This window comes from Halomonas smyrnensis AAD6, assembly GCF_000265245.1.
GTDB classification, from domain to species: Bacteria; Pseudomonadota; Gammaproteobacteria; order Pseudomonadales; family Halomonadaceae; genus Halomonas; species Halomonas smyrnensis.
In genome coordinates, this window is sequence record NZ_AJKS02000009.1 from 57,341 (window position 1) to 115,011 (window position 57,671).

Sequence of the window (57,671 nt, forward strand, 5' to 3'; positions counted from 1 at the left end):
ATGCCCGAGGATCCGACGCTCCACCGAGCCCTGGCCCTGATGGATGCCAACCTGGAAGCGCCACTGGAAATTCGCCGACTGGCCGACGAGCTCGACCTCTCCTGGCGGCGGCTGGATCGGCTGTTCGCGCGTCATCTGGGCACGTCGCCGCAACGGGCCTACCTGGCGCGCCGGCTGGACCACGCCCGGCGGCTGCTGCAGGAGACCCGGCACAGCGTGATGGACGTCGCCGTGGCCTGCGGCTTCGCCTCCGCCTCCAGCTTCACCCGCGCCTTCCGCCAGCGGCATGGCATGACGCCCAGCGAACTTCGACAGCGGCGCTGAGCGCCGATAGCCGAACGCCGACACCTCGGAACGTTCGCCCGTTGACACACGGACGCCCACACGGTTTCACTTGAAACCAAATGAGCCGTGACAAGAGAAGCCCCATCATGACAGCCGCCTGGCAGCAATACCGCAGCGCCCCACCCCCGGGCACCCGCGTGGCGCACGCCGACGACCTGCCCGAGCACGGGCACCTGAGCCTGTCCGTGGCAAGCGAACGAGGCCGCTTCCCGCTGCTGGTGGTGCGCCTCGCCGACGCCACCCTGGTCGCCTATGTCAACGCCTGCCCGCACCAGTACCTGCCCCTCGACCAGCGCGGCGACCGACTGCTCTGCGACGATGGCGAGACGCTGCGCTGCACCAACCACGACGCCGTCTTCGCCACGCGCAGCGGCGAAGGCGTGGGCGGCCTGGGGACGGGCTGCGCCCTGGACCCGGTGCCGGTGCATCTGGAGAACGACTGGCTGATCATCGGCAATGTGTCGGAAAACGCCTAGCCCGGCGCCTGCCTGTCGAATTGTGCACAGCCGGTGTCGAATCTTGCCGCGAGTCAGCGGGGCTGTGCTGGCATCCTGAGCCGCAACATTCATCGCTCGAGAGACGCCCCATGACCGACGACACACTGCCCCTCACCCCCGACTACGACGCCTGGCCGATCGACGCCGACCTCGACGCCGTCTCCTTCACGCCGCGCCTGGTCACGGTGCGCTGGAGCGACGGTCGCGTCAGCCGCTATCACAGCATCTGGCTGCGCGAGAACGCGGGCGACGAGACCACCGTCAACCCGGCGACCCGGGAGCGTATCCTGGACCTCTCTGCGCTGCCGGCCTGGCCGGAGGTCGTCGAGGCCGAGATCGACGCCGCCGGCGCCCTGTGCGTGACCTTCGCCCCCGAGGACCGCCGTCTGCGCTTCCATCCGGGCTGGTTGCGCGCCAACGACTACGACAACGCCACCGATCCCGAGGCGCCACTGGTGACGGTCACCACCTGGCAGGGGGGACCCGGCGAAGGCCCCGACACCCTCGATGCCAGCGGCCTGCTCGATACTGACCCCGCCAGCGCGGCCGAAGAAGCGATCCTCGCCCCGGCGCTCGAGAGCGTGCTCGGCAAGGGCCTGGTACGACTGCGCGGCCTGCCCACCACCCCCGGCTCGCTCGCGGCCATCGCCCAGCGTATCGGCCCGATCCGCGACACCAATTTCGGCGGCCTGTTCAATGTCAAGGCCAAGCCGGACCCGGACTCCAACGCCTACACCGCCATCGCCCTGCCGCCCCACACCGACCTGCCGACCCGCGAGTACCATCCCGGACTGCAGATGCTGCACTGCCTGGAGAACAGCGTGGAGGGCGGCCAGGCGGTGATGCTCGACGGCTTCGCCGTGGCCGAGGCGTTGCGCGAGCGCGATCCCGAGGCCTTTGCCACCCTGACTCGAGTGCGCTGGTGCTATGCTAACACCGCCAGGACCACCGACTACGTGTGGTTCGAACCGATGATTCGCCTCGACGCCCGCGGCGAGCTGCTCGAGGTGCGCATCGCCGACTTCCTGCGCGGCCCGCTGCAGACCGCCTTCGAGGACGTGGAACCGGCCTATGAGGCGCTGATGACCCTGCAGCGGCTGCTGCGCGACCCGGCCTTCGCCATCCGCTTCACCTACGCGCCCGGCGATCTGGTGATCTTCGACAACCGCCGCCTGCTGCACGCCCGGGACGCCTTCGAGGGCGACAGCGGCCACCGCTGGCTGCAGGGCTGCTACATGGAACGCGACGAGATCCGCTCCCGCTACCGCATGGTCCAGCGAGCTCGCCGGCAGCGGCGGGTCAGCGCAACCGTCTAACCCACACAATCCGGGAGCAAGCCTCTTGAGCGCCCACGACTCGTCGCCCACAACCACCCTCTCGGCCGCATGGAGCCTGTGGGCGCTATTGCTCGGCGTCGGCCTGCTGATGCTGGGCAACGGCTTGCAAGGCAGCCTGCTCGGCATCCGCGCCGCCGAGGAGGCGTTCGGCAATACCGTGACCGGTCTGGTGATGTCGTCCTACTTTGTCGGCTTCCTGGCCGGCTCGACCCTGACCCCGCGCAAGCTGCGTCAGGTCGGCCATATCCGGGTGTTTGCGGCCCTGGCCTCGATCACCTCGGTGGCCATCCTGGTGCACGTGCTGTTCATCGATCCCTGGGTCTGGGCCGCCATGCGCCTGATCACCGGTTTCGCCTACGCCGGCCTCTATGTGGTCACCGAGAGCTGGTTGAACGGTCACGCCAGCAATCGCCTGCGCGGACGACTGCTGGCCTTCTACATGGTGATCAGCTATCTGGGCATGGGCGGCGGCCAGCTGCTGCTCAACGTCGCCGACCCCGGCGGCATGGTGCTGTTTTTGATCGTGTCGATACTGATGTCGCTGGCCCTGGTGCCGATCCTGCTCAGCTACACCCCCCAGCCGGACACCGGCACCCCCGAGGCCATGAGCCTGCGACGCTTGTACCGGCTGGCGCCGCTGGGGACCCTGGGCTGTCTGCTGACCGGCATCACCAACGGCAGTGTCTTCGGCATGGGGGCGGTATTCGCCACCGGCAGCGGCCTGGCGGTGGATCAGGTCGCCGCCTTCATGGGGGCCTTCATCCTCGGCGGCGCCCTGCTGCAATGGCCACTGGGCAAGCTCTCGGACAAGACCGACCGCCGGGTGGTCATCGTGGTCGTTGCCGCCATTGCCACCGGGCTGTCGCTGGCCGGCCTGCTGCTGGAGCCCGGGCATGCCTTGCCGCTGACGCTGCTCGGCGTGCTGCTCGGCGGCACCACCTTGACCCTCTACTCACTGCTGCTGGCCTGTGCCAACGATGCCCTCACACCGACTCAGACGGTGGCGGCAAGCAGCAGCCTGGTGCTGGCACTGGGCATCGGCGCCATCCTCGGCCCGCTGAGTACCGGGCTGCTGATGGATGCCATCGGCCCCGATGGCTTCCTGTGGGATCTGGCGCTGATACATGCCGTCATCGTCGTCTTCGGCGGTTATTGCCTGGTGCGCCAACCGGCCACCGGCGTCGAGGAACACGGTCACTACGTGGCGGTGCCCGCCGGCACCGCACCGCTGGGCGCCACCTGGGTCGAGGAGGCGGCCAGCGAGCCCAGCCAGCTGGAGCTGGGCCTGGTGGAGGCCGCACCCGAGGCGACACCGGACGACGCGGCCGACTGAGAGGCACGACATAGACGAAAAAAGCCCCGCTAGCGCGGGGCGAAGAGACGTCAGGACGTCTTGGCTAAGAGAGATGCGCGGTCATTGCTTGACGATCCACTCGTGGGCGGGGTCGTTCTGGAACTTCCACTCACGCTTGGGACCGGCCATCACGTTGAGATAATAGAGTTCATAGCCGTGAGGCGCGCCGACCGGATGATAGCCCCGCGGCACCATCACGCAGCAGCCATTCTCCACCGCCATGGTCTCGTCCAGGCTGCGATCGTCGGTATAGACGCGCTGGAAGGCGAAGCCCTGAGACGGGTTCAGTCGGTGATAGTAGGTCTCCTCGAGGATCGACTCCTCGGGCAGGTTATCCACGTCGTGCTTGTGCGGCGGATAGCTGGACCAGTTGCCGGCCGGCGTATAGACCTCGACCACCAGCAGGCCATCGGCCGGCTCGGAATCCGGCAGCACATCCTGGATATGACGGGTATTGGTACCGTCACCGCGGGTGCTCTGCTTGATCTGGTCGGGACCGATCAGCCGCGGCGCGTGGTTACCATGTCCCGGGGCGCTGCACACCGCAAGCTCCATATCGGTGGTGGCCTCTACCTCGAAGCTGACGCCGTCGGGCAGATAGACGGCGTAAGGCGGCACCTTCTCGAAGATGTCCATGCGCTCGCCGATGTCCTCCCAGCGGTGCTCGCCGCAGGTCACGGTGGCGCGACCGGTCAGCAGCACCAGACAGTGTTCCCGACCGCCGGTGTTGGCCTCGAAGCGCTGGCCTCGGGCCAGCCGTTGCACCCGGAAGCCGACGTGGTTCCAGCCAGCAGATTCCGGCGTGATATCGAGTACCGTGCCTTGATCGTCGGGCGCATGCGGGCGTACCAGTAGTGAGGTCATGGGTCGTCGCTCCTGTCGGGTCAGTGAATGTCAGCCAGTGCGATGCGCCGGCCTTCCTCGAGGGAACGCACCGCGGCCTCGGCCAGACGCAGCGCCTCGAGCCCGTCCGTGGCATCGGTCAACGGCGAGCGCTGTTCCTTCCAGGCGGTGACGAAATCGTCGATCTCGCGGGCGTAGGCGGCCGCGTAGCGCTCGAGGAAAAACCAGTGCGGTTTCTCCTCCACCTGACCGCCCTCGCCGGTGAAGCGCAGCCGGGTCGCGGTCTCGTTCTGCGCCTCGAGCATGCCCGCGCTGCCGAAGGCCTCGATGCGCTGATCGTAGCCGTAGCAGGCCCGGCGCGAGTTGTTGATGTGACACAGCCGGCCGCTCGCGGTGGTCAGGGTCACCATGGCGGTATCGACATCGCCGGCCTCGCCGATGGCCGGGTCAATCAGGCAGCTGCCGGTGGCCTGCACGTGGGTGATCGGCTCGTCCAGCAGCCAGCGGGCCATGTCGAAATCGTGAATCATCATGTCGCGGAAGAGTCCGCCCGAGGCCGCCACATATTCGGCGGGAGGCGGCGCCGGATCGCGGCTGATGATGGTCAGCGTTTCCAGCTCGCCGATCCGCCCTTCCACTACGGCACGCTTTAGGGACGCAAATTGCGGATCATGGCGACGGTTGAAGCCCAGCGCACAGGTCACCGGATGTGCCTCGAGGACTTGCAGCGCCTCGCCGGTGCGAGCCAGGTCGAGGGCGATCGGCTTCTCACAGAGCACGGCCTTGCCGCTGCGGGCGGCGCGTTCGAGGTAGTCGGCATGGGTCGGCGTGCTGGAGGCGATCAAGATGGCATCCACTTCGGCATCCTCGAACGCCGCCTCGGCGTCGATAACGCGCGCACCGAACTGCTGGGCGAGCGCCTCGGCGGCCGCGATGTGATAATCGGCCACCGCGACCAGCCGGGCATCCGGATGCGCGTCAATGGCCTGTGCATGCACCTTGCCGATACGGCCGGCGCCGATCAGGGCGAGTCTCATGGGCGTGTCCTATGGTTTGTTAGTGGCAGGTATCGCGCATTGATTTCCCCGATGGGTCAGGCGCGTTCCTCGTCATCCGGCTGACCGCTGCGCTCGCGGGCCTTGTCCTGGCGAACCCCCAGCGAGATCGCCAGGGTTTGCGTCAAGCACAGCGAAGCGGTCAAGCCGCGAAAGCTCTTCACTTCAGCCTCGTGCACCACCAGCGAAACATCGGCGATGCGGGCCAGTGGGCTGAGGTTGGAGTCGGTGATCACTATCAGCGGAATCTCACGCTTGCGCGCCTCGTCGGCCGCTTCTCGAGACTCTTCGGCATAGGGCGAGAAACTGACCACCAACAGCGCATCCTGAGGCTCGATGTTGCGCACCTGCTCGCCATACATGCCACCCAGCCCATTGACCAGGAAAGTGCGCTTGTCGATATGATGCAGCGCATACGTCATGTAGCTGGCGACGACGAAGCTGCGCCGCGCGCCCATCACGTGGATGGCGCGCGAGCGCTCCAGAATATCGAGCGCCCGCTCCAGCTGACGGGGATCGATACGCCCCGGAAGCTGGTCGAGCACCTCACGATTGGCCTCGGCGAACTCCCACAGCAGCTCGGTACTGTCGGGGGTCTCACCGGTGGCGGTACGCACGGCACGAATGCGCTCGTTGTAATTGGGCAGCTCGTCCACCAGGCGGGTGCGAAACAGCTGCTGCATCTCGGAAAACCCTGAGAAGCCGAAATGATTGGCAAAGCGGATCAGAGTCGATGGAGTGACATCAGCACGCTCGGCCAGCTTGGCCACGGTCGCGAAGGCCACTTCCTGCGGATGATCGAGCAAAAAACGCGCCGTTTGCTGTAGGCGCCGACTCAGCGACGGATAATCCGCCGTGATACGCTCCTCCAGCGTGGAGAAGTCTTGAAGTGTCTGGCTCATGATGTCTGCCTCGCTGATGGGGCCTGGTGCGATGCCGTGCATCCTGTCGACACAGGATAGGCAAAAGGAACAAAAATTCCATTTACACGTTAGTCTAGAATAGCGCGATGCCGATTGCACGAATCCCGTTCATGCCAAAGAGATGCAGCATGTCTCAAGCGACGCTGAAATTTGCCTTGAATCACATGGCCTGACCCCGGGGACGCGTCGGCAGCGGATCGAGACGGCGTGTGCCAGAACAGCCTCGTCGATCTCGACCAGTCACGCGCCGCCGGGAACGCGCCCGGGCGCTGGGCGTCGAGATCCTGAGCATCATCAATGCCCTCTCCCCGTTCAACATGTGGACGTGCCGCCCAGGCCGACCGCTAGCCCGGTTGGTCCATGCCTGCGGCGGGCGCGGCCTGGAGCTGTGCCCGCTGGTCAATGCCGACGCTCAGGGCGACAAGAGCGCCGCACTCGAGCCGGCGCTCTTGTCGCTGAAGAGCATCCCGGGCCAGCACGATCTCAAAGGGCTTCGTCGAGCCGCTCGACTTCCCCGCCTAGAGAACCTCGACCAGCCGAGCCGATTGCTGCACGAAAGCCATGACGGCGACGTGTCTCTCGCCCCCTGTGCCAAAACCGTGCATGAACAGGACGCCCCCGCAGGTGTGCTGCGTAGGATCATGGCCCTCCTCCTCCAGGTGCACTACAGCATTAATCCACCGCCCCCAACGCACGCGCGCACCGGCATCGGAACATCGGCGAGGCCGAGATCGACTGAAACGCCTTCTTCAGGATCCTGGCGATATCGGCTTCGACGGCGCGCTGTCGAGCTGAGTGTTCGGCAGAATGAACGCGGAGGAGTCCTCGCGCTTCATGCGTGATGAGGATGGCCCCTGGATGTCGCTCTAGCAGTTGGGATTCAGGGCCTTTTTCGCAGGCTGTGCCCACGGCTGGAAGCGGAGTACCAAGACGCGCCAACGAAACGCTTATTCCATTGCGTGACACATTTCATCACCCAGTGGCGCCACGCCGTCGCGGCGGGCAACCCTGTCTGGTGAGCATTGTGAGGGATGGTGTGACGATACTTCGAACCATCGTTCCAACTATTGTATTACTGGAATTATTGTTCCATTTTATCTAGCATCGAAATGAAAGCCGACGTATCACGCAACCACGGCCGCTAGAGCCCACCGATCGAGCCTCCGCCGTCGGGCGCCGGCCTCAAGCAGGAATCGACTCTATGAATCATGCCAATCCTCTGGATCTGATCTGTCTCGGCCGTGTCGCCGTCGACCTCTACTCGGAGCAGCTCGGCAGCCGCCTAGAAGACGTCTCGAGCTTCGCCAAGTACCTGGGAGGCAGCTCCGGCAACGTGGCCTACGGTACCGCCCGCCTCGGCCTGAAGTCCGCCATGCTGTCCCGGGTCGGCGACGAGCAGATGGGCAACTTCGTGCGCGAGGAACTGGCTCGCACCGGCGTGGACGTAAGCGCCCTGCAGACCGACCCCGAGCGCCATACCGGCCTGGTGCTGCTGGCGCTCAAGGATCGCGACAGCTTCCCGCTGCTGTTCTATCGTCGCGACTGCGCCGACATGGCCATCGAGGCTGACGCCATCGACCCGGCCTTCATCGCCCGCGCCAAGGCGCTGGCCATCACCGGCACCCACCTGTCCACCGACACCACCGCTCGCGCCTGTCGCAAGGCGCTGGATGCCGCCGCCGCCCATGGCGTCAAGCGGGTGCTGGACATCGACTACCGGCCGGTGCTCTGGGGCCTGACCTCCCCTGGCGACGGCGAGACCCGCTTCATCGCCGACGAGTCCGTGACTCGGGACCTCAAGGCCTGGCTTGACGACTTCGACCTGATCGTCGGCACCGAGGAGGAATTCCACATCGCCGGCGGCAGCACCGATACCCTCACCGCCCTGCGCGCGGTGCGCGAGGTCAGTGACGCCACTCTGGTGTGCAAGCTCGGTGCCCTGGGCTGCGTGGTCTTCGAGGACGAGATTCCCGCACGCATCGAGGACGGCATCCTCGTCGAAGGCGTCAAGGTCGAGGTGCTCAACGTGCTCGGCGCCGGCGACGCCTTCATGAGCGGCCTGCTGCGGGGCTGGCTGCGCGGCGAGGACTGGCAGACCAGCGCAGGCTATGCCAACGCCTGTGGCGCCCTGGTGGTCTCGCGCCACGGCTGCGCGCCGGCCATGCCCACCGAGGCCGAGCTGTTCGACTATGTGGCCCGCCGGAACTCGGTCAAGCGCCCCGATCAGGATGCCGGTCTCAATCACCTTCACCGCGCCACCACCCGCGTGCCCAAGGAGTGGCCGCGGGTCTGCGGCCTGGCCTTCGATCACCGCCGCCAGCTCACCGACATGGCCCGCGAGGTCCACGGCGACCCCGACCGGATCCCGGCCCTGAAGCAGCTGCTGGTCAAGGCCGCCGAGGAAGGCGCGCGCCGGGCCGGCCTCGAGACGCCGGCCATCCTGGTCGACGATCTCTTCGGCCAGGATGCCCTGAACGATGCCACCGGCAAGGGCTGGTGGATCGGCCGCCCGGTGGAGCTGCCGAGCTCCCGGCCGCTGCGTTTCCAGCACGGCGACGACCTGGGCAGCCGCCTGAAGCACTGGCCGCGGGAGCACATCATCAAGTGCCTGGTGTTCTATCACCCGGACGATCCGGTCGAGCTGCGCCTGGATCAGGAGGCCCGCCTGCGCCAGCTCTACCAGGCCGCCTGCGACAACGGCCTGGAGCTGCTGATCGAGGTGATTCCGCCCAACCAGGCGGACATCGACGACCAGACCCTGGCCCGCGCCGTGCAGCGGCTCTACCACCTGAACATTCGCCCCGACTGGTGGAAGCTGCCGACCATGACCGATGCCGCCTGGGAGGCGGTCAGCCAGGCCATCGAGGCCCAGGACCCTCACTGCCGTGGCGTCGTGCTGCTGGGCCTGGATGCCCCGATGGAGGACATGAAGCGCGGCTTCAGTGCGGCCGCCCGCCATGCCCAGTGCAAGGGCTTCACCGTCGGCCGCACCCTGTTCTCCGCTCCCAGCCGCGACTGGCTGGCCGGCCGCATCGATGACGGCCAGCTGATCGACCGCGTGGCCGGCAACTACGCCGAACTGATCGAGGCCTGGCATCAGCTGCGCGGCGCCCAGCCCATTGCAGAGGACACCCTGTCATGAGCACCATTCGACTCACCATGGCCCAGGCACTGGTCAAGTACCTGGCCGCCCAGTACATCGAGCTCGACGGTGAGGAAGTGCCGCTGTTCGCCGGCACCTTCGCCATCTTCGGCCACGGCAACGTGGCCGGCCTCGGCGAGGCGCTGTATCACGCCCAGGAGCAGCTGCCGACCTACCGCGCCCACAACGAGCAGACCATGGCGCATGCCGCCATCGCCTACGCCAAGGCCAAGGGGCGCCGGCAGATGATGGCGGTCACCAGCTCGATCGGCCCCGGCGCCGCCAACATGGTCACCGCCGCGGCGCTTGCCCACACCAACCGGCTGCCGCTGCTGCTGCTGCCCGGCGACACCTTCGCTACCCGCGATCCAGACCCGGTGCTGCAGCAACTCGAGCATTTCAATGACCCGACCATCACCGTCAACGACTGCTTCCGCCCGGTATCGCGCTATTTCGACCGCATCATGCGTCCGGAGCAGCTGCTGACCAGCCTGCCCCAGGCCATCGCCACCCTGCTCGACCCGGAGCATTGCGGCCCGGCCACCCTGTCGCTGCCCCAGGACGTGCAGACCTTTTCCTATGACTACCCGGCACGCTTCTTCGCCCGGCGCGTGCACCGCATCCGCCGCCCGGTGCCCGAGGCCGTCGAGCTCGACGAGGCCCTCGCGGCCCTGCGCGGCGCTCGCCAGCCGCTGATCATCGCCGGGGGCGGCGTGCACTATGCCGACGCCTGCCAGACGCTGGACCGCTTCGCCCGCGACCACGGCATTCCCGTGGCGGAGACCCAGGCCGGCAAGGGCGCCCTGCCCGATGCCCACCCCCTGAGCGTGGGCGCCATCGGCGTCACCGGCAGCGCGGCCGCCAACCGCCTGGCCGAACAGGCCGATGTGATCCTCGCCGTGGGTACGCGCCTGCAGGACTTCACCACCGGTTCACGGGCGCTGTTCGAGCGCGACGACCTGACCCTGGTGGCCTTGAACGTCGGCCGCTTCGACAGCGCCAAGCACCATGCCCTGCCGTTGACCTGCGATGCGCGGGAGGGGCTCGAGGGGCTGACCGCCGCCCTCGGGGACTGGCATGCGAACGACGCATGGCGCGAGCAGGCCGGTAGTCTCAAGCGGGAATGGGACGAGGTAGTGACCCGCGTCACCGCCGATCATGGCCTGCCCCTGCCCACCGATGCTCAGGTGATCGGTGCGGTGAATCGCCAGGCCGGCGAGGACGGCACCGTGGTCTGCGCCGCCGGCGGCCTGCCCGGCGAGCTGCACAAGCTCTGGCAGCCGGCCGGACCGGGCAGCTATCACGTGGAATATGGTTTCTCCTGCATGGGCTACGAGATCGCCGGCGGCCTGGGCGTCAAGATGGCCCGGCCCGAGCGCGAGGTCTTCGTGATGGTCGGTGACGGCAGCTACCTGATGCACAACTCGGAGCTCGCCACCTCGGTAATGCTCGGCCACAAGCTGATCGTGGTGGTGCTCGACAACCGCGGTTTCGGCTGCATCAACCGGCTGCAGCACGCCACCGGCGGCGCCGGCTTCAACAACCTGCTCGAGGACTGCCGCACGGTCCCGGAAGGCGCGCCCAAGACCGACTTCGCCGCCCACGCCCGCGCCCTGGGCTGCCAGGCCGAGTCGGTCAGCGGCATCGCGGCCCTGAAGGCGGCGCTCGTGCGTGCCCGCCAGGCCTCGTCGACCTATGTGATCGCCCTGGACACGGATCCCCTGCCGAGCACCGCCGAGGGGGGCGCCTGGTGGGACGTCGCGGTACCGGAGGTCTCCGAACGCGAGGAGGTCAACACGGCCTATCGCGGCTACGTCGAGGCCAAGGCTCGCCAGCACCGCTGAACCGCCACCAGAGAGCCACCGCGCACTCACCGGCAATCACTGACTGACACGCACCATGAGCGGTCGCCTGACGCCACCCCGGCGGCCGCATCGCCTTCAAGGAGCACGCCATGAGCATTCGCCTCGGCATCAACCCGCTGACCTGGACCAACGACGACCTGCCGAGCCTCGGCGGCGACACCCCCCTGGAGACCTGCCTGACCGAGGGTCGCGAGGCCGGCTTCTCGGGCTTCGAGCTCGGCCAGAAGTTTCCCCGTACCCCCGATGCCCTGTCGAAGGTGCTGGGTGACCATGACCTGTCGCTGGTCTCCGGCTGGTATTCCAGCCGCCTGCTGGAGCGCAGCCCCGAGGAGGAGATCGAGGCGATCAAGGATCACCTCCAGCTGCTCAAGCAGTGCGGCGCCAAGGCCATGGTGTTCTGCGAGGTCAGCCGCTGCATCCACGGCGACCAGTCCCGCCCGGTCTCCCAGCGCCCGACTCTCAGCGACGCCGACTGGGTGCGCCTCACCGAGGGCCTCAACGTGGTCGGCGACTACCTGAAGGCACAGGGCGTGCACATGGCCTATCACCACCACCTGGGCACCGTGGTGGAAAGCCAGGCGGATGTCGAACGCCTGATGGATAACACCCGCGATTCGGTGGGCCTGCTGCTCGATTTCGGGCATCTGGTCGGTGCCGGCGGCGATCCGCTCGCCATCGCCACCCGCTACGCCTCCCGCATCCAGCATGTGCACTGCAAGGACATGCGCTTCCCGGTACTCGATGAATGGCGCAACCGCGACAAGAGCTTCCTCGACGGAGTGCTCGATGGCCTCTTCACCGTGCCGGGCGACGGCAACATCGACTTCCTGCCCACGCTGCAGCACCTGCGCGACAACGGCTACCAGGGCTGGCTGGTAGTGGAGGCCGAGCAGGACCCGAAGGTGGCCGACCCGCTGACCTATGCCCGGCGGGGCTATCGCAACCTGCATGCCCTCGCCGAACAGGCCGGCTTCACGATCGGCAAGTAGGCCGCCCGCGACGCCACGACCCGACACGCAGCAGGCGTCATCGCGATGCGATGACGCGAGCTTCGAAGACATCAATATTCGACGACATCTTTGACGACACAGGTATCCGACATGAACCAGATTCACCACTTTCTCAACGGCAGCATCGTCGAGGGCCGCAGCGAGCGCTACGCCCCGGTCTTCAACCCGGCCACCGGCGAGCAGAGCGCCCAGGTGGCGCTGGCTACCGCGGACGAAACCCTTGAAGCCGTGCGGCTTGCCCATGATGCCTTCCCCGCCTGGTCACGAATCTCTCCGCTGAAGCGCTCGCGCATCCTGTTCAAGTTCAAGGCACTGGTCGAGGCCCATACCGATGAGCTGGCGGCGATGATCTCCCGCGAGCACGGCAAGGTGTTCTCGGACGCCAAGGGCGAGGTGACCCGCGGGCTCGAGGTGGTGGAGTTCGCCTGCGGCATCCCGCACCTGCAGAAGGGCGAGCATTCGATGAACGTCGGCACCGGCGTCGACAGCTACTCGATGATGCAGCCGCTGGGCGTCTGCGCCGGCATCTCGCCGTTCAACTTCCCGGCCATGGTGCCGATGTGGATGTTCCCCATCGCCCTGGCCTGCGGCAACACCTTCGTCATGAAGCCCTCCGAGAAGGACCCGTCCACGCCCATGCGCCTGGCCGAGCTGCTCAAGGAGGCCGGGCTGCCCGACGGCGTCTTCAACGTGGTCAACGGCGACAAGGAATCGGTCGACGTGCTGCTCACCGACGAGCGCGTCCAGGCGGTCAGCTTCGTCGGCTCCACCCCGATCGCCGAGTACATCTACGCCACCGCCTCCGCCCACGGCAAGCGGGTCCAGGCGCTGGGCGGCGCCAAGAACCACATGGTGATCATGCCCGATGCCGACCTGGATCAGGCGGTGGATGCCCTGATGGGGGCGGCCTACGGCAGCGCCGGGGAGCGCTGCATGGCGATCTCGGTAGCGGTGCCGGTGGGTGAGCAGACCGCCCAGCGCCTGCGCGAGAAGCTCATCGCCCGGCTCGAGACGCTGCGCGTCGGCCCGGGCCTGGTGGATGGCCCCGACAACGACATGGGGCCGCTGGTCACCAAGGAGCACCTGGAGAAGGTCAAGGGCTACATCGCCACCGGCGTCGAGGAAGGCGCCGAGCTGGTGGTGGATGGTCGCGAGGCCGTCATCGAGGGCAGCGGCGACGGCTACTTTGTCGGCGGCACCCTGTTCGACCGCGTCACACCGGGCATGCGCATCCACGCGGAAGAGATCTTCGGCCCGGTGCTGGCCATCGCCCGGGCGGCGAGCTTCGACGACGCAGTGGCGATGATCAACGCCCACGAGTACGGCAACGGCACCGCCATCTTCACCCGCGACGGCGACGCCGCGCGCCAGTACTGCGAGCAGATCCAGGTCGGCATGGTCGGCGTCAACGTGCCGATCCCGGTGCCCATGGCCTTCCACAGCTTCGGCGGCTGGAAGCGCTCGCTGTTCGGCCCGCTGCACATGCACGGCCCGGACGGGGTGCGCTTCAATACCCGCATGAAGACCATCACCCAGCGCTGGCCGAGCGGCATTCGTGAAGAGACCAACCACTTCACCATGCCGACCCTGTGACCAACGCCCGATCTCGCGTTCCATCTTCACGCCGGGCCTCGTGCCCGGCGTTTTTTCAGGAGTCTACGCCATGCCCCTCGTGACCATCAGTGTACCCGCCCATCGTCCCGCCGCTTGGCGCAAGCAGGTTGCCAACCTGGTCAATGCCGCGGTGATCGAAACGCTCGACTTCCCGGCAGACGATCGCTACCAGCTCCTCCAGTGCTTGCCGGCCGAAGACATGGAGCTACAGCAGCGCAGCGGCGACGCCGTGGTCCTGCAGTTGACCATGCGCGCCGGCCGCCCGATTGAGGCCAAGCAGGCCTTCTATCGGCGCATCGCGGAGGATCTTCGCCTACATGCCGACATCGACCCCGCCAACGTAATGATCGTGATCACCGAGAACCGCGACGCCGACTGGTCGTTCAGCGACGGCGTGGCACAGTTCCTGGAAGAGTCCGATGTCCCGGCAGGCTGCTTCTTCAGGCCGGAACGCGAGACTAGTCCTGTGTCGTGAACGCTGGGAAACACCGGCTCAGGAGTCGGAATATCGCGTCATGGCGCGTCAAGGCAACCGGTGGTGCCTCCATGGCGCGTTTTTCATGCGCTCGACCGCTGCCCCCCCCCTTTGCCGGCCAGACGAACCGCTTCTCAGGGGGTAGACCAAAGTATGGAACGCTTATATTGAATGAAAACTTTATGGAATCTATATTCTAAAACAAGCATTCCATTTGTTTCACCGGTAGCGCCCCCGGTGGATTACTTACAAAAGAAAGGAGCGAGGCACATGAGCACGCCAGCCCAGTCCTACGCCGCCAGCGAAATACCTGTAGATGGCACCGGCGGAGCCGGAGAATTCGAGCGCCAGAGGATCCCCCCCAGCCAGCAGCTCAGCGGCAAGTATTTTCTCGGCGCCTACGCTGGCGAACACGTCGCCGGCACCGAGTTCGTCATCGGGGCTTCCCTGGTCTCGCTGGGGGTCAGCACCGTCGACCTGCTGTGGGGCCTGCTGATCGGCAACCTGATGGCAGTGCTCTCCTGGGCCTGGATCTGCAGCCCATTAGCCACACGTTCTCGCATGACCATCTATTGGTACCTGGAGCGCCTCGCCGGTAAACGCCTTGCTGCCGTCTACAGCCTCTTGAATGGTCTGATCTTCGCCGTCACCGCCGGCGCCATGATCACCGTATCGGCCTCGGCCTTTCGCGTGGTCACCAGCATCCCCCCGCAAACGGCTTGGTACCCTCAAAGCTTGAGCTTCGTCGCGCTGGTGCTGTTCGTCGGCGCCATCACCGTGTGGATGACGATCAAGGGCTTCAAGCTGATCGCCAATTTCTCTACCGTCTGTTCGCCATGGATGGCGGCCATGTTCCTGGCCAGTGGCGTCATATCCGTTCCGGTACTGCTGCACATGGGCGAGCTCGAGGGATTCGCGACGTTATCCGGCGTGGTCGATACCTTCGTGTGGTCCGGTACGACGCCAGAGGGCGATCCCGGCATTTCCATGTGGGTGATCGCGGCCTGGGCCTGGGGCTGTAACCTGCCCATGCACCTTGGCATGAGCGACATGAGCATCCTGCGCTTCGCCCGCAAGTCTTCCTATGGCTACTTCTCCGCGGCCGGCATGTACATCGGCCACTACATGGCCTGGGTCTGCGCCGGCCTGATGGGTGCCACCGCCGCACTGCTGGCTCAGTCCGAGTTACTCGGCATGGATCCCGGTGGCATCGCTTTCCGTATCCTCGGCGCCATGGGCCTGGTCGCTGTGGTGGTCGCCGGCTGGACCACGTCAATCCCGAGCCTGTACCGCGCTGGATTGGCGTTCCAGTCCGTCTTCACGCAGTACTCCCGCGTTAGTGTCACCGTCGCGGCGGGCGTCGTGACCACACTCATCGCCTGTTTTCCGTTCGTGTTCACCCAGTGGCTGAACGTGTTGTCCTATTTCTTCATCCTGATCGCACCGATCGGCGCCATCATCGTGGCCGAACACTTCCTCCTGCCGCGACTTGGCATGCGCCCCTTCTGGCGCGAAGCCCAAGGGCTTCGCCACAACAAGCCGGCCGTCCTGGCGTGGATCATCGGTATTGGTGTAGGGGTTGCCCTGCTGCTCGAGGGTTCCGTGCATCTCTTCGCGCTGTTCATTCCTGGATGGCTGGCAAGCTTGGTCGCCTATCCCCTGCTGTGTCGGGCCACTGGCGTAGAGAAGCATCATGACGATGACGTTTACCTTGATGCCTATGGGCCAGTACAACCGGAGGAGACCGTTGGCATGAGTGCTCAACAGGCGCCGGTCAACGTCCGTGATCCTTGGTACTTCATTGCCATCGGATGCCTGTTGATCATCTTGGGGGCTGCTGGCTGGGCCTGGCTCGAGGAAGGCGGTGTTATCGCTCACCTGGAGGCCTTCCAGAACCTGATCGTGGTACCAACTGCACTCTATTTCCTCGCCGCGACTCTGTGGATGCGCAATCGTCGCAAGCCTCGGCACCAGCCGTCCTAACCGGATTAGCTAACACATTGCCATGCGTGTTCCAGCCCCATTCAGAAGCATGCCGCCGGCATGACCCGACTTTACACAACCCATAGGACGCAACTCATGACTCTCAAGATCGGTGTGATCGGCACTGGCGCTATCGGCCGCGAACACATTCATCGCATCACTCACACGCTCAAGGGCGCTCGGGTGGTAGCGGTCAATGACTTCAACCCCGAACAGGCCCATGCCGTGGTCGATGATCTTGGCCTCGACGCCCAGGTCTACGCCAGCGGCGTGGAGGTCATCCAGGCCCCCAACGTCGATGCTCTGATCGTCACCTCGTCAGGGCAGACCCACGAGGAGTTCGTACTAGCGGCCATCGATGCCGGTAAGCCGGTATTCTGCGAGAAGCCGCTGGCGGTCACAGCCGAAGGCTGTCGCCGCATCGTTGACGCCGAGATGCAAGCCGGACGCAAGCTGGTCCAGGTGGGTTTCATGCGCCGCTTCGACCACTCCTACCGTCAGCTCAAGCAAACGCTGGGCGCCGACACCATCGGCGCTCCGCTGATCCTGAACTGCGTCCACCGAAACCCTCAGTCGCCGAGCGCGGACTTCAGCGGCGACATGGCGCTGACCGATTCCTGCGTTCACGAATTCGACGTGCTGCGTTGGCTGCTCGAGGACGACTATGTCAGCGCCCAGGTGATCCAACCGCGCAAGACGCGATTGTGCAACGAGTCACTGCAGGATCCCCACGTCATCCTGCTGAGTACCCGTGCAGGCATCCACATCTCCATCGAGAGCTTCGTCAACTGCCAGTACGGCTATGACATTCAGTGCCAGGTGGTAGGCGAGAGAGGTACCGCCAGCTTACCCGAGCCGGCCAGCGTGTCTGTACGCCATGCGGCCAAGCTGTCCTCAGACATCCTGGTCAGCTGGAAAGATCGCTTCATGGACGCCTTCGACGTCGAGTTCCAGGAATGGGTTGATGCAACCACCCAGGGACAAATGACCGGCCCCAGCGCCTGGGATGGCTACGTGGTCGCGGTGACCAGCGATGCCTGCGTCAAGGCCAAGCATTCCGGCCAGATCGAGCCCATCGAGCTGCCCGAGCGTCCGGCCTTCTACGACCGCTAGGCGCTTAAAGGCCCGCGTATCGGACGGACGACGCCGGCCGCCCCCATTACGCCGCCCTGCCCAGGGGCGGCGTCTGACTGCCGCATGGCCCGCGCCATGCCACTCCATTTTCAAGACTCATCAAGGAGAATCCCCATGTCTCAGCCCTCTTCTCTGGCCGGGCAGGTCGCCGTGGTCACCGGTTCCACCCAGGGCCTCGGCGAGGCCGTGGCCCGGCGCCTTGCGGAACTCGGCCTCGCCGGCCTGGTGCTCTGCGGTCGTAATCGGGACAAGGGACAGGCTCTCGCCGATGCGCTCTCGACCGAGACCTGCCAAGCGGTATTCGTGACCGCCGATCTGGGGCAAGTGGCAGATTGCCGGCACATCATCGCTGTTGCCGACGATCACTTCGGACGTATCGATGTATTGGTCAACTGCGCCGGCAATACCGAGCGTGGCACCCTGCTCGATACCGATGAGGCGGCCTTCGACCGGTTGTTCGACGTCAATGCCAAGGCGCCTTTTTTCCTCATGCAAGATGCCGCCAAGCTGATGATCCGCGAGGGCATCGAAGGGCGCATGGTCAATATCCTCAGCATGTCGGGACACGGCGGCCAGCCCTTCATCAGCGCTTACTGTGGCAGCAAGGGGGCGCTGACGACCCTGACCCGCAATGCCGCCTTCTCGCTGATGCGCAACCGCATCCGGGTCAACGGCCTCAACATCGGCTGGATGAACACGCCCGGTGAGGATCGGATCCAGAAGACCTTCCACGGTGCCGCGGACGACTGGCGGGCGAAAGCCGAAGCCGAGCAGCCGGCGGGACGGTTGCTGGAACCGATGGAGGTCGCCGGCGGCGTCGAGTTCCTGGTCACAGGGGCTTCCGGCATGATGAGCGGTGCCATCATCGACTTTGATCAGCAGGTGCTGGGCTGCTACGAGGATACCCCCCAGCCACAGGCCGCCATGACCTTGAGCTAAGTTCAGAGCTGCCCGCCCGGCGGTGGATCGGCCCACCGCCGGGGGGTCGAGGCCTTAGCCTCGCTGCAGGAAATCCACCGGCAGCGGAGCGGGGCGCTCGAAGTCCGTGGCCAGTTCCAGGAAGCAGTGCTCCCTGGCCGAGGTCAGCAGGCCTTCCATGAGCTCCATGGCGTGCAGGGCCATGCGCCCGCTGGCCCGCTCTTCGCGTCCCTCGCCAATGGCCAGAGCCATGTCGACCAGGCCGATACCGCGGCTGTTGTCGGCATGGCTGGTCGAGGTGAAGGGATGCTCGCAGGGGACCTCTTCCCAGTCGCTGAGCGGCTGCTGGCGCGGCATACCCTTCCAGCGATAGTTGTCTCGTGTCCTCAACAGCACCTTACCACCGAAGAGATTGGGGCCGTCGGTGGGATCGATGTCCGGCAGGCAGAGGGTGCCCTTGGTGCCATAGATCTCCAGCCGTGGAAGCTCGGAATCCCAGACGTCGAAACTGGTGAGAAGCGTGCCGATGGCGCCGCTGGCAAACTCCAGATTGCCGGTGATGTGGGTGTCCACCTCGACGTCGATGGACTCACCGCGCCGCGGCTCGCTCTCGATGATGCGCGTGTCGAAGGCGCGGCTGGCCATGGCGCTGCAGCGCCGGACGGGTCCCAGCAGGGACAAGAGTGCAGTGACGTAGTAAGGCCCGATATCGAGCAACGGACCGCCACCCGCCTGGTAGAAGAAATCGGGGTTGGGGTGAAACCACTCGTGGCCGTGGCTGACGACGAAGGCGCTGGCGCCGACGATGTCGCCGAGAGTGCCGTCATCGATCAGCTTGCGACAGGTCTGCAGGCGTCCGCCCAGGAAGGTGTCCGGCGCACTGCCGACGTACAGGCCCTTCTGGCGGGCCAGCTCGATGATGCGCCGACTCTCTTCGTAGCTGGCCGCAAGGGGTTTCTCGGTATAGACGTGCTTGCCCGCTTCCAGGGCCGCCAGGTTGATCTCGGCGTGCGCCGCCGGCACCGCTAGATTGAGCACGATATCGATCTCGGGGTCGTCGAGCAGCGCCTGTGCGTCCGGGTAGGCCCGTGGCACACCGTGGCGGGCGGCGACGGCCTCCGCCTTGTCCAGGCGACGCCCGGCGCAGGCCACCACCTCGACGATATCTCGGTAGCGGGCAAGGTTGGCGAAATAGACATCGCTGATGTCGCCGATGCCCACGATTCCGATCTTGAACGTGCTTTCCATGTGACGCCTCCTGGCTATCCAATTGCTTGTGCCCACGCCGTACATGCCATGCGGAAGGGAGCCATGGCGCATGGCCGATCTTCGCGGATAGGCGATTGTGGGATGTGTGGGTACCGGGTAGAGCCTAAGATCTATGAAATAAAAATTCTATTTATACCAAAGTATAGAACGATCGGTTTGCAATGGATTTAAATTGGAACCTATATTTCATTACGCACGGTCGACATGCTTATTCCCACCACACAAACACAAGAGGTCCGTCGCCATGCCCGCCCTGCTTCGTTCGCTGACGATGTTTCATGCCATCCCCGTTCCCTTGAGCTGGCTCCAGCCCAGTGTCACAAGGCCGGATGATCCTTTGAACGCGGACAACCATTGAACAACAACGAACCGGCGCTCTGATCGCGCCATCAGGAGGTTTCCCATGAGTGACACAGCCCCTAGCCCACAGCCGCCCACCGACGAGCGCGTTCAGCACGTCAGCGTGTTCAAGCGGCTGCTCAGCCGTCCCGAATGTGGCGCCGTCGCCGGTGCCTTTCTGGTGATGGTGTTCTTCGTCATTGCCGCCGGCGACACCGGCATGTTCACCGGCACCGGCATCATCAACTTTCTCGAAGTGGCGGCCATGCTGGGTATCATCGCCGTGGCGGCCGCCCTGCTGATGATCGGCGGCGAGTTCGACCTGTCGATCGGCTCGATGATCGGCTTCGTCGGCATGCTGATCGCGATCCCGGCGATCGAATACGGCTGGCCGCTGTGGTCGGCGCTGCTGTTCGGTTTCGTCTGCGCACTGCTGGTCGGCCTGCTGAACGGTTGGCTGGTGGTACGCACCGGCCTGCCATCGTTCATCGTCACGCTGGGCTTTCTGTTTATCCTGCGCGGACTGGCTATCGGCCTGCCACGGTTGTTCACCGATCGTACCCAGGTCGGTGGCGTTCACGAGGCCATGCAGAACGACTGGCTGGCGCCACTGTTCTCGGGGGAGGTAGGCACGGGGCTGTTCCAATGGCTGGCCGATATCGGGGTCATCGCCACCAACTTCGCCGGCAATCCCACGGTCAGCGGCATTCCGGTGTCCATCGTGTGGTGGTTCGGACTGACCGCGGTCGCCACCTGGGTGCTGCTGGGCACGCGCTTTGGCAACTGGATCTTCGCCTGCGGCGGAGACCCCAATGCCGCACGCAACGTCGGTGTGCCGGTCAAGCGAGTCAAGATCGCGCTGTTCGCATTTACCGCCCTGTGCGCTGCCATCTACGCCGCCCTCCAGGTCATGGACACCGGTTCCGCCGACAGCATGCGCGGCATGCTCAAGGAGCTGCAGGCGATCATCGCGGTGGTGATCGGCGGTGCCCTGCTGACCGGGGGCTACGGCTCGGCCATCGGCGCGACCTTCGGCGCCCTGATCTTCGGCACCGTACAGATGGGGATCTTCTATACCGGCGTGAACACCGACTGGTTCCAGGTCTTCCTCGGCGCGATGCTGCTGGTCGCGGTGCTGTTCAACAACTATGTGCGCAAGAAAGCGCTGGAGGCCAAGTGATGTCTACGCAAACTCCGATGATCGAAATGCGCAGCGTCGGCAAGCGCTTCGGCAGCGTTATCGCCCTCAACGACATCTCGATGAAGGTCTGCAGCGGCGAGGTGATGTGCCTGCTTGGCGACAACGGTGCCGGCAAGTCGACCCTGATCAAGACCCTGTCGGGGGTGCACAAGCCTACCGAGGGCGAGATGCTGGTGGCGGGCAAGCCAACTCGCTTCCGCAATCCCGCCAAGGCGCTGGACGCCGGTATCGCCACGGTATTCCAGGATCTGGCGATGATTCCCATGATGTCGATCACCCGCAACTTCTTCATGGGCCGCGAGCCGACCATCGGCTGGGGACCGCTCAAGCGCATCGACTGGCAGTTCGCCGAGCGGGTGGCGCGGGAGGAGATGGCCAAGATCGGCATCGACATCCGTGACCCCAGCCAGCCGGTGGGCACCCTCTCCGGAGGCGAGCGCCAGTGCGTGGCCATCGCTCGGGCGGTGTACTTCGGGGCCAAGGTGCTGATCCTCGACGAACCGACCTCGGCACTCGGGGTCAAGCAGGCCTCGGTGGTACTGCGCTACATCGCCAAGGCGCGCTCCGATGGCCTGGCGGTGATCTTCATTACCCACAACGTTCATCACGCCTATCCCGTCGCCGATGCCTTCACTCTGCTCAAGCGGGGCACCAGCCTCGGCACCTTCCGCAAGTCGGAGGTGAGTCGCGAGGAGGTACTCAACATGATGGCCGGCGGTGCCGAGCTCGAAAGCCTCGATGCCGAGCTGGCCGAGTTCCAGCGCAACGACCGAGAGCGAACCGAGTCGGCAGCACCGGCAGTGCGCCTGGCCAACGGCCATTGAGGCCCTCCCGGTCCATGGACCGGGCCGCATGACCCCGCCGGGCGTCACGGCGCCCTTTTCCTTCTTGCCAAGGAGACCGCCATGACTCCGCCACTGCGTCACTTCGGTGCCTCGGAACGGCTGGATCTCGTTCGCTTCGCTGCCCTGTGCGAACGTCACACCGAGCCCGCCGACTATTCTCTGGCAGAGCGCCTCTCCGCCGGTGTTCCCGTCTACGATGGTCGGCGTGCCCTCGAGCTCGGCGCGCGGGTGGATACGCGAGCGTCACTGCTCGACGAATGGCATCAGGGGCTGCTCGAGGGTCCCGGGGTGCTGGTTATCGAGGGGATGTTCGCCGATACCCGGGTCATCGATGACGCCAGCGAGGCCTTCTTCGCCATCATCGAGTCGGAGCGGGCGGCCGGCGCCAAGGGCGATCATTTTGCCCCCGCCGGCAGCAACGATCGCATCTGGAACGCTTTCCAGAAGCATGGCCTGACGGCCCCCGAGAATTTCCTCGCCTACTATGCCAATCCCCTGCTGGCACTGGTCAGCGAGGCCTGGCTGGGGCCTCATTATCAGGTCACATCGCAGGTCAACGTCGTCAATCCGGGCGGCCAGGCACAGCGACCCCATCGCGATTACCACCTTGGTTTCCAGGACGATGCCAGCGTGGCGCGCTATCCACTGTCCATGCAGGTGGCCTCGCAGCTGCTGACCCTGCAGGGGGCCATCGCCCACAGCGACATGCCGCTGGATACAGGCCCGACCCAATTGCTTCCCTATTCCCAACGCTATCCGGAGGGCTACCTGGCCTATCGCGATCCGGCATTCCGCGACTACTTTGCCGAACACGCCCTTCAGCTGCCGTTGGCAAAGGGAGATGGCCTCTTCTTCAATCCGGCGCTGTTCCATGCCGCCGGCGAAAATCGCAGTCGCGATCGACGGCGCATGGCCAACCTGCTGCAGGTGTCGTCGGCGTTTGGTCGGCCCATGGAGGCGGTCGATTCCCGCCGGCTGATCGAGGCCTGCTATCCGGCGCTGCTCGACGCCTACCGTCGCGAGAGCCTGTCACCTGGCATTCAAGCCTTTCTTACCGCGGTCGCCGAGGGCTATGCCTTCCCGGCAAACCTCGACCTGACGCCGCCCGAGTCCGGCATGGCGCCGGAGACTCAGCGCCGGCTCGTGGAACGCGCCCTGGAGCAGGCATGGTCGCCGACAACCATCGGGAAAGCCCTTGAGCGACTGGAAGAATTGCGCCGGCCCTGACGGAGTCGAATTTACGCCGACTCACTCGATGTTGATGCCGTCCTGGGCAAGTCGTCGTGACGCCAGCCCAGGTGGAGCGTTTGATGACCCGATGAGAATATTTTTTCCATTAATACCAAAGTATAGAACATAAAATTTGAACGTATTTAAAATAGAATATATGTTCAAAGAGACCGGATGGGTCGTCACCGAATCGATGCAGTCGGCCTCGCGACAAGGAACAACACTTGCTGCGATGGTTGACAGACAGGCCCGAGAATAGAGGGCAAGCGCCGCAAGCATCGAGTACGAATGCACGATAGCGCCAGTCGACGATTCAGCGAAAAACCGTCGTCACTATCAAGAACAATCACGGAGAACCGTCATGCAAAAGCGACTCAAGAACCTCTCTCTCGGGCTCATGGCCGGGGCCTGCCTCGTAGGTGGTAGCAGTGCAGTCAATGCCCAGGACGCCGGTGGTTCGGAGCCCCTGGATATCATCGCCATCACCCATATCGTGGCCGCCGACCCCTTCGGCGCGGTGCTCAAGAACGGCTTCGAAGACGCCGCCGAGGCCATGAACGTCAACATGAGGTACCAGTCGCCCGCCCAATACGACACGGCACAGATGCAGCGCATGATCGAGCAGGCTGTGGCCGCGAGCCCCGACGGCATAGCCCTGACGATTCCCGATCCCAGTGCCTTCGCGGGGCCGATACAGGAAGCGATCGATTCCGGGATTCCGGTCGTTGCCCTGAACTCCGGCGAGACAGTCGCCCATGATCTGGGGGCATTGGCCTACGTGGGACAGAGCGAGTATCGCTCCGGCAAGCTGGCCGGCGAGCACATGAAAGAGGCAGGTGTTGAGCATCCGGTCTGCGTCAATTTCGCCCCCGGGCAGGCACAGTTGGACGCCCGTTGCAGCGGCTTCGAGGAAGGCTTTGGCGGCGGAAGCACCCAGCTGTCCACGACCCAGGACCCCACCGAGATCACCAATGCCGTCTTCGCTTATCTCAACAGTAATCCCGATACCGACGGCATCATGAGCCTGGGCTCGCTGTCGACTGACCCGCTGCTCGCCATGCTGCGTGACCAGAACGCCCTGGAGCAGATCTCCCTGGCGACCTTCGATCTGTCGCCGCAGACGCTCGAGGCGGTGCGTGACGGCGACATGCTGTTCGCCATCGACCAGCAGCAGTATCTGCAGGGCTACCTGCCGGTGGTGATGCTGTCGCTCTACAATCGCTATGGGCTGATGCCCACCACCGATGTCCAGACCGGCCCCAACTTCATCACCCAGGATGATGCCTCCCAGGTCATCGAGTTGACGGATCAAGGCTTCCGCTGATTTTCGCTCCACGCCCTCGGTCGGCCGTGCATAGCGCATGGTCGGCCGTATTGACTTCCCACATGATTTCTTGGAGACCGCATGAAGATCGGAATCGTCACCGACAGCTTGGCGAACCTCGGCCTTGATGAACTGCTGGCTTTCTGCGCCGAACAAGGCATCGATAGCGTTGAGTTCGCCATCGGTAACTGGTCCAACTCGCCGCACCTCGACGCCGCCGGACTGCTGGAAAGCCAAAGCAAGCGTCAAGAGCTCAAGTCCAAGCTTCATCACCATGGCCTCACCATCTCGGCCTTCAATGCCAACGGCAACTCAATGCACCCTACTGATGGCGAGCGACAGGACGCTATCGTACGCCAGGCCATCCGACTCTCTGAGCACTTCGATGTGCCTAGGGTCAACCTGATGTCCGGGCTCCCGGCCGGGGCTGCTGGTGACAGCATGCCCAACTGGGTGACCGCCGCTTGGCCGCCGGAAACACATCGCATGCTCGACTACCAGTGGAATGAGGTCGCGATCCCCTACTGGCGAGAGCTGGTCTCCTACGCCAACGACCACGGCATCCACCAGCTCTGCCTGGAGATGCACGGTAACCAGCTGGTCTACAATATGCCGTCCTTCCTGCGCCTGCATGAGGCAGTAGGCGATACCGTGGGCCTCAACTTCGATCCCAGCCACCTGTTCTGGATGGGCGGCGACCCGATCGAGATCGTCAAGCGCTACGCACGGCACATCTACCATGTGCATGCCAAGGATACTTACCTGCATCCCGGCAACCTGGCCCACAACACACGGCTCGACCATCTGCCCATGGACCGTTTCCAGGAGCGCAGCTGGTCCTACGTGACGCTGGGGTATGGCCACGGCGAGTCCTGGTGGCGCGATTTCTGCTATTGGCTGCAGGCCGGGGGCTATCAGGATGGCGTGCTGAGCATCGAACATGAGGACATCAACCTGTCGCGCCGCGAGGGGGTGATCCGCTCCGTCGCGCTGCTGCGAAATTGCATGCCCACCGAGACCCCCGATTTCGAACTGCCCAGTTGATTCCCCCTTCACTCGTCGAACGTCGAGGAGCTCAGCCATGCCAGAGCGTCTCAACATCGGCCTGATCGGCAGCGGCTTCATGGGCCAGACCCACGCCGACGCCTATCGTCGGGCCCGTCTGCTCTACCGCGATCTGCCGCTCGAGCCCCATCTGTATGCCGTGGCCGATCAGGGCACAGACGCGGCCGAGAGCGCATGCAAGCGCTTCGACGCCGAATTCGCCTACGGCGACTGGCGCGAGCTGGTCGCCGACCCCAGGGTCGATGTGGTCGACATCACCTCGCCCAACCAGCTGCACTACGAGATGGCGATGGCCGCCATCGAGCACGGCAAGCATGTCTACTGCGAGAAGCCGCTGGCGATGAACGACGACCAGGCCGCCGCCATGCACGAGGCCGCCGAGCGCGCGGGTGTCAAGACCATGGTCGCGTTCAACAACGTCAAGACGCCGGCGGCCATGCTCGCCAAACAGCTGATCGAGGCCGGCGAGATCGGCCGGCCGACGCGCTTTCGCGGCACCTTCGATCAGGGCTTCTTCAACGACCCCGAGCTGCCCTGGTCGTGGCGCTGTTCGCGGGAAGCCGCGGGCACCGGCGCGCTGGGCGACCTGGGTGCCCACACCATCAGCGTCGCCCAGTACCTGATGGGCGACGTCAGGGCGGTTTGTGCCCAGGCCCAGACCTTCTTCACCGAGCGCCCGGTCGCCTCGGGCTACGCCGGCTACTCGAGCAAGGTCGAGGCAGGGGCGGAGCGGCGTCCGGTCGACAACGACGATCAGTCTCAGGCGCTGGTCAAGTTCGCCTCCGGTGCTGCCGGAGTGATCGAGAGCTCGCGAATTGCTGCCGGCAAGGTGTTTGGCATCACCTGGGAGGTCTGCGGCACGGAAGGCACGCTGATCATGGACGGCGAGCGCTTCAACGAGCTGAAGGTCTACCGCTTCTCGGACGACAAGCGTGATCGCGGCTTCAAGACCCTGCTGGTCGGCTCGCAGGTGCCTCAGTTCGGCGCCTTCTTCCCGTTCGACTTCGGCGGCGGGGCGCTAGGCTACTTCGATGTCAAGGTGATAGAGGTCCATGACCTGATCCAGGGCATCGCCGGCGACCACGGCTGCTATCCCGACTTCGCCTTCGGCCGCCACAACCAGCGCATCATCACCGCCATCGACAACTCCGCGCAGCAGCAGCACTGGGTCGATATCTGACCGGCCATCAGAGAGAGCACTCCATGAGCAACACCCAAACCAGGACGATCAAACCGCTACGCTGGGGCATCCTCGGCACCGCCAACATGAGCATGCTCGACGCACTGTTCGCCTCCGGCGAGTCGGGTACCTGGCAGCCGCTAACCCAGTTAGCCGGGTACATCCTCCCCAGAAACGGCCGGCCGCCAGATGCTGAGCGCCCCCCTCGGCTCGAAGATAACCGGCGGCCTGCTGACCGAGCCAGGTCTTCATCGCCGTCTTGAGCGGCCTATCCCGGCCCCCGGGCCGCCGTGTCCCTGGGCGCTTCCCCGAAGCGTGCCCGATAGGCCCGGGAAAAATGCGCGGGATGCGTAAAACCGGTGGCCAGGGCGGCCTCGGATACGGTGCAGTGGCTGCCGGCCAGCAGCCGCTGGGCCCAATCCAGACGCATGCCGGAATAGCACTGCTTGGGGGTCTCGCCGAAATGGGCCAGAAACAGCCGCGATAGCTGCCGCTGGGACTGGCCCGCCAGGCGGCAGATCTCGGGGATCGGCAGCGCCTGGGCCAGGTTGGCCTCCATCACCGCCAGGCTCTTCACCACGCTGCGCGGCAGATTCGCATAGCGCGCCGTCGTGAAGGCGTCGGACGCCCCTCCCTCATCATCGGCCGGTACATCCTGGCGATCATGAACCAGCTGGCGGCTCACCGCATCGGCCAGCGCCGGTCCGTAATCCCGGGCGATGCGATCCAGCATCATGTCGATACCGGTGGTCCCCCCGGCGCCGGTCTGACGCGTCGCATCAGACTCGAAGCGCTTGCGGCTGATCGAAAGCCCCGGAAAGTCGCGGCGAAAGGCCGGCACGCTCTCCCAGTGCAGTGCCACCCGGTGCCCCTCCAGCACCCCGGCCCGCGCCAGGATGAAGGGCGCGGTATCCAGCCCACCCAGCCAGCCACCGTGAGCCGCCACTCGGCGCAGTACCGCGCGATCCTGGGCCATCACCGTGGCCTCCGCCTCGTAGGACGACACCACCATCAGGTGGGCATCGTCGGGCACCTCGGCCAGCCGGCCGTCCACCTCGATGCGCACGCCGTTGCTGGCCACCACCCCAGCGCCATCCACTGAGCGCAGCCGCCAGGCGAACAGGTCGCGCCCGAAGCGGTTGGCCACCCGCAACGGCTCGAGCATGCAGAACAGCGTCAGCATCGAGAACTTGGGCAGCAGCCAGACCTCCAGGGTCTGCTCGGCCTGTTCCGGTGACAGCAGCGGCGGTGAATCCGGCCGCGGATAGGGCCAGGCCGCGGACATTTCATCGCCCATGTCCAAAAAAATTAATCTTATGGCGAATTTCATCAAATTATATCGCCAATCCGACGTTAGGGTACAGAGGTGTCACGTCATCGGCGCCGCTGACCACGACCGCTCACGCCCTGACCATCCGGAGATTTCTCGCCATGACTGCAAGCGCCAAGGTAACGCTGTCCGCCGACGGCAAGCGCCTGACCCTCGACCTCGATGGCCGTTCTCACGAGCTCGCGGCCCTGTGGCTGCGCGAGCGCGCCCCCGACGCCGAGACCCTGGACCCGGGCACCGGCCAGCGCCTGATCGAGGCCGCCGAGCTGCCCCTGGATCTCGCCGTGGAACACGCCGAGATCGACGGCGATGCCCTGGCCCTGCGCTTCAGTGACGGGCACGCCACGCGCTTTCCGCTGGCCACGCTGGAAGCAGGTGGCGCCCATCATGGCGACATCGTGCCGGGCCGTACCCTGTGGGAGGCCGACGTCACCGCATTGCCCCATGCCGACTTCGCCGCCGCCGTGGCCGACGATACCGCCCTGCTCGGGATGCTCGAGGGGCTGCATCGCCATGGCGTCGTCATGGTCTCCGGCGTGCCCACCGACGAACACGGCATGCAGGCCCTCATCGATCGCGTCGGCCCGCTGCGCCGCACCAACTGGGGCGGCATCGCCGACGTCAGGTCGGTGGCCAACGCCTACGACCTGACCATGACCCAGCGTGGCCTGGAGCCGCATACCGACAACCCCTACCGCGACCCGATCCCGGGCTATATCTGGCTGCATTGCCTGACCAATGCCGCCGACGGCGGCGACAGCACCCTGGTCGATGGCTATCGCGCCGCCCAGGTGCTGCGCGAGCGCGATCCGGCGGCCTTCGACTGCCTGACCCGCGTCTCGCCGCGCTTCCACTATCGCGACGAAGACACCTGGCTGGAGAGCGAAGGCCCGCTGATCGAGCTGGACAGCCAGGGCCGGATAAGCCGCGTGCGCTTCAACAACCGCACCGAACGGGTCGACGCCCTGCCGGCGGACGAGCTCGAGCGCTACTATGCCGCGCGCCACGCCTTCTATGCGCTGATCACCTCGGATGAGCTCACGGTGAACCTCAAGCTGGCCCCGGGGCAGATGCTGATCATGGACAACTACCGCCTGTTCCACGGCCGCCGTGCCTTTGAGCTGGCCGGCGGCGTGCGCCACCTGCGCCAGGGCTACGTCGATCGCGACAGCACCGCCAGCCGCCGCCTGACCCTCCGCCACCGGCTGAGCGACGTCGCCATCCCCGAGGAGGTCGCATGAACCAGGCCCGTTTCCGCCACTTCGGCGAGGCCAGCCGCGACGAGTGGGCGCTGATCGACGATCGCTTCCGCGACTACGTCGCCGACGCCCCGCGCCGGGTGCTCGAGCACCTGCACCGCCTGGCCGGCGATACCCACGGCTACCCGGTGGATCGCTACGAGCACTGCCTGCAGACCGCCACGCGCGCGCTGCGTGATGGTGCCGATGAGGAGATGGTGGTCTGCGCCCTGCTCCACGACATCGGCGACGACCTGGCACCGGCCAACCACGCCGAGATCGCCGCGGGCATCCTCGAGCCGTTCATCGATCCGCTCAACGCCTGGATGATCCGGCATCACGAGCTGTTTCAGGGCTATCACTACCGCCACTACTTCGGCCTCGATCGCCACGCCCGCGAACAGTTCCGTGACCATCCGGCCTATGAGCGCACGGTGCGCTTCTGCGACGACTGGGATCAGGCCAGCTTCGACCCGGACTACGACACCCTGCCGCTCGAGCACTTCGTGCCGATGGTGAAGCGGGTGCTGACACGGGCGCCCTTCGGCGGCCTGCCACCCATCGTCGAGGAGGAGACTCGTTCATGAACTGCGCCCGACACCTCATCGCCCTGCTCGAGGCCCACGGCGTCGACACCGCCTTCGGCATCCCCGGCGTGCATACCATCGAGCTGTATCGCGCCCTGGGCGACAGCGGCCTGAGCCACGTCACTCCGCGCCACGAGCAAGGCGCCGGCTTCATGGCCGACGGCTACGCCCGGGCCAGCGGCAGGCCCGCGGCCTGCTTCATCATCTCCGGCCCCGGCATGACCAATATCGCCACCGCCATGGGCCAGGCCCTGGCCGACTCGGTGCCGATGCTGGTGATCTCCAGCGTCAACCAGCGCGCCACCCTGGGCCGCGGTCAGGGGCGGCTGCACGAGATGCCGCACCAGGGCGAAACGCTCTCGGGCGTCAGCGTGTTCAGCCACACCCTGCATGACCCGGCGGCGCTGCCCGAGGTACTGGCCCGGGCCTTCGCGGTATTCGCCAGCGCCCGCCCGGGCCCGGTGCATCTCGAGATCCCGCTCGACGTGATGATCGCCCCCGCCCCGGAGGCCGTGCCGACACCGGCAGCGGTGTTTCCGCCCGCCCCCGCCCCCGAGGCGCTGGCCCGGGCCGGCGAGTGGCTGGCAGGCGCCGAGCGCCCGCTGGTGCTGCTCGGCGGCGGCACCGCCGCCGCGCCGGAGACCGCCCGGGCCCTGGTCGAGCGTCTCGACGCCCCGGCCTTCACCACCATCAACGCCAAGGGCGTGCTGGGCCTCGACCATCCGCTCGATCTCGGCGCCACCCAGAGCCTGCCCGCGGGACGCCGGCTGGCCGCCGAGGCCGACGTGGTGCTGGCGATCGGCACCGAACTCGGCGAGACCGACTACGACCTGGTGTTCGACGAGGGCTTTCGGCTCGACGGCCGTCTGATCCGCATCGACATCGACCCGCAGCAGCTGGGCCGCAACCAGGCCGCGGATCTCGCCCTGCTCGCCGAAGCCGGCCAGGCCATGCGCGGCCTGCTCGATGTGCTGCCGGATGCCGCGGACCGCGACGGGGCCGCTCGCGCCGACGCCGTGCGCGAGGCACTGGCGCTGGCCGCGGATCCGGAGCTCGCGCCCTATGTGCCGCTCTTCGCCGCCCTGCGTGAGGCGTTGCCCGAGGCGATCGTGGTCGGCGACTCCACCGGCCCGGTCTACGCCGGCAACTTCCTGGCCGCGATACCGGCGCCGAGGCGCTGGTTCAACGCCGCCACCGGTTTCGGCACCCTCGGCTATGGCCTGCCCGCCGCCCTGGGCGCTGCCGTGGCAACCCCGGACCAGCCGGTAGTCGCCCTGGTCGGCGACGGCGGCCTGCAGTTCGTGCTCGGCGAGCTCGGCACCGCCCGCGACCTGGGCCGGCCGGTGGCCCTGGTGATCTGGAACAACGACGGCTACGACGAGATCCGCCGCTACATGTCGATGAGCGAGGTGCCGCATCTCGGCGTCGACCTGGCCGCCCCGGACTTCCGCGCCCTGGCCGAGGCCTACGGCGGCCGCCATCTCGGCGTCACCGACCCGGCGAGCCTGCACGACGCCCTGGGCCGGCTCTGCGAGGCGGAAAGCCCGCTGATCATCGAGGTCGATGCCGCCGCCTGGACCGCATCACTCTGAACGTTCGTCCTCCCCTTTCCATGGCCGGCCCGAGCCGGCCCACTCCACAAGGAGACGTCGAAACATGAAGACGCAGACCACGACCCTGAGCCTGATCGCCGGCCTGACCCTGGCCGGCCCGGCACTGTCGAACGACCGCGACGACCGCCTTCGCCTGGTCGTGCCGCCCTGGCCCGGCGTGACCGTGAAGAGCGAGATCTTCTCCCAGCTGATCGAGCCGCTGGGCTATACCACCGAGACCCTGGAAATCAGCTCGACGGTGGGCTATAGCACCCTGCAGAGCGGCGACAGCGATGCCTTCCTGGCCGGCTGGATGCCCGCCCAGCAGGAGAGCTACGACGCCGCCATGGAGGCCGATGCCATCGTCGACCTGGGCAACAACGTCAACGGCGCCCGCATGGGCTTCGCGGTGCCCGACTACGTCTACGAGGCCGGCATCACCCGCGCCGAACAGCTCGCCGACCCGGCCATCGCCGAGCGCTTCGAGCGGACCGTCTACAGCATCGAGAGCGGCTCGACGATCACCGACATGATCGACGGCGCCATCGACAGCAACACCCACGGGCTCGAGGGCTGGGAACTCATGGCCTCCTCGACGCCGGGCATGCTCAGCGAGGTCAATGGCGCCGTGGAGCAGCAGCGCTGGATCCTCTTCTACGGCTGGACACCGCACTGGATGGTGCCCGAATACGACGTGCACATCCTCGACGACTCGGCCGATATCTTCGGCGCCGACGGCGGCCGCAGCGACGTCAAGACCATCGTCGCCAGGGACTATGCCGAGGCCAATCCCAACCTGGCCCGTCTGCTCGACCAGTTCGAGCTCTCCGCGGAGGAGCAGAGCGAGTTCATCCTCGAATACAGCCTCAAGGAACGCGATCTCGAGGATGTCGCCCACGACTGGCTGGTCGACAACCCCGAGCGCGTGGCCAGCTTCCTCGAAGGCGTCACTACCCGCGACGGCGAGGACGCCCTGAGCGCCGTGGAGGCCGGCCTGTGAACGCCGCCCAGCCCGAGCGCGAGATCCGCCGCGACCTGGCCGCCGCCTATCGACTGATCGCCCTGGACGGCATGGACGACGGCATCTCCACCCATATCTCCGCGCGCCTGCCGGGCGAGCGCTTCCTGCTCAACGCCTTCGGGCTGCGCTTCGAGGAGGTCCGCGAGGACAACCTGGTGATCGTCGATGCCTCCGGCGAGGTGCTCGACGACCCCACCGGCCTCGGCATCAATCCCGCCGGCTTCACCATTCACAGCGCCCTGCACGCGGCCCGCCCCGAGGTGGCCTGCGTGCTGCACACCCACACCGTGGCCGGGGTCGCGGTATCGAGCCTCGCCGAGGGGCTGTTGCCGCTTAATCAGTGGGCGCTGCAGTTCCACGAGCGGCTCGCCTATCACGACTACGAGGGCATCGCCCTGGATCTCGACGAGAGAGCGCGCCTGGCCGCCGACCTCGGCCCTCACTCGGCGATGATCCTGCGCCAGCACGGCCTGCTGGCCTGCGGCACAAGCGTCGGCGACGCCTTCCTGCGCATGCGCGATCTCGAGCGCAGCTGTCGGGCCCAGCTGGCCGCCCAGGCCACCGGCCAGCCACTGCTCGAGGCGTCGCCGGACATGGCCGAGCACGTCGCCCGCCAGTACGAGGCCTGGGCCGAGAGCCCCGGCGGCACCGACCGCGCCTGGCAAGCCGAACTCCGCCGCCTGCCCGATGACGCCACCCAGGCTCACGCCTCCCGCTGACCCGACAGAGCGAGACATCGATGCGTTATTCCCGACTGACCGAGCGGATCGCCGGCGAGGGCGCCGCCGCCTGGGACATCCATAACCGCGCTTTGGCCCGCCGGGCCGCCGGCGAGGACATCACCGTGCTGTCGGTGGGTGACCCGGACTTCGACACCCCGGCGCCGATCGTCGAGGGCGCGGTGAAAAGCCTGCGCGCCGGCGCCACCCACTACCCCGACGTGCAGGGTAAACTCGCCCTGCGCGAGGCCATCGCCGAGCGCTACCGCGCCCGCGGCCTGGAGGTCACGCCGGAACGGCTGATCGTGATGTCCGGCGCCCAGTGCGGGCTCTACGCCGCCGCCCAGTGCCTGCTCGATCCGGGCGATGAGGTGATCGTCCCCGAGCCGAGCTACGTCACCTACGAGGCGGTGCTGCAGTCCACCGGCGCGCGCATGGTGCACATCCCCCTGCGCGGCGACGCCGGCTTCCGCCTGGACGTGGCCGATCTCGAGGCGGCCATCACCCCGCGCACCCGGGCGATCCTGCTCAACAGCCCCCACAACCCCACCGGACAGCTGATCGACGCCGCGGCCTGGGCGGACATCGCCGCGCTGTGCCGGCGTCACGACCTGTGGCTGATCTCCGACGAGGTCTATGCCGAGCTGATCTTCGAGGGCAAACACGTCTGCGCCGCGAGCCTCCCCGACATGGCCAGCCGCACCGTGGTGATCGACAGCCTCTCCAAGTCGCATGCCATGACCGGCTGGCGACTGGGCTGGGTGCTGGGCCCGGCCCCCCTGATCGAGCATCTGAGCCACCTGGCGCTGTGCATGCTCTACGGCTGCCCGGATTTCATCCAGGACGCCGCCCGCCACGCCCTGCGCGAGCCCCTGCCCGAACTCGACGCCATGCGCGAGACCTATCGTGGCCGCCGCGACGCCGTGGTCGCCGCCCTCGCCGGCTGCCCGGCGCTGGAGGTCATCACGCCCGCGGCCGGCATGTTCCTGATGATCGATATCCGCGCCACCGGGCTGTCGTCCAAGGCCTTCGCCGACCGCCTGCTCGACGAGCAGGGCGTCTCGGTGCTGTCCGGCGAGGCCTTCGGCCCCTCCGCCGCCGGCTTCGTGCGCCTGAGCCTGACCGTCGACGTCGCCCGTCTGAACGACGCCTGCCAGCGCCTGGCTCGCGTCGCCGAGCGGGCCCGCGCCGGCTCCCTTTCCACCACCGAGTGAGTTGCCTATGACATCATCGAGCCAAGCTCTCTCCCCCGATGCCTCCCACCGCCTGGCGGTGGAGGTCCATCACCTCGTCAAGCGCTACGGCGACCTCGAGGTGCTGCGCGACGTGTCCCTGGAAGTGCCCGAGGGCAGCGTCACTTCGATCATCGGCGCCAGCGGCTCGGGCAAGAGCACCCTGCTGCGCTGCCTCAACCTGCTGGAGCGGCCCGACCAGGGCGATCTGGCGATTGCGGATGAGACGATCCGCTTCGACCGCAATCCCCAGGGCGACATCGTCGGCCTCGACCGGCGCCAGCTGCAGCGGCTGCGCGCCAAGGTCAGCATGGTCTTCCAGCAGTTCAACCTCTGGCCCCACCTCACGGTGCTGGGCAACGTCACCGAGGCGCCGATGCGCGTCCAGGGCCTCTCCAAGCGTCGCGCCATCGAACGTGCCGAGCACTACCTGGAGCGGGTCGGCATGGCCGACAAGCGCGACGGCTACCCGGCCTTCCTGTCCGGCGGCCAGCAGCAGCGCGTGGCCATCGCCCGGGCGCTGGCGATGGAGCCGCGCCTGTTGCTGTTCGACGAGCCCACCTCGGCGCTCGACCCCGAACGGGTCAGCGAGGTGCTCGGCGTGATCCGCGACCTGGCCGCCGAGGGCCGCACCATGGTGATGGTGACCCATGAGATGGCCTTCGCCCGCGAGGTCTCCGACCAGGTGGTGTTCCTCGACCGCGGCTTCGTCGGCGAGGCCGGCTCACCGCGCCAGGTCTTCGAGGAGAGCCGGGACCCGCGCTGTCGACGCTTCGTCGCCCCGGCCGCCTGACCGACCGGCCCTTCCCTCCCGACACGACAATACCAAGGAGAACTGCATGAACCGTCCCCTGATCGCCCTGACCGCCGCGGCCGCCCTCGGCCTCTCCGCCACCGCCCAGGCCGGCGAACCGCTGAAGATCGGCATCTCCGCCGAACCCTATCCGCCCTTCACCTACACGTCCTCCGACGGCGAGTGGACCGGCTTCGAGGTCGAGCTGGGCATGGCCCTCTGCGACGCCATTTCGCGCTCCTGTGAGATCACCCCCACCGGCTGGAGCGGCATCATTCCCTCGCTCAAGGCCGGGCGCATCGACATGATCATGAACTCCATGTCGATCACCGAGGCACGCCAGCGGGTCATCGACTTCAGTGATCCCTATTACTTCTCGGGCAGCGCCTACGTGGCCGCCGAGGATCTCGACCTCGAGATTCCCGACGGGCTCGGCGACTACGTGCTCGGCGTACAGGCCGCGACCACCCAGGCCACCTACGCACGCCGCGCCCTGCGCGACAGCGTCGACGACATCCGCCTCTACGACCAGGCCGAACAGGTCAACCGCGACCTGCTGTCCGGCCGCCTGGACGTGATCCTGGCCGACGAGATCGCCATGGTCGAATTCCTCGAGCGTGACGCGGCCGAGGGCTACGAAGTCAAGGGCATCGCCCCCCGCCACGACGCTTTCGGTGATGGTATCGGCCTCGGCCTGCGCCAGGGCGACGACGCCCTGAGGGACGAACTCAACGCGGCCATTGCCGAGGTCCGGGAGAACGGCACCTGCGGCACGCTTTCCGAGAAGTACTTCGGCACCGATATCTGCACCTGATCCCGGTCCTCGACGACGCTCGTCCGGCAGGCAATGCCCTTCGCCTGCCGGCCTCGCCCTGTCTCATCAAGGACGCGACTCTCGCATGAACAACGTATCCCAAGAGGGACTGCTCGACTGGGCCGGCCCGATTCTCCAGGGGGCGCTCACGACCCTCGAGATCGCCGTGCTGGCCTATGCCATCGGCCTGGTGCTGGGGCTGCTCGGCGCCAGTGCCAGGCTCAGCCCCTGGGCCCCGCTGCGCGGCCTGGCCACCGTCTATTCCACCGCGGTGCGGGCGGTCCCCGAGCTTTTGCTGATCATCCTGCTCTACTACGCCGGCTCTCAGGCGCTCACCGCCCTGACCAACGCCATGGGACTGCCCGGTCAGGTGGCCATCAACGGCTTCGTCACCGCCGTGGGCGTGCTGGCCTTCGTCCAGGGCGCCTACATGACCGAGGTACTGCGCGGCGCCATCCTGGCGATCCCCCGCGGTCAGCTCGAGGCCGCCGATGCCTTCGGCTTCTCCGCCTGGGACCGCTTCCACCGCATCGTGGTCCCGGCCATGCTGCCCATTGCCCTGCCCGGAATGTCCAACCTGTGGCTGATCCTGATCAAGGACACCGCGCTGATCAGCGTGATCGGCTTCAGCGAGCTGTTCTTCACCATCCAGCAGGCCGCGGCCAGCACCCGCGCCCACTTCCTGTTCTACGCCGCCGCCGGGGTCATCTACCTGGCCATGACGCTGACCTCCACGGCGCTGTTCACGCGCCTCGAGCGGCGCGTGCGCCGCGGACAGCCGACCGGCGAGGAGGCCTGACATGGATTTTTCCTGGCTGCAGGACCCGTTCTATCAGGAATATCTGATCGAAGGGTTCGTCAATACCCTGTGGCTGCTGGCGGTCTCCGCCGTGGCCGGCATGACACTGGCCGTGGCGGTGGCCATGGCACGCCTCAAGGGTCCGCGACCACTGGCCATGCTGGCCAAGGGCTTCACCATCGTGATGCGCGGCACCCCGCTGCTGGTGCAGCTGTTCTTCTTCTACTACGGCGTCGGACGGCTGCTGGAGGGCATTCCGGGCGTGCAGGACAGTGCGATCTGGCCACTGCTGCGCGATCCGTTCTTCTACGGCGCCCTGACCTTCACCCTCAGCGTCGGCGCCTACTCCGGCGAGGTGCTGCGCGGCGCCCTGGCCAGCGTGCCCCCGGGCGAGCGCGAGGCCGGCCGTGCCTTCGGCATGTCGCCCTTCCAGGTATTCGCCCGGCTGTGGCTGCCGCGCGCCGTCCAGCGCTGTCTGCCGACCCTGACCGGCGAGATGATCCTGCTGCTCAAGTCGGTGCCGCTGGTCTCCACCATCGCCCTGATGGACCTGCTGCAGGCCGCCAACATCATTCGCGACGAGACCTTCCTGGTCTACGAGCCGCTGATGCTGATCGCCGGCATCTACCTGGCCATGACCGTGGTGCTGACCCTGGTGCTGCGCCAGGTGGAGCGTCACTTCCCCGGCATGCAGCCGACGCGCCGCCGCCGCCTCCCCCTTCGCCGAGCCGAGAGCGCCCCATGCAAGCACTGACCCATCACTTCATCGACGGCCGCTGGAGGGAGAGCCACGGCCACCGTCGCCTGCCGGTCGGCGATCCCTATCACGAGACGGTAATCGCCGAGGTCACCGCCGGCTCGCCGCAGGACGTCGACGCCGCCGTCAGCGCCGCCCGGCGCGCCCTGCCCGGCTGGCATGCCCTCGGCGGCGCCGCACGCGGCGATACCCTGGACGCCCTCGCCGACGCCCTAGCACGGCGCCGCGCCGCACTCGCGGCGCTGTCCAGCCGCAACAACGGCAAGCCGCTGGCCGAGGCCGAGCAGGACCTGTCCGACGCCATCGCCTGCTACCGCTTCTACGCCGGCGAGGCTCGAGCGCTGGACGAGCGCCAGGGCGAGACCGTGGCCACCGATGCGGCGGGCCTGGTGTCGCGCCGCTACCGGGACCCGGCCGGTGTGGCCGGGTTGATCACGCCCTGGAACTTCCCGCTGGTCAGCAGCGCCTGGAAGCTGGCCCCGGCGCTGGCCGCCGGCTGCACGGTGGTGTTCAAGCCCTCCGAGGTCACCCCGCTGCCCGAACAGGCGCTGGCCGAGATCGCCGAGGAGATCGCGCTGCCGCCCGGCGTCTTCAACCTGGTCCACGGCGACGGCGGCAACGTCGGGGCGCCGCTCGCCGCCCATCCGGGCATCGACAAGCTGTCCTTCACCGGCAGCAACCGGGTCGGCGAGGCGGTGATGGCCGCGGCGACCCGGGGCACCCGCAACGTCTCGCTGGAGCTCGGCGGCAAGTCGCCGATCCTCGTCACCGAGGACACCGACCTGGACCTCGCCGCCTCGCTGGTGCTGGGTGGCTTCTGCTACAACGCCGGCCAGATGTGCTCGGCCACCTCGCGGCTGCTGGTCCACGAGACCGTAGCCGATGCCCTGCACGCACATCTGGATGCCGCCGTGGCCGAACTCGTCGCCGGCGATCCGCACGACCCGGCCACCACCCTGGGCCCGCTGGTCAGCGCCGGCCAGCGCCGCCGGGTGAACGCCTACCTGGCGGAGGCCGAGGAAGAAGGCCTCGTGCCTACCGCCCCGCCGCTCGCCCTGCCCACCCACGGCCACTTCGTCGCCCCGCGGGTGTTCCGCGATGTGCCGACCTCGAGCCGGCTGTGGCGCGAGGAGGTGTTCGGCCCGGTGCTGTGCGCGCGGACCTTCCGCGACGACGATGAAGCGGTGGCACTGGCCAACGACAGCGCCTTCGGCCTGGCCGCCAGCGTGGTTGCCGGCACCGCCGAGCGTGCCGAGGCGCTGGCCGTGCGAATCGTCGCCGGCAACGTCTGGTGCAACACCGACCAGATCGCCCCACCGGGGCTCGGCTGGGGCGGCATGAAGGGTAGCGGCATCGGCCGCGAGCTCGGCCGCGAGGGGCTCGAGGCCTATCTGGAAACGCGCTACGTCACACGGCCCGCCTGAGGCCGACCGACGCACGCCCCAAGCCGGCATGGTCGGTTCCGGGGCGTGAGCCGCCAGGCCCCGGCGGACCGATAAGGCCCGCCACCCGGGCGGGTGGACAGCCAACGCCACCACTTACCTCTGCAGGAGACACGCCCCCATGAAGGAGCACGAGCTCGCCACGCTAACGGCCCTGCGACGGGAGCTACACCGCCATCCCGAGGTCTCGGGGCAGGAGCGCGAGACCGCCCGGCGAATGGCCGCCGCATTAAGGGAAGCCGGCGTCGATGAACTTCACGAAGGCATCGGTGGGCATGGGCTGGTCGCCGTCATTCACGGCGAAGCGCCCGGGATAGGCGTCGCGCTGCGCGCCGATATGGATGCCCTGCCGATGACCGAGGATCAGGTCAAGCCCTACCGTTCGGCGAACGACGGCGCCATGCATGCCTGTGGCCATGATGGCCATGCCACGATGCTCGTGGGGGCGGCCATGAACCTCATTCGGCATCGCCCCGAGCGGGGCCAGGTGGTGTTGATCGTTCAGCCGGCCGAAGAGCTCGGCACCGGCGCGCCGGACATGCTCGCCGATGGACTCTTCGACAGGTTCCCCGTCGAGGCCATCTTCGGCTTGCATAACTGGCCCGGCGTCAGTGCGGGCCATTTCGTGGTGCATGACCTGCCGCACATGGCTTCCAGCGACGAGTTCGAGGTCGAGTTTCACGCCAAGGGCGGACACGGTGCCATGCCGCATCTGAGCGCCGACCCCGTCGTGGCCGCCGGGCTCTTCATCACCGCCGTCCACCAGATCGTCAGCCGCAACGTGAATCCCAGGGACGTCGCAGTGATCAGCGCCGGCAGCATCCACAGCGGGCATGCGAGCAACATCATTCCGGCATCGGCCACCGTCAAGGGGGACACGCGCAGCTTCACTCCCGAGGTCAGGCAGACACTGGAGACCCGAATCCGCCAGGTCGCCGAGGGCATCGCACTCGCCACGGGGTGTGACGCCAGGCTGCACTACTCGCCTTCAACGCCCGCGGTGGCCAATGACCCCGACTGTGCCGCACTGTGTCGCTCGGTCGTCGAGGCCCAGTGGGGGCCGGAGCGCCTCGTCGACCATCCCATCAGCCTGGCCGCCGAGGACATGGGCGTCTTCCTTGAAGCCAAGCCCGGCGCCTATTGCTGGATCGGCAACGGTGACCGGCCCGATAGCCCTGACCTGCATCAGCCCCATTACGACTTTAACGACGACCTGCTTTCACCAGGCAGCACCTTCCTGGCTGGCGTGGCACGCGAGTACTTGCGCACCCGCCAGTAAGCAGCCGACCTGACGATTCACCACTCACGGGTCGAATCGGCAGTATGCGGGACGCAAGCGCAGGCGGCCGTGGCTCCCTCATGGCCGTCGTGTCTAGCGAACCAGAGGCAGGAAGTGCAGATGCTTCTCGTACTGATCGACGATATCGCCGATCACCTGGGACTCGAGGTAACCGACAGTGCTGTACTTCTGCCTTACCCCCGGTCATGGCGCAACGAGCCCCGACAATCCGGTATGCCCGGCCCGGCTCGGACACTTCCCGGCATGCGTCGGCCTGTCCAGTTCAGATTCCGCCTCGGGTAGGGGATGATGATCAAGGACTCGGTATCGACGCCCTCGAGACAACGCAAATTTAAAATGTAACGTTCCGGGGCCAGGCGAGCACGACGCAGCGGTGCAATACCGCAGAAGCGGCAGACATAGTGCCGTACCTCACCATCTCCCCATCGATAAGTTGCGTGACTATCCGGCCGGGCGAGAATGGCGACTTTCCTCTCGTCCACGATCCAAAGTGGCACGCACCTTTGAAAGGCATTCAGGCGATCCTTGTCGAGGGACCTTATCCCAGGTATCGCCATCGGTGGCGGGTTTACTCCATCCCGTGCAGTGCCTTCCAGTTGCCCGGATAGAGGGCATAGCCGAACAGCGCCTGGCCACCATAGACCAGCTCGGTGCCCTCGGGAATCCAAAGCATCTGCCCGGGCGCAATGCGATGAGTCTCGCCGGCGGCGGTGACCTCGAGCTCGCCCTCGATGACGAAGATCACCTCGTCGTAAAGCACCGTCCAGGTCACTTCGGCACCCTCCCAGCGGGCAAAGCCGGCGCCCATGGTCTCGCTCAGGGCGGTGTCCACGGTACGGCCGATCTCGGCGTGCCCCGGCGGACCTCCACGGTGGCGGAAGGAGGTATCGCGATGATCGAACTTGATGGCGCGGATGGGGATATCACTCATGGTGGTCCTTGTTTGGATCTGATCAAAATGAGCGCAGGTCGGATAGGCGTCAGCGTTTCCGCCACTCTGCTGGTGCGGTCTCTGATACGTTGTCGAGCGAAGGCAAAAATCGAAAAGAGCGCTGCGCTTACTAGCCGTAAATGAGCAGCTTGAGTCGATTTTTCACGCCGTATTGCCGAGCGCAGACCGTTTCAGCCTAGAGTTCGCTGCGGCTGGCCCAGGCAGCCTGCTTCATCCGGGTCTTCACGCCGAGGCTCAAAAAGGGCTCCGGGGGGTTGAGCGCCGGCTTGCCGGACACCGCCAACATGTCGGCGAGCTGACTAGAGTCCTGGCCGGTGGCCAGTTCCGCCAGCAACTTGCCGGAGATGGTGCCTCGTGCCGCGCCGACGCTCTGGTGGACACCGGACATCCAGGCGTTGTCACCGACCTTGCCGAAGAAGGCCGTGTAGTTGCGCGACAGACCGCAAGCCCCACCCCAGGTGGCAGCGAAGGGCACGTGGGCCAGCGTTGGGTAGCGCGCCTCGAAGGACTCGCGATGTCCCCGACGGATGCGAGTCCGCTCGGCCAGATCATCGTGATAGCGCGGCACGAAGCGGTACTGGTTGCGGATGATCAGCCGCCGATCCGGAGTCAGTCGCAGCGTGGTGCCGGCATGGTCGGCGGGCGTCAGCCCGAAATGGTGAGGCGCGGTGGAGAACAGCGCCATCTCGTCGTCTGTCAGCGCCCGGGTCATGCTGGCGAACGTCATCACCGGCAGCATGCGGTGCCTGAGGAAACCGAACTCCTGAGAGTAGATGTTAGAGCCCAAAAGCAGGTTGGTGGCACGTACCTCGCCCTCCGGCGTAGTGGCGCACCATTGCCTACCCGAGTGGGTCAGACTCACTACCGGCGTGTGCTCGTAGAGCTCGGCGTTGCCCGGCAGACTCTCGCCAAGCCCACGCACCAGGGCGGCGGGCTGCATCAGGGCAGTGTTGGCGGTATAGATGGCCGAAGCGTAGTGCTGGGTGCCGAGGATCGGCGCCAGCTCGTCGCGCTCCAGGCGCCGGTAGGGGTAGTCGAATTCCTTGAGCAAGCGCTCGTAGTGGTCGAGGTACTTGAGGCCGCGCTCGCCCACCGCGCCCTGGTACTTGCCCGCCCGGGACCAGCCGCATTCGATGCCGTGGCGCCGAACCAGGGTCTCCAGATCGTCTACCGCACCGCGGTTGAGCGACAGCAGCTTCTGCTTGCGGGCCAGGTCGTCGCCCTCGAGGTCGCGCTTGTGGGGCAGGTCGATGACGAAACCGGTATTGCGACCTGAGGCCCCTTGCCCCACCCGTAAGGCCTCCAGCACCACCACTCGATCGCCGGGCCGCAGCTCGGCGACGCGGCGGGCCGCGGCCAAGCCGGTGAAGCCGGCACCGATCACCAGCCAGTCGACGCTCTCGCAAGTAGTCAGTCGAGGAGCCGGCCTTGGGTCATCGAGCACCTGATACCAACCATTGCACTTGTCGTCACGAGGAAGGATTGCTTGTGACATTCTTCACCCCCGCCGCGCCAAAACGCGACGTCATCACCGGCCAGGCCGGTGGCTCTAAAGAAGGCGGCGCCCGATGGGCGCCGCGTGTACGGCCGCCTCAGGCGGCCTGATCTTGGCCGCAGGCCTTCACCCAATCGCTGCGCCCTGCCATGGCCGCCTCCCCCACCAGGGCGAAGCCCAGCAGCCGGCCACCAGCATCATAGGCACCCGCCTCGATGCCATCGGAAGTGGCCGTACAATGCCAGTTCGCATCGACCTCGGCCGAGGGCACCACCACGCAGATTGGCGCCGCTGGCGTCTTCACCATCACCGGCATCACCGGATAGCTGACCGCCGTCGGGGTGCCCGTGAGCGTCGCCGCCAGGGCGCGCAAGCCGGCGTTGATCGGTGCCAGGTAAGGCAGCAGCTGGCCGCCGATCTCCACAGCGTCGCCCAGGGCATAGACGCCTGGGAGCGACGTCATGAGATGATCATCGACGCGAATGCCCCGACCGCAGTCGATACCGGCCGCGCTGGCAAGCGCGGTGTTGGGCGCGAGCCCCACGGCGCTGACGACCAGGTCCGCCGCGAGCTCGCTGCGGTCGGTCAGGGTCAGTCGATAGCCAACCTCCTCGGCGGCGACGCTGGCCACCGAGCGCGACAGGTGCCAGCCTACGCCCTGCGCCGCGAGAGCCTCGCGCAGCACCGCGCTGCCCGCCTCCGGCAGCAGCCGCGACAGCGGGCGCTCGGCCAGCCCCACTACCTCGATCTTGTGGCCCGCCTGGGCCAGATCATTGGCGAACTCGCAACCGATCAGGCCGTCGCCGATGATCACCACCCGAGCCGCACGGCCGAGGGTGTCGAGGCGCTCGCGCATGGCGGCATAGTCGCCGCGATCGTTGACCGAGAGCAGCGCGCCTGCCTCGCCCTCCACCGGGATGCGAATCGGGCTCGCCCCAGTGGCGAGCACGAGCTGGCCGTAGTCCAGTTCGCCGAGTCGGGTGACGAGGCGCTTGGCCTCGGCGTCGATGCGCTGCACCGGGCAGAAGGCATGCACCCGAATGTTCAGGCGGCGCTCGATCGACAGCGCCGATTCGTCGAGCAACGCCTCGGCATCCTTGCCCAGGGCAAAGGCGTTGGACAGCGCCGGCTTGGAATACAAGCCGCCATCGTCGGCAGTCACCACGTGGATCTCGCGCTCGGCGTCACGGCCGCGTACCGCCTCGGCCAGACCATAGCCGGCATGGCCACTGCCGATGATGACCAGCGGCCCGACCGGCGTTGCGGCGGTCGGCGCTACGGTGGCCGATGCGTTAGCGGCCACCGCATCGGCCAGCGGGGCGGGACCCGCTGCCGGAGTCTGAGCGGGCGCGTCATCGGTGATCTCGAGCATCTCGAAATCTTCCTTGCCCACGCCGCAGTCCGGGCAGATCCAGTCGTCCGGGACATCCTCCCAGCGGGTGCCGGGAGGAATGCCATCACTCGGCCAGCCTTCGGCCTCGTCGTAAACGAGACCGCAGATGATGCACAGCCACTTCTTCATCTGAACCTCCTTCACGCGCCCTTGATGCGTACGGCGATGTTGCGAGTCTGGACGTAGCTGTAGAGCGCCTCCTGCCCTTTCTCGCGGCCGAAGCCGGAGAGTCCCACCCCGCCGAAGGGCGTTTCGACGCCGCCGGCGAACCACTCGTTGATGAACACCTGGCCACCACGCAGCCGCCGGGCAGTACGCAGGGCACGATTCAGGTTTTCATCGAAGACGCCGGCCACCAGACCGAATTCGGTGCCGTTGGCGAGCGCGACGGCCTCGTCCTCGGTATCGAAGGGATGGATCACCAGCACCGGACCGAAGACCTCTTCCTGGAAGATCTCGCTGTCCGCGGCGACGTCGGTGAACAGGGTCGGCTGCATGAAGTAGCCGTTGGTGCCCGAGACACGTTCGCCGCCGGTCACGCAGGTCGCCCCGGCCTCGATAGCGCGGCGACACATGGCCTCGACCTGCTCGAGCTGATCCTTCGATACCAGCGGGGTGAGGTCGGGCTCGTCGATGCCGGCGCCGATGGTCAGGCCTTCCGCCAGGGCCCGGGCCCGGTCGACGACCTCGTCATAGCGCGAGCGATGCACCAGCAGTCGCGACATGGCCGAACAGACCTGACCGGCGTTGAAGAAGATCCCCGCCTGGATGCTCTCGAGCACCTGATCGATGTCGGCATCGGCATGGACGATGGCCGCAGACTTGCCACCCAACTCCATAACGCTCGGCGTGGCGCGCTCGGCGGCGTCGCGCAGAATACGCTGACCGGTAGGCACCGAACCGGTGAAGACGATCTGGTTGGCATCACGGTGCTTGATCAGGTGGGCGCCGACCACCGATCCCTTGCCGCACAGCAGATTGACGGCGCCCTTCGGCAGGCCGGCGCGTTCGCAGGCGGTCATCAGGAAGGTCATCGCCAGCGGCGAGATCTCCGGCGACTTGATCACCACGGCATTGCCGGCGGCCAGGGCCGGGGCCAGCGAACGGGCACAGATCGACGGCGGAAAGTTCCAGGGTACGATCTGCACCGAGACGCCCATGGGTTCATAGCTGGTGAAGTCGACGTAGTCGTCGCCCAGCGGGATCGAGGTACCCTCGATCTTGTCGGCCATGCCGGCGTAGTACTCGAAGTAGCGGGCGGACTCCTCGAACTCGCCGCGGGCAACGTCCAGGGACTTGCCGTTCTCTCGGCACAGCACCAGAGCAGCCTCTTCGGTCAACGCCTTGATTTCCTCGGCGATGGCCAGCAGCCAGGTCACGCGTTGGGCCGGGCGCACCGAGCTCAGCGCGCCGGAGGTCACGCAGCGCCGGGCCGCGGACATGGCCGCATCGGCATCGGCCAGGCTGGCCTCGGCGATCTCGGCATAGACTTCACCGGTGGCCGGGTCATCGACGGCTAGGTAGCCATCGGCGCCGACCCAGGCGCCGTCGATATAGTTGTAGTAGCGATCGAGCGTGCTCATCGGGGCTCTCCAGTTAGCAACGTTTCTGACCAGACATTCTCGCAACAGGCTTGAGGTTCAAGCGGCCTCGACATCGCCGCGCACGCGACGCGCCACCCACTGGTGGAAGAAGTGAGTCGGGTGATCCAGCACCGGCGAGAAGACGCCGCCCTGGAAGCCCGGCGACTTACGACCGCGCTGCATGCCTTCCACGGCGCCGATGTCCTCGCCGAACACCACCCGCCAGGACTCCAGGGTCGAGGTGCGGCAGGCGGCATAGGCGTCCTGGGTCGCCTCGTCGCCCACGTAGTAGACCCGCAGGTGTTCGACAGTCTGGTTGGCGGAGACCGGCTCCAGCATCATGGCGAAGGCGTGGTCGGCCTGGATCCCCAGCAGCACGTTGGGGAAGAAGGAGATGTACTCGGCGTGCTCGAGCTTGTCCTGGGGCCAGGACGGGAACTTCGGCAACCGGGTCCCGGCCACGTTGGACAGCCGGTAGGCCAGGCTGCCCTGGCCGGAGAAATGCTCGCCGAACTGGATGTTGTAGTGATCCTCGAGGCGCGAGTAGCTGTTCAGGCTGGGGTGTACCCAAGGCAGGTGATAGCTCTCGCAGTAGTTTTCCACCGCCAGCTTCCAGTTGCAGTTGACGGTGATCTCCAGGTTGCCGCCCATGTTGACGCGACGCAGCAGGCCGAAGCCCTCGGCACCGATGAAGTCGCGCCAGCGGTTCTCCAGGGGCGCCACGTGGTCGGCGAAGTCGGGAGCCTGGCCGTCCAGATTGATGAACACCATGTCCATCCACACCGCGCTGCGTACCGGCTTGAGGCCGTGCTTCTCGCACTTGAAGCCCTCGACCTTGTGCTGGCCGACGCCACCGATGTGCGGAGTGCCCTTGAGGTTGCCGTCGAGATCATAGGTCCAGGAGTGGTAGGGGCAGCGGATCACCCCCTGTACCTCGCCTTCCTCGGCGATCAGTTGCATGCCGCGGTGGCTGCAGACGTTATGGAAGACCTGCGTCTCGCCGTCCTTGTTGCGCATCATCACCAGCGGCAGGCCCATGAAGTCAACCGGCTTGACGTAGCCGTTCTTGACCAGATCACTGGCGAAGCCCACGCAGGCCCAGGTACTGGCCATCAGGCGGTCGCGCTCGGCGGCGAAGAAGGCATCGCTAACATAGGCGGCGTTGGGCATGCCGGTGGCCTCGGCGATAGGAGCGAGCACGTCGTCGAGCTGCTGGGCGGGAATCAGGGATTGGGTCAGGTCGGTCATCTTGGCCTCCTCACGGGACAGGGGCGAGTCTTGGTCTGTTATGGCCCTACCGGGGGTTCCGGCTGGTGGAGGCAGTCTGGGAGCGCCGCGACACGGCGACAATCGATGATTCAGCATCAATTCATGATAAAAAATCATCTATTAGACGAATGGATAACTGCAAAATGTCGCCTTATCCTTTGATTCAGCGTGATTGCTTCTGGCTTTTTCGCCCCTCCTTGGAATGACAAAAACTCATTCGTTGATGACAAAAAATGGTTTGCTCGCCCCTCGCGCACCGCCCAGTCTGCGCAGCGGGCCACCCGGCCCATCCCCGACGTCCGACTGTCCAATAACAACGCGAGAGAGACGCCATGCGCTCATCCAATGGCCTGTTCAAGGGCCTCAACCCAACGGTGACCATCGCCTCGAAGGTGCTGGTCATCGGCTTCGTGATCTTCTGCGCCGTGCTCGCCGAACGGGCCGGCATCATCTTCCAGGAGGTGTCGACGGTCGTCCTCGACAATGCCAAGTGGTTCTATCTCGGACTGGTCAGCAGCGTGCTGGCCTTCCTGCTCTACCTGATGATCAGCCGCTTCGGCCATATCCGCCTGGGCAAGGACGACGAGCGTCCCGAGTTCAGCTTCGTCTCCTGGGTCAGCATGCTGTTCTCTGGCGGCATGGGCATCGGCCTGATCTTCTGGTCGGTGGCCGAGCCGATGTGGCACTACGCCGACAACCCCTTCACCGACGGTATGAGCGATGCGGCCGCCAGCGTGGCGATGCGCCTGACCTTCTTCCACTGGGGCCTGCATCCCTGGGCGATGTTCATCATCGTGGCCCTCGCGCTGGCCTACTTCTCCTACCGCAAGGGACTGCCGCTGACCCTGCGCTCGATTCTCTACCCCTTCATCGGCGAGCGCATCTACGGCCCCATCGGCCATACCGTGGACATCCTCACCGTGGCGATCACCGCCTTCGGCGTCTCCCAGTCGCTGGGCCTGGGGGTGATCCAGATGAATAGCGGCCTCCACAACGTCTTCGGCGTGGAGAACGGCATCGGCGTCCAGCTGACCATGATCGCCGTGATCACGCTCTTCGCCATCGCCTCGGTGATGTCCGGAGTGGGCCGCGGCATCCGCCGCCTCTCCGAGTGGAACATGCTTCTGTCGCTGGTCATCGTCGCTATCGTGCTGGCCATCGGCCCCACCCGCTACATCCTCAACACTCTGCTGCAGAGCACCGGCGACTACGCCGACCACCTGATCGGCATGAGCCTGTGGAGCGACGCCAACGCCGACAGCGGCTGGCAGAACTGGTGGACCGCCTTCTACTGGCCCTGGTGGATGACCTGGGCACCGTTCGTCGGCATGTTCATCGCCCGCATCTCCCGGGGACGTACCATCCGCGAGCTGATCGGCGGCGCCCTGCTGGTGCCGACCCTGGTGACCTTCGTCTGGATGTCGGTGTTCGGCGGCAGCGCGCTGTTCCAGGAGCAACAGGCGCGGCAGGCCCATGAGCAGGCCGTGGCCGAGGGGGCGATAGCGAGCGATGTCGACTTCGCCGGCGGGGAGGTGCTGAAGGCCACCCAGGAGGACACCACCCTGGCGCTGTTCACCCTCTTCGATGCCCTGGACCCGGGACTGCTGGGCAGCGTGCTGTCGATCCTGGCGGTGCTGCTGCTGGCCACCTACTTCATCACCTCGGCGGACTCCGGCACCTTGGTGCTGTGCACCCTGGACAGCGTCGGCAGTCCCGAGCCGCCTCAGCCGATCCGCGTGATCTGGGGCCTGGTGATCGGCTGCATTGCCGGCTCCCTGCTCTATGCCGGCGGCCTCAAGACGATCCAAACCGCCTCGATCATCGCCGGACTACCGATCGCCGTCTTCATCCTGGTGATGACCCTGAGCCTCTACCGCACCATGCGCCGGGAACCCATGGCCGCCGCCATGCTGCCGCCCCAGGCGCGTCCCGCTGACGCCGACCTGGATCATCACAGCGGGCGGACCGATCTCTCGCCGGCACGGGCCGGCAGTGAGCGAGCCGAGCCGATCCTCGAAACCTGAGGCCCTAGTCACCCAACCCAACGGCGGAGCCCGGCGACGGCCGGTGCTCTGCCATGCCGAGGTATAGACATGCGCCCCACCGAAGCGCCCCCACCCTCCTCGCGGGAGGCCCCCCCTCAAGGATCCGATCTCTGAGCCCACCCTGGAGGCGGCACGTCACTACCGACTAACTCGCGTCCGGGACCAGCTAAGGCGGCACGGCATATCCGCCATGCTGCTCTACGATCCGGTCAACATCCGCTACGCCACCGACGCCTCCAACATGCAGGTCTGGACCGCCCACAACCCCTCGCGCTACGCGCTGATCTTCGCCGAGGGTCCGGTGATTCTCTGGGAGTTCCATAACTGCGAACACCTTTGCGCGCACCTAGAGACCATCGATGAGGTCCGCGGAGCCATCAACTGGGGCTACTTCGGGGCAGGCCCAAGAGTCGAAGAGAAGGCGCGTCAATGGGCGGCCGAGATCGCCGACCTGCTGCGCCATCACGGCAGCGACCGCCCACGCCTGGCCGTGGACCGACTCGATCCGCAAGGTGCAGCGGCACTTAGCGCCGAAAGTATCGACCTGATCCAGGGCCAGCCTCTGATGGAACAGGCCCGCGCCATCAAATCGGCCGAGGAGCTCGAGCTGATCCGCTGGACGATCCGCGTGGCCGAGCGAGGTATCCAGCGCATGCACGATGAACTTAGACCGGGCATGGCGGAAAACGAGCTCTGGGCCTGGCTACACTTCGAGAACGTTCGCCATGGCGGTGAATGGCTGGAGACGCGGCTTCTCGCCTCCGGGCCGCGTACGAACCCCTGGATGCAGGAGTGCAGCGACCGGGTGATGCAGGAGGGCGAGCTGATCGCCTTCGATGCCGATCTGATCGGTCCCTACGGCTACTGTGCAGATATCTCGCGGACCTGGACCGTCGGCCATGTCCCGCCGAGCGACGCGCAGCGCCGTCTGTATCTCCTTGCTTATGAGCAGCTCCAGCACAACATGGCGCTGCTGCGGCCCGGGCTCGGCTTCCGGGAATTTTCGGAGAAGAGCTGGCCAATTCCCACCGAGTACCACCCCAACCGCTATTGCTGCGTGGCCCACGGCGTGGGACTGGCCGATGAGTATCCGGCCATCGCCCACCCAGGGCCGGACTGGTCGAGTAGCGGCTACGATGGCGTGTTCGAGGAGCACATGACCGTCTGTGTCGAGAGCTATATCGGCGCGCCAAACGGCCAGGAAGGCGTCAAGCTGGAGGAGCAGGTGCTGATCACCCGGCACGGCTGCGAGCCTTTATCCCGCTATCCCTTGGAGACGGACTGGCTGAACTGACAGCATGTATTCGAGGACCCGGCAGCCACCGGGTCCTTGTCGTCAAGCGGGTCGGGAAGAGCTCCCCTCATGTGTCGCCGACCACTCTCACCCACTCAAATCAATCCCAACTCGCCCACTTCCCTAGGGATGGTCTCGAGCAACCACTCCCGGAAGGCCTTGACCCCCCGGCGGTGCGACGGCGCCTCGCCGCGCTCGAGCAGGTAGAAGCGCGCCGGGGTACGCAACACCGTCTCTACTGGCCGCACCAGCTGGCCTCGTTCCAAATAGTCGTCCACCAGCTGGCTCCAGCCCAGCGCCACCCCCTGGTCCATCATCGCCGCCTGCACCAGCATCGAGTAGCTGTTGATGTTCAGCCGGCGTCGCGGAGGGCGTGCGATCACGTCGACCTCGGTGAACCACTGCTTCCAGCTCATCCAGTCCTGATCGGCATCCTCCAACGACAGCAGGGTGCAGTCGAGCAGCGCCTCGGGCCCCGAGAAGGGCCCGAACTTCTCCAGGTAGCTGGGGCTGCACACCGGGAAGGCCTCCTCGTGGAAGAGCGTGGTGGCCTGCATCGCGGGAGGGGGCGTGCGGCAGTAGAAAAGCGCGACGTCGCACTCCACGCGCGCCAGGTCGCGCAGCTGCTCAATGGTGACGATACGCAGTTCGATGTCATCGTGCTCACGCTGGAACTCGGCGATCTTGGGCAGCAACCACAGCGACGCCATGGCACTGGTGGTGGCCACAGTGAGCTGATGCATGCCCTGCCAGCTACGCACCTCGTCGGTGATACCGGCAATATCCACTAACGATTGGCGAATCGCCTGGGAGTAGCGATATCCCATGGCCGTTAGTTTGACGCTGCGATTAGCGCGCTCGAAAAGCGGCTTGCCAAGGTAGTTCTCAAGGCTTCGCACCTGTCGGCTGATCGCACCCTGCGTCACGTGCAGCTCGTCGGCAGCCAGCGTGAAGCTGAGGTGCCGGGCCGCCGACTCGAAGGCTACCAAGCTGTTCAGGGGAGGCAGGGGGCTAATTTTCATATCGTTGTAACGTCGACAATGTTCGAAGAAGGCGAACGAGTTTACGCCCGGCGCCCGAGTGACGCTATGAAGACACGCGGGCTTCTCTTGCTTCCGTTACCCCCACTCCTTCCTAACGCCAACCGCATCCTATTCGGTAGAGGCCATATCCGGAGTAGTCGGCACCGTTCTCGAGTCAGCTCCAGACGATCGCCATGGCCGGAACCCATGGCAACAACTGAGTGATCCGCCCCACTCCAAGTGAAAGCCGCCAGCATCACCATCAGATGACCCTGAGAAGATGCTAAGACGGCCGCCCACGTAAGCGCAGGCGGCCGCCGAGATCATCACAGCCGTCTTACCTAGCGAACCAGATGCAGGAAGTGCAGGTGCTTCTCATACTGATCGAGGATATCGCCGATCACCTGGGACTCGAGGTAGCCGACGATGCTGTACTTCTGTCCCCCTTCGCGCAGGAAGACCTCGGCGCGGTAGTGGCCACCATCTTCAGCGTTCGAGCGAGCCCCCAGGCCGCTGTAGGTGAACGACGGCGCCGCATAGGCGCGAGCCCGCACGCCATAGAAGAAGTCGGCCTCGTCGCCGTGACCCACACGCATGGTGCAGCGATCTTCCTCGCGAGTGATACGCACGTCCAGCGCCTGCTTCTCGAACTCCTTGGCCACCTCGCGCATGGCCGGCTCGACGGTGGCATCGAGGAAGTCGACCACCTGCTGGCGACCGGGCGAGGACACCAGCACACCGAGACGCTCCTGCCAGGAATAGTCCTGCTCCGATCCGATGCGTGACACGTGTCCGGGGGTGTTAGCCACGTGCTGAAGGCTGTCGCGTTTACAGGCCTCGATGCGCAGCGACTTGAAGAGTCCAAAGCCGACCAGCATCAGAATCGGCGCAAACGGCAGCGCCGAGGCCAGTGAGGCGGCCTGCAGTGCGGACAGCACATTGCTGCCCCCGGCCAGGATCAGCGCCGAAGCCACCAGCCCTTCTGCGACCGCCCAGAAGACGCGCTGCCAGACCGCCGGTTCACCATCGTCCTTGGCCGTGAGGGTGTCGATGACCAGCGAGCCCGAGTCGGACGACGTCACGAAGAAGGTGATGACCAACAGCGTCGCGACGACCGAGGAAATACTGGCCAGTGGCAGTGCATCCAGGAAATGGAAAAGTGAGGTGGCACTGTCGGCGAATACCTGATCGACCAGATTCGGCATGGCACCACTCATGAGCCCATGCAGGGCCGTATCACCGAACACGGTCAGCCACACGCAGGTCACGCCGACCGGCACGAAGATGACACCGAGCACGAACTCGCGGATCGAGCGGCCGCGGGATACGCGAGCCACGAACATGCCGACGAACGGTGACCAGGCGATAAACCACGCCCAGTAGAACAGCGTCCAGCCACCCATGAAGGATGCCGTCTCCTCGTCACCGACATAGGCGTAGATGTTGAACGTCATGTCGAGCGCAGAAGAGAGATAGGTACCGACGTTCTGGGCCAGCGACTGAAAGATGAACAGCGTCGGGCCAGTGACCGCGACGAACACCAGCAGGATCACCGCCAGGCGCAGATTCCACTCGGAGATTCGGCGAATACCGCCGTCGAGACCCGCCACGACAGAAAGGGTCGCGATCCCGGTCACCAGAGCAATCAGTCCCAGCTGCACCATGGGCCCGGTCGGGATATCGAACAGGTAGTTCAAGCCGGCATTGATCTGCATCACGCCAAGCCCCAGCGAGGTGGCGATGCCGAACATGGTGCCGAAAACGGCGAAGACGTCGACGGCATGTCCGATCGGACCTTGGATCCGCTTGCCGATCAGCGGATACAGGGCCGAGCTGATGCGCAGCGGCAGACCGTGACGAAAGCTGAAGTAGGCCAGCGCCAGCGCCACGATGGCATAGACGCCCCAGGCATGCATGCCCCAGTGGAAGAAGGCCAGGCGCATGGCATCGCGCGCCGCGGTCGGCGTCTCGGCCTCGCCCATCGGCGGGCCGGCGAAGTGGAAGACCGGCTCGGCCACACCATAGAAGATCAGACCGATCCCCATGCCAGCGGAAAACAGCATGGCGAACCAGGACACATAGCTGAAGTCTGGCTCGCTGTGATCAGGGCCGAGCTTGATCCGTCCATAGCGGCTGAAGGCCAGGATCAGTGCCAGCACCAGATAGATGCCCATGGCCAGCATGTAGAACCAACCGAAGGTTTCGATGATCCAGGCCTGCAGGGCGCCGAACCAGGCACCGGCGATGTCCGGCATCGCGACGGTGAAGATCACGAAGGCCAGGATGATGCCCGCTGAGGGATAAAAGACCGGTGGATTGATGCCGGCCACCGGGCCGGCCTCTTGTTTAGCCATAAAGCTCAATGAGTGGGTGAATGGAAGGCAAGCCGTCGCCACCGGGGGGATGACGCGCCGCTGCTCATGGCAAGACGCCCTGAGCGTCCTGTCAGACTTGGCGTCCGGGCTTCGAGCGCTTTTCGGGCCGTAGTTTTCTCGCCCAGATCAAAACGCCGAGGGGCGGCATCGCTGGCATCGGCAGGGACGGGAAATCGTCACGCTGGTGATGCTGCCGGGAATCGTGTTGACGTGACATGAGCACTTCTCCTCTTTCGATGGGCTCGGTATCACGATGGAGCGCTTCTCATCGCGATCACGAGGTACTGGCTCGACACCTTTTCGCGGCGGGCCCGCGTAGCGATCCAGAACACGCAGGCGGTGGCAGCGCGCATTCTCGACGACGCCTGCGTATCATAGAAACGAAGTTTCTTGATAACGCCATCGGAGTTCGTGATGACCGTTCCCAATACCCAACGACCGCTGGATCTCGTCCTGCTAAGGACCTTCATCAGCGTGGTGGATCAGGGGGGCTTCACCGCCGCCGCGGAGCAGCAGCACATGGCGCAGTCCACGGTCAGCGCCCATATGAAGCGTCTGGAAGAGCTTTTCGATTGCCGTCTTCTACAGCGGGGCCAACGGGCCGCGACGCCGACACCTGCGGGGGAACGACTGCTGGCCCATGCCCGACAGATGCTGCGGCAGAATGCGCTGGCCTGGCAGGACGTTCGAGAACAGCGGCTGGATGGCGTGGTGCGACTCGGCATTCCCGACGATTACCTCGTGTATCTCCCGGAGGCACTGTCGGCGTTCGAGGACCGTTTCCCCGGGGTCGAACTGGAAGTGCACTGTGGTCTGAGCGTCGACCTGGTACAGGACGTCCGCTCCGGCGCCCTGGACCTGGCGATCGCTACCCGGCAACCCAACAGCCCCGGCGGTGAGATACTGCGACGTGAACCCATGATCTGGGCGGGGGCATCAGGCCATGAGACCCATGCCAGGAAGCCCCTGCCCCTGGCGGTGTCACGCGAAGGCGTCTGTATCTTTCGTGAGCGCGCCATCGCCGCCCTCGAAGCCGCCGGCATAGCCTGGCGCATCGCCTATGCCAGCACCAGCCTGGCGGGGCTGTCCGCTGCGGTACGGGCTGGGCTAGCGGTGACGGTGCTGACACCCTCGATGATCGGACCCGGTCTGCGCGCCCTCGAACACAACGGGGAGCTGCCCGAGCTGCCGACCACAGACATCACCCTGCATCGACGCCCGGGTCAGCCCAGCGAGGCAGCACGACAGCTGGCGGCCCAGCTGCATGCCCACATTCAGGAACGCCCGGTCCGAGACGATAGGCAATAGCGGTCGATATCGGCGTCGATATCAGCCGCCATGGCCTCCACCAGGCGCCCTGCCCGTGACAGCTCACCGCCTTCGTCACTCGTGTAGCGAGCCCTCCACTCGAAGGTGATGGGCGTCACATCCAGCTCGACGGCGCGCAATCTCTCCGCCCAGGCCGACATCGTCACGCAGAAGGACGGCAAGATGGACACCCCATCCCCCCTCGCCACCAGCTGGCAGATCAGCTCCGTGGATTCGACCCGCGATACACCGGTCGGAAACCGCCGTCCCCTCTCGAAAAAGAGGTCATACTCCCATCCCGCCTCAGGCCTCAGGCCATAGGTCAGGAATCGCTCACCATGAAAGTCCTCCGGGCTCATCCGCTCCCGCGCCGCTAAATGAGACCCCGCCCCGACAACCGCCACAAGACGATCGCGCAGCAAGCCCCGACTGTCGAGATTCGGTACTGCCATGGCACCCGGCAGCAACACAAGGTCCGCGACGTCACTGCCGAGCGGTGATGCGGGGCGCTCGCTGGGCACACGCACGAATTCCAGATCCAGACTCGGCTCCATCCGACTTCCCAGCCGCAGCAGCATCGAGGCCAACCCCGACGGGTCGAAGTGCGTCCAGGCCACCCGTACACGATTGGCACTGCGCTTGTCTTGCCAGATGGCATCAGACTCCGCCGACTGCAGCAGTGGCGTCGCCACGCGTGCCGCCGCGGCAATCGTCTCCCCGGCTTCGGTCAGTACCAGCCCCCGCCCCTGCTTGACCGCCAGACGCACGCCGAGGCGGCGCTCGGCCTCGCTCAAACGCTGGCTGGCCGCCGACTGAGTGATATTCAGCGACGCCGCCGCCAGGGTGATCGAGCCGGAATCCTTGAGAGCCGCCAGCAGCAGCCAGTGAGTACGCTCCAGCATATTCATTAGAAAACCTTATGCTTTTTACTGTATTTCCCATTTTATATCGCCACTGTAGCGAAATTACTATAAGCATCACTGAATCATCTCCCACAAGGAGCTCACCATGTCGTCTGCTCAGCAACAAGCCAAGAACGCCCTCATTCCCGGTATTGACTGCATCGATCTCGAGGCCTGGCCCATCGATCGCCCCGACAGCGAGGCCTACCAGGCACGCATCGCCGAGATTCGTGAGGCACTGAACGACAAGGGCTGCGCGCGCATCGATGGATTCATTCGTCCGGAGTATCACGACCGACTGGAAGCGGAAGTCGCCGGCATCGCCGACAAGGCTCACTTCTCCCACGGACAAATCACCCCTTACTTCAACAGCGACGAGCCGTCGCTGCCGGAAGATCATCCGCGTCGGCGCTTCTCGGCCTTTTCGAACGCCTTCGTGGCCATGGACTGGTTTCCCGAAGAGGGCCTATGCCTCGGCCTCTATCGTCACCCGGCTTTCCAGCGCTTCGTCACCGACTGCCTCGAGGAAACTCAGCTCTATACCTTCGATGATCCTCTGGCCGGTGTGGTCGCGAACATCATGCCGGAAGGTTCCTCGCTGCCATGGCACTACGACACCAACGAATTCATCGTCAGCCTGCTGACGAAGAGACCACTCAGCGGTGGAGAGTTCGAGTACTGCCCCGACCTGCGCGAGCCAGGGGACGAGCACTACGACGATGTCAAGGACGTACTCGACGGTCAGCGTGACAAGGTCAAGACCCTGTTGCTCGAGCTTGGTGACCTGCAGATCTTCAAGGGGCGCTTCTCCATGCACCGCGTCGTCGAAGGCAAGGGCGAGCGTCACACGGCCATCTTCGGCTACGCCAAGGAGCCGGGCTTTATCGGCCGAGTCGAGCGTACCCAACAGGTCCATGGTCGCGTCCTGCAGGCCCACATCGATGCGGAGAAGAACGCACGCAGTGACGGTCTGGACGACTGATCATGGAACTGGACTGGCACATGCAACGTAGTGATCTGGCCGGCGCCGGCCAGATCGAACTCGATGCAGAGAAAATCGACGTGGATGAGAGTGCCCTCACGCTGGGCCGCCTGCGGCGAGTGCGGGAACAGATGCGGCGCTTCGATATCGAGGCGCAGATGCTCAACGAGCCCGTCAATGTCCGCTACGCATGCGGCGCTCGCAACATGCAGGTCTTTTCCGCCCGCAACGGCATGGCCCGCTATCAGCTGGTGATGTGCCAGAGGAAGTTGCCGCCCTCGTCGCTTTCCTAGCCGCCGAGCTGGTTAACCACGCTCGGCGCCTCCACCGCCAGGGAGAAGGAGGTCAAGGCGAATCCCGGCATCAGCAAGAACCCGATTCGGCGAGGGCTGCCCGAAGACGCCTGTCTGATACTCATGATGTATTCTCCGTGAACCGCAGTGTGACTGAGGGGATCGCATCCGCGACCGAATGTACAT

The 57,671-nt window shown here is 65.9% G+C and carries 48 protein-coding genes and 1 pseudogene (1 of these 49 cut by a window edge); 35 read left to right on the forward strand and 14 right to left on the reverse strand.

Translation table 11 applies throughout. From position 1 onward, the window contains the following. From UYS_RS0211210 to UYS_RS0211225, 4 genes are all read left to right on the forward strand, one after another. A protein-coding gene (locus tag UYS_RS0211210; protein ID WP_016855602.1) for a GlxA family transcriptional regulator crosses the window boundary here: on the forward strand, window positions 1-324 show its end. It extends 627 nt beyond the left edge of the window; the window shows 324 of its 951 coding nt (coding positions 628-951); the start codon falls outside the window, past its left edge; it ends in the stop codon at window positions 322-324. Window positions 325-431: 107 nt separating this feature from the next. Next, a complete protein-coding gene (locus tag UYS_RS0211215) occupies window positions 432-821 on the forward strand; it encodes a Rieske (2Fe-2S) protein (protein WP_016855603.1) in 390 nt (129 codons plus the stop codon). Window positions 822-931: 110 nt separating this feature from the next. After that, on the forward strand, window positions 932-2,158 hold the full coding sequence (locus UYS_RS0211220) for a TauD/TfdA family dioxygenase (RefSeq protein WP_016855604.1): 1,227 nt from the start codon (window positions 932-934) through the stop codon (window positions 2,156-2,158). Window positions 2,159-2,183: 25 nt separating this feature from the next. Beyond that, window positions 2,184-3,512: an MFS transporter gene (locus UYS_RS0211225; RefSeq protein ID WP_026068505.1), complete on the forward strand. Its 1,329-nt coding sequence runs from the start codon at window positions 2,184-2,186 to the stop codon at window positions 3,510-3,512. Between the two features lie 81 nt (window positions 3,513-3,593). Here the strand turns inward: UYS_RS0211225 and iolB are convergent, their stop codons facing one another. Genes iolB through UYS_RS0211240 form a run of 3 tightly spaced genes read right to left on the reverse strand, consistent with a single transcriptional unit; the run spans window position 3,594 to window position 6,333 of the window. Continuing rightward, window positions 3,594-4,397 (reverse strand): 5-deoxy-glucuronate isomerase, encoded by an 804-nt coding sequence (gene iolB, locus UYS_RS0211230; RefSeq protein ID WP_016855606.1) that lies wholly within the window; start codon window positions 4,395-4,397, stop codon window positions 3,594-3,596. 20 nt (window positions 4,398-4,417) lie between these two features. After that, window positions 4,418-5,413 carry an inositol 2-dehydrogenase gene (gene iolG / locus UYS_RS0211235; protein WP_016855607.1) on the reverse strand — a complete coding sequence of 332 codons (996 nt, stop codon included), beginning with the start codon at window positions 5,411-5,413 and terminating at the stop codon, window positions 4,418-4,420. Window positions 5,414-5,469: 56 nt separating this feature from the next. After that, window positions 5,470-6,333: a MurR/RpiR family transcriptional regulator gene (locus UYS_RS0211240; RefSeq protein WP_040478332.1), complete on the reverse strand. Its 864-nt coding sequence runs from the start codon at window positions 6,331-6,333 to the stop codon at window positions 5,470-5,472. A 1,222-nt stretch (window positions 6,334-7,555) separates the two neighbouring features. Between UYS_RS0211240 and UYS_RS0211250 the strand changes: the two genes are divergently transcribed. From UYS_RS0211250 to UYS_RS0211285, 8 genes are all read left to right on the forward strand, one after another. After that, window positions 7,556-9,496, forward strand: a complete 1,941-nt coding sequence (locus tag UYS_RS0211250) for a bifunctional 5-dehydro-2-deoxygluconokinase/5-dehydro-2-deoxyphosphogluconate aldolase (RefSeq protein WP_016855610.1) — start codon at window positions 7,556-7,558, stop codon at window positions 9,494-9,496. Further along, window positions 9,493-11,340, forward strand: coding sequence for a 3D-(3,5/4)-trihydroxycyclohexane-1,2-dione acylhydrolase (decyclizing) (iolD, locus tag UYS_RS0211255; RefSeq protein WP_016855611.1), 1,848 nt, complete (start codon window positions 9,493-9,495; stop codon window positions 11,338-11,340). The genes UYS_RS0211250 and iolD overlap by 4 nt, the downstream gene beginning before the upstream one ends. 110 nt (window positions 11,341-11,450) lie before the next feature. Next, on the forward strand, window positions 11,451-12,350 hold the full coding sequence (gene iolE, locus UYS_RS0211260) for a myo-inosose-2 dehydratase (protein WP_016855612.1): 900 nt from the start codon (window positions 11,451-11,453) through the stop codon (window positions 12,348-12,350). 111 nt (window positions 12,351-12,461) lie between these two features. Further along, window positions 12,462-13,964: a CoA-acylating methylmalonate-semialdehyde dehydrogenase gene (locus tag UYS_RS0211265; protein ID WP_016855613.1), complete on the forward strand. Its 1,503-nt coding sequence runs from the start codon at window positions 12,462-12,464 to the stop codon at window positions 13,962-13,964. Window positions 13,965-14,034: 70 nt separating this feature from the next. Beyond that, on the forward strand, window positions 14,035-14,460 hold the full coding sequence (locus UYS_RS0211270; RefSeq protein ID WP_016855614.1) for a tautomerase family protein: 426 nt from the start codon (window positions 14,035-14,037) through the stop codon (window positions 14,458-14,460). 270 nt (window positions 14,461-14,730) lie between these two features. Further along, complete coding sequence (locus tag UYS_RS0211275) at window positions 14,731-16,443, forward strand: purine-cytosine permease family protein (protein WP_016855615.1); 1,713 nt, start codon at window positions 14,731-14,733, stop codon at window positions 16,441-16,443. A 96-nt stretch (window positions 16,444-16,539) separates the two neighbouring features. Continuing rightward, window positions 16,540-17,556 (forward strand): Gfo/Idh/MocA family oxidoreductase, encoded by a 1,017-nt coding sequence (locus UYS_RS0211280; RefSeq protein WP_016855616.1) that lies wholly within the window; start codon window positions 16,540-16,542, stop codon window positions 17,554-17,556. A gap of 135 nt (window positions 17,557-17,691) precedes the next feature. Next, on the forward strand, window positions 17,692-18,516 hold the full coding sequence (locus tag UYS_RS0211285) for an SDR family oxidoreductase (protein ID WP_016855617.1): 825 nt from the start codon (window positions 17,692-17,694) through the stop codon (window positions 18,514-18,516). 54 nt (window positions 18,517-18,570) lie between these two features. Here the strand turns inward: UYS_RS0211285 and UYS_RS0211290 are convergent, their stop codons facing one another. Next, window positions 18,571-19,743, reverse strand: a complete 1,173-nt coding sequence (locus UYS_RS0211290; RefSeq protein ID WP_016855618.1) for a Gfo/Idh/MocA family protein — start codon at window positions 19,741-19,743, stop codon at window positions 18,571-18,573. A gap of 424 nt (window positions 19,744-20,167) precedes the next feature. Here UYS_RS0211290 and UYS_RS0211295 point away from each other — a divergent pair, with 424 nt between their 5' ends. The 6 genes from UYS_RS0211295 to UYS_RS0211320 all read left to right on the forward strand — a co-directional run bounded on the left by UYS_RS0211295 (window position 20,168) and on the right by UYS_RS0211320 (window position 26,948). Continuing rightward, window positions 20,168-21,283, forward strand: coding sequence for an ABC transporter permease (locus tag UYS_RS0211295; RefSeq protein WP_016855619.1), 1,116 nt, complete (start codon window positions 20,168-20,170; stop codon window positions 21,281-21,283). Next, entirely contained in the window at window positions 21,283-22,128 is an 846-nt protein-coding gene (locus tag UYS_RS0211300) for an ATP-binding cassette domain-containing protein (RefSeq protein ID WP_026068509.1), read from the forward strand. Before UYS_RS0211295 ends, UYS_RS0211300 begins: the two co-directional genes overlap by 1 nt. Window positions 22,129-22,209: 81 nt before the next feature. After that, window positions 22,210-23,376 (forward strand): phytanoyl-CoA dioxygenase family protein, encoded by a 1,167-nt coding sequence (locus UYS_RS0211305; protein ID WP_016855621.1) that lies wholly within the window; start codon window positions 22,210-22,212, stop codon window positions 23,374-23,376. Window positions 23,377-23,740: 364 nt separating this feature from the next. Beyond that, window positions 23,741-24,703 (forward strand): sugar ABC transporter substrate-binding protein, encoded by a 963-nt coding sequence (locus UYS_RS0211310; protein WP_016855622.1) that lies wholly within the window; start codon window positions 23,741-23,743, stop codon window positions 24,701-24,703. A gap of 81 nt (window positions 24,704-24,784) precedes the next feature. Next, window positions 24,785-25,747: a sugar phosphate isomerase/epimerase family protein gene (locus tag UYS_RS0211315; RefSeq protein WP_016855623.1), complete on the forward strand. Its 963-nt coding sequence runs from the start codon at window positions 24,785-24,787 to the stop codon at window positions 25,745-25,747. Between the two features lie 37 nt (window positions 25,748-25,784). Then, window positions 25,785-26,948, forward strand: coding sequence for a Gfo/Idh/MocA family protein (locus tag UYS_RS0211320; protein WP_016855624.1), 1,164 nt, complete (start codon window positions 25,785-25,787; stop codon window positions 26,946-26,948). Between the two features lie 268 nt (window positions 26,949-27,216). Here UYS_RS0211320 and UYS_RS0211330 read toward each other — a convergent pair whose 3' ends face one another. Next, a complete protein-coding gene (locus tag UYS_RS0211330) occupies window positions 27,217-28,278 on the reverse strand; it encodes a GlxA family transcriptional regulator (RefSeq protein WP_237738459.1) in 1,062 nt (353 codons plus the stop codon). Between the two features lie 101 nt (window positions 28,279-28,379). Here UYS_RS0211330 and tmpA point away from each other — a divergent pair, with 101 nt between their 5' ends. The 12 genes from tmpA to UYS_RS0211390 all read left to right on the forward strand — a co-directional run bounded on the left by tmpA (window position 28,380) and on the right by UYS_RS0211390 (window position 40,551). Further along, the gene (gene tmpA, locus UYS_RS17345) at window positions 28,380-29,519 is read left to right on the forward strand and encodes a 2-trimethylaminoethylphosphonate dioxygenase (RefSeq protein WP_016855627.1); all 1,140 of its coding nucleotides are present in this window, start codon (window positions 28,380-28,382) and stop codon (window positions 29,517-29,519) included. Beyond that, the gene (locus UYS_RS0211340) at window positions 29,516-30,103 is read left to right on the forward strand and encodes an HD domain-containing protein (RefSeq protein ID WP_016855628.1); all 588 of its coding nucleotides are present in this window, start codon (window positions 29,516-29,518) and stop codon (window positions 30,101-30,103) included. The genes tmpA and UYS_RS0211340 overlap by 4 nt, the downstream gene beginning before the upstream one ends. Further along, on the forward strand, window positions 30,100-31,695 hold the full coding sequence (locus tag UYS_RS0211345; RefSeq protein WP_016855629.1) for a 5-guanidino-2-oxopentanoate decarboxylase: 1,596 nt from the start codon (window positions 30,100-30,102) through the stop codon (window positions 31,693-31,695). The genes UYS_RS0211340 and UYS_RS0211345 overlap by 4 nt, the downstream gene beginning before the upstream one ends. 64 nt (window positions 31,696-31,759) lie before the next feature. Then, complete coding sequence (locus tag UYS_RS0211350) at window positions 31,760-32,695, forward strand: ABC transporter substrate-binding protein (RefSeq protein WP_016855630.1); 936 nt, start codon at window positions 31,760-31,762, stop codon at window positions 32,693-32,695. Beyond that, a complete protein-coding gene (locus UYS_RS0211355; protein WP_016855631.1) occupies window positions 32,692-33,435 on the forward strand; it encodes a class II aldolase/adducin family protein in 744 nt (247 codons plus the stop codon). The genes UYS_RS0211350 and UYS_RS0211355 overlap by 4 nt, the downstream gene beginning before the upstream one ends. A 20-nt stretch (window positions 33,436-33,455) precedes the next feature. Continuing rightward, window positions 33,456-34,649 carry a pyridoxal phosphate-dependent aminotransferase gene (locus UYS_RS0211360; RefSeq protein ID WP_016855632.1) on the forward strand — a complete coding sequence of 398 codons (1,194 nt, stop codon included), beginning with the start codon at window positions 33,456-33,458 and terminating at the stop codon, window positions 34,647-34,649. Between the two features lie 7 nt (window positions 34,650-34,656). Further along, window positions 34,657-35,460: an ABC transporter ATP-binding protein gene (locus UYS_RS0211365; RefSeq protein ID WP_016855633.1), complete on the forward strand. Its 804-nt coding sequence runs from the start codon at window positions 34,657-34,659 to the stop codon at window positions 35,458-35,460. Window positions 35,461-35,506: 46 nt separating this feature from the next. After that, a complete protein-coding gene (locus UYS_RS0211370; protein WP_016855634.1) occupies window positions 35,507-36,274 on the forward strand; it encodes a transporter substrate-binding domain-containing protein in 768 nt (255 codons plus the stop codon). 85 nt (window positions 36,275-36,359) lie between these two features. Continuing rightward, entirely contained in the window at window positions 36,360-37,073 is a 714-nt protein-coding gene (locus UYS_RS0211375; protein ID WP_016855635.1) for an ABC transporter permease, read from the forward strand. A 1-nt stretch (window position 37,074) separates the two neighbouring features. Then, window positions 37,075-37,827 (forward strand): ABC transporter permease, encoded by a 753-nt coding sequence (locus UYS_RS0211380; protein WP_016855636.1) that lies wholly within the window; start codon window positions 37,075-37,077, stop codon window positions 37,825-37,827. Further along, the gene (locus UYS_RS0211385; protein ID WP_016855637.1) at window positions 37,815-39,254 is read left to right on the forward strand and encodes an aldehyde dehydrogenase family protein; all 1,440 of its coding nucleotides are present in this window, start codon (window positions 37,815-37,817) and stop codon (window positions 39,252-39,254) included. The genes UYS_RS0211380 and UYS_RS0211385 overlap by 13 nt, the downstream gene beginning before the upstream one ends. 139 nt (window positions 39,255-39,393) lie before the next feature. After that, window positions 39,394-40,551: a M20 metallopeptidase family protein gene (locus UYS_RS0211390; RefSeq protein WP_016855638.1), complete on the forward strand. Its 1,158-nt coding sequence runs from the start codon at window positions 39,394-39,396 to the stop codon at window positions 40,549-40,551. Window positions 40,552-41,140: 589 nt separating this feature from the next. Here UYS_RS0211390 and UYS_RS0211395 read toward each other — a convergent pair. The 6 genes and pseudogenes from UYS_RS0211395 to UYS_RS0211415 form a co-directional block, all read right to left on the reverse strand. Continuing rightward, complete coding sequence (locus tag UYS_RS0211395; protein WP_016855639.1) at window positions 41,141-41,503, reverse strand: cupin domain-containing protein; 363 nt, start codon at window positions 41,501-41,503, stop codon at window positions 41,141-41,143. Window positions 41,504-41,699: 196 nt separating this feature from the next. After that, a complete protein-coding gene (locus UYS_RS0211400; RefSeq protein WP_026068510.1) occupies window positions 41,700-43,019 on the reverse strand; it encodes an NAD(P)/FAD-dependent oxidoreductase in 1,320 nt (439 codons plus the stop codon). A 97-nt stretch (window positions 43,020-43,116) separates the two neighbouring features. Continuing rightward, the gene (locus UYS_RS0211405) at window positions 43,117-44,391 is read right to left on the reverse strand and encodes an FAD-dependent oxidoreductase (protein ID WP_237738461.1); all 1,275 of its coding nucleotides are present in this window, start codon (window positions 44,389-44,391) and stop codon (window positions 43,117-43,119) included. After that, window positions 44,380-44,541: pseudogene (locus tag UYS_RS19020) on the reverse strand (rubredoxin); the annotation flags it as partial. The pseudogene UYS_RS19020 and the gene UYS_RS0211405, both read right to left, overlap by 12 nt. An 11-nt stretch (window positions 44,542-44,552) precedes the next feature. Next, window positions 44,553-45,995, reverse strand: a complete 1,443-nt coding sequence (locus UYS_RS0211410) for an aldehyde dehydrogenase family protein (RefSeq protein ID WP_016855642.1) — start codon at window positions 45,993-45,995, stop codon at window positions 44,553-44,555. A gap of 57 nt (window positions 45,996-46,052) precedes the next feature. Then, window positions 46,053-47,243 (reverse strand): aromatic ring-hydroxylating oxygenase subunit alpha, encoded by a 1,191-nt coding sequence (locus tag UYS_RS0211415; RefSeq protein ID WP_016855643.1) that lies wholly within the window; start codon window positions 47,241-47,243, stop codon window positions 46,053-46,055. Between the two features lie 353 nt (window positions 47,244-47,596). On the opposite strand from UYS_RS0211415, the gene UYS_RS0211420 reads away from it, so the two are divergent. Then, the gene (locus UYS_RS0211420) at window positions 47,597-49,288 is read left to right on the forward strand and encodes a BCCT family transporter (protein WP_016855644.1); all 1,692 of its coding nucleotides are present in this window, start codon (window positions 47,597-47,599) and stop codon (window positions 49,286-49,288) included. Window positions 49,289-49,430: 142 nt separating this feature from the next. Next, window positions 49,431-50,603, forward strand: coding sequence for a M24 family metallopeptidase (locus UYS_RS0211425; protein ID WP_272943088.1), 1,173 nt, complete (start codon window positions 49,431-49,433; stop codon window positions 50,601-50,603). A gap of 95 nt (window positions 50,604-50,698) precedes the next feature. Here UYS_RS0211425 and UYS_RS0211430 read toward each other — a convergent pair whose 3' ends face one another. Together UYS_RS0211430 and betT are read right to left on the reverse strand one after the other, a co-directional pair. Further along, window positions 50,699-51,625 carry a LysR substrate-binding domain-containing protein gene (locus tag UYS_RS0211430; RefSeq protein ID WP_016855646.1) on the reverse strand — a complete coding sequence of 309 codons (927 nt, stop codon included), beginning with the start codon at window positions 51,623-51,625 and terminating at the stop codon, window positions 50,699-50,701. A 341-nt stretch (window positions 51,626-51,966) separates the two neighbouring features. Beyond that, the gene (gene betT, locus UYS_RS0211435) at window positions 51,967-53,979 is read right to left on the reverse strand and encodes a choline BCCT transporter BetT (RefSeq protein WP_026068511.1); all 2,013 of its coding nucleotides are present in this window, start codon (window positions 53,977-53,979) and stop codon (window positions 51,967-51,969) included. Between the two features lie 435 nt (window positions 53,980-54,414). Between betT and UYS_RS0211440 the strand changes: the two genes are divergently transcribed. Then, window positions 54,415-55,308, forward strand: a complete 894-nt coding sequence (locus UYS_RS0211440; RefSeq protein WP_016855648.1) for a LysR substrate-binding domain-containing protein — start codon at window positions 54,415-54,417, stop codon at window positions 55,306-55,308. Here UYS_RS0211440 and UYS_RS0211445 read toward each other — a convergent pair. Further along, complete coding sequence (locus tag UYS_RS0211445) at window positions 55,275-56,216, reverse strand: LysR family transcriptional regulator (protein WP_026068512.1); 942 nt, start codon at window positions 56,214-56,216, stop codon at window positions 55,275-55,277. The genes UYS_RS0211440 and UYS_RS0211445 overlap by 34 nt on opposite strands. Window positions 56,217-56,316: 100 nt before the next feature. On the opposite strand from UYS_RS0211445, the gene UYS_RS0211450 reads away from it, so the two are divergent. Both UYS_RS0211450 and UYS_RS0211455 read left to right on the forward strand, forming a co-directional pair. Next, window positions 56,317-57,192, forward strand: a complete 876-nt coding sequence (locus UYS_RS0211450; protein ID WP_016855650.1) for a HalD/BesD family halogenase — start codon at window positions 56,317-56,319, stop codon at window positions 57,190-57,192. 2 nt (window positions 57,193-57,194) lie between these two features. Further along, window positions 57,195-57,485 carry a hypothetical protein gene (locus UYS_RS0211455; RefSeq protein ID WP_016855651.1) on the forward strand — a complete coding sequence of 97 codons (291 nt, stop codon included), beginning with the start codon at window positions 57,195-57,197 and terminating at the stop codon, window positions 57,483-57,485. Window positions 57,486-57,671: the final 186 nt, after the last annotated feature.

Bases quoted from the DNA above. Each gene is read 5' to 3' on its own strand.
- UYS_RS0211215 (WP_016855603.1), top strand. From the start codon at position 432: ATGACAGCCGCCTGGCAGCAATACCGCAGCGCCCCACCCCCGGGCACC.
- UYS_RS0211220 (WP_016855604.1), top strand. From the start codon at position 932: ATGACCGACGACACACTGCCCCTCACCCCCGACTACGACGCCTGGCCG.
- iolB (WP_016855606.1), bottom strand. From the start codon at position 4,397: ATGACCTCACTACTGGTACGCCCGCATGCGCCCGACGATCAAGGCACG.
- iolG (WP_016855607.1), bottom strand. From the start codon at position 5,413: ATGAGACTCGCCCTGATCGGCGCCGGCCGTATCGGCAAGGTGCATGCA.
- UYS_RS0211240 (WP_040478332.1), bottom strand. From the start codon at position 6,333: ATGAGCCAGACACTTCAAGACTTCTCCACGCTGGAGGAGCGTATCACG.
- UYS_RS0211250 (WP_016855610.1), top strand. From the start codon at position 7,556: ATGAATCATGCCAATCCTCTGGATCTGATCTGTCTCGGCCGTGTCGCC.
- iolD (WP_016855611.1), top strand. From the start codon at position 9,493: ATGAGCACCATTCGACTCACCATGGCCCAGGCACTGGTCAAGTACCTG.
- iolE (WP_016855612.1), top strand. From the start codon at position 11,451: ATGAGCATTCGCCTCGGCATCAACCCGCTGACCTGGACCAACGACGAC.
- UYS_RS0211265 (WP_016855613.1), top strand. From the start codon at position 12,462: ATGAACCAGATTCACCACTTTCTCAACGGCAGCATCGTCGAGGGCCGC.
- UYS_RS0211270 (WP_016855614.1), top strand. From the start codon at position 14,035: ATGCCCCTCGTGACCATCAGTGTACCCGCCCATCGTCCCGCCGCTTGG.
- UYS_RS0211275 (WP_016855615.1), top strand. From the start codon at position 14,731: ATGAGCACGCCAGCCCAGTCCTACGCCGCCAGCGAAATACCTGTAGAT.
- UYS_RS0211280 (WP_016855616.1), top strand. From the start codon at position 16,540: ATGACTCTCAAGATCGGTGTGATCGGCACTGGCGCTATCGGCCGCGAA.
- UYS_RS0211285 (WP_016855617.1), top strand. From the start codon at position 17,692: ATGTCTCAGCCCTCTTCTCTGGCCGGGCAGGTCGCCGTGGTCACCGGT.
- UYS_RS0211290 (WP_016855618.1), bottom strand. From the start codon at position 19,743: ATGGAAAGCACGTTCAAGATCGGAATCGTGGGCATCGGCGACATCAGC.
- UYS_RS0211295 (WP_016855619.1), top strand. From the start codon at position 20,168: ATGAGTGACACAGCCCCTAGCCCACAGCCGCCCACCGACGAGCGCGTT.
- UYS_RS0211300 (WP_026068509.1), top strand. From the start codon at position 21,283: ATGTCTACGCAAACTCCGATGATCGAAATGCGCAGCGTCGGCAAGCGC.
- UYS_RS0211305 (WP_016855621.1), top strand. From the start codon at position 22,210: ATGACTCCGCCACTGCGTCACTTCGGTGCCTCGGAACGGCTGGATCTC.
- UYS_RS0211310 (WP_016855622.1), top strand. From the start codon at position 23,741: ATGCAAAAGCGACTCAAGAACCTCTCTCTCGGGCTCATGGCCGGGGCC.
- UYS_RS0211315 (WP_016855623.1), top strand. From the start codon at position 24,785: ATGAAGATCGGAATCGTCACCGACAGCTTGGCGAACCTCGGCCTTGAT.
- UYS_RS0211320 (WP_016855624.1), top strand. From the start codon at position 25,785: ATGCCAGAGCGTCTCAACATCGGCCTGATCGGCAGCGGCTTCATGGGC.
- UYS_RS0211330 (WP_237738459.1), bottom strand. From the start codon at position 28,278: ATGAAATTCGCCATAAGATTAATTTTTTTGGACATGGGCGATGAAATG.
- tmpA (WP_016855627.1), top strand. From the start codon at position 28,380: ATGACTGCAAGCGCCAAGGTAACGCTGTCCGCCGACGGCAAGCGCCTG.
- UYS_RS0211340 (WP_016855628.1), top strand. From the start codon at position 29,516: ATGAACCAGGCCCGTTTCCGCCACTTCGGCGAGGCCAGCCGCGACGAG.
- UYS_RS0211345 (WP_016855629.1), top strand. From the start codon at position 30,100: ATGAACTGCGCCCGACACCTCATCGCCCTGCTCGAGGCCCACGGCGTC.
- UYS_RS0211350 (WP_016855630.1), top strand. From the start codon at position 31,760: ATGAAGACGCAGACCACGACCCTGAGCCTGATCGCCGGCCTGACCCTG.
- UYS_RS0211360 (WP_016855632.1), top strand. From the start codon at position 33,456: ATGCGTTATTCCCGACTGACCGAGCGGATCGCCGGCGAGGGCGCCGCC.
- UYS_RS0211365 (WP_016855633.1), top strand. From the start codon at position 34,657: ATGACATCATCGAGCCAAGCTCTCTCCCCCGATGCCTCCCACCGCCTG.
- UYS_RS0211370 (WP_016855634.1), top strand. From the start codon at position 35,507: ATGAACCGTCCCCTGATCGCCCTGACCGCCGCGGCCGCCCTCGGCCTC.
- UYS_RS0211375 (WP_016855635.1), top strand. From the start codon at position 36,360: ATGAACAACGTATCCCAAGAGGGACTGCTCGACTGGGCCGGCCCGATT.
- UYS_RS0211380 (WP_016855636.1), top strand. From the start codon at position 37,075: ATGGATTTTTCCTGGCTGCAGGACCCGTTCTATCAGGAATATCTGATC.
- UYS_RS0211385 (WP_016855637.1), top strand. From the start codon at position 37,815: ATGCAAGCACTGACCCATCACTTCATCGACGGCCGCTGGAGGGAGAGC.
- UYS_RS0211390 (WP_016855638.1), top strand. From the start codon at position 39,394: ATGAAGGAGCACGAGCTCGCCACGCTAACGGCCCTGCGACGGGAGCTA.
- UYS_RS0211395 (WP_016855639.1), bottom strand. From the start codon at position 41,503: ATGAGTGATATCCCCATCCGCGCCATCAAGTTCGATCATCGCGATACC.
- UYS_RS0211400 (WP_026068510.1), bottom strand. From the start codon at position 43,019: ATGTCACAAGCAATCCTTCCTCGTGACGACAAGTGCAATGGTTGGTAT.
- UYS_RS0211405 (WP_237738461.1), bottom strand. From the start codon at position 44,391: ATGCTCGAGATCACCGATGACGCGCCCGCTCAGACTCCGGCAGCGGGT.
- UYS_RS0211410 (WP_016855642.1), bottom strand. From the start codon at position 45,995: ATGAGCACGCTCGATCGCTACTACAACTATATCGACGGCGCCTGGGTC.
- UYS_RS0211415 (WP_016855643.1), bottom strand. From the start codon at position 47,243: ATGACCGACCTGACCCAATCCCTGATTCCCGCCCAGCAGCTCGACGAC.
- UYS_RS0211420 (WP_016855644.1), top strand. From the start codon at position 47,597: ATGCGCTCATCCAATGGCCTGTTCAAGGGCCTCAACCCAACGGTGACC.
- UYS_RS0211430 (WP_016855646.1), bottom strand. From the start codon at position 51,625: ATGAAAATTAGCCCCCTGCCTCCCCTGAACAGCTTGGTAGCCTTCGAG.
- betT (WP_026068511.1), bottom strand. From the start codon at position 53,979: ATGGCTAAACAAGAGGCCGGCCCGGTGGCCGGCATCAATCCACCGGTC.
- UYS_RS0211440 (WP_016855648.1), top strand. From the start codon at position 54,415: ATGACCGTTCCCAATACCCAACGACCGCTGGATCTCGTCCTGCTAAGG.
- UYS_RS0211445 (WP_026068512.1), bottom strand. From the start codon at position 56,216: ATGAATATGCTGGAGCGTACTCACTGGCTGCTGCTGGCGGCTCTCAAG.
- UYS_RS0211450 (WP_016855650.1), top strand. From the start codon at position 56,317: ATGTCGTCTGCTCAGCAACAAGCCAAGAACGCCCTCATTCCCGGTATT.
- UYS_RS0211455 (WP_016855651.1), top strand. From the start codon at position 57,195: ATGGAACTGGACTGGCACATGCAACGTAGTGATCTGGCCGGCGCCGGC.